The sequence below is a fragment of the Paenibacillus wenxiniae genome (assembly GCF_039822605.1).
Lineage (GTDB): Bacteria > Bacillota > Bacilli > Paenibacillales > Paenibacillaceae > Saccharibacillus > Saccharibacillus wenxiniae.
Genome location: NZ_JBCGUH010000011.1, coordinates 1 through 57,671 on the forward strand (window position 1 = coordinate 1; position 57,671 = coordinate 57,671).

The 57,671-nt window shown below is 46.0% G+C and carries 45 protein-coding genes, 4 tRNA genes, 1 CRISPR repeat array and 1 riboswitch (1 of these 51 running past the window's edge); of the genes, 41 read left to right on the forward strand and 8 right to left on the reverse strand.

Annotated features, from left to right (window positions below; genetic code table 11):
- The first annotated feature begins 127 nt into the window (after positions 1 to 127).
- The 23 genes from AAHF22_RS17585 to AAHF22_RS17695 all read left to right on the forward strand — a co-directional run bounded on the left by AAHF22_RS17585 (position 128) and on the right by AAHF22_RS17695 (position 22,907).
- Positions 128 to 202 (forward strand) — tRNA-Gly (locus AAHF22_RS17585).
- A 3-nt stretch (positions 203 to 205) separates the two neighbouring features.
- Positions 206 to 282 (forward strand) — tRNA-Arg (locus AAHF22_RS17590).
- A 23-nt stretch (positions 283 to 305) separates the two neighbouring features.
- Positions 306 to 385, forward strand: a tRNA-Leu gene (locus AAHF22_RS17595).
- A gap of 7 nt (positions 386 to 392) precedes the next feature.
- A tRNA-Pro gene (locus AAHF22_RS17600) sits at positions 393 to 466 on the forward strand.
- Positions 467 to 875: 409 nt separating this feature from the next.
- Complete coding sequence (locus tag AAHF22_RS17605) at positions 876 to 1,430, forward strand: DUF4303 domain-containing protein (protein ID WP_347326336.1); 555 nt, start codon at positions 876 to 878, stop codon at positions 1,428 to 1,430.
- Between the two features lie 402 nt (positions 1,431 to 1,832).
- Positions 1,833 to 2,120 (forward strand): hypothetical protein, encoded by a 288-nt coding sequence (locus AAHF22_RS17610; RefSeq protein ID WP_347326337.1) that lies wholly within the window; start codon positions 1,833 to 1,835, stop codon positions 2,118 to 2,120.
- An 897-nt stretch (positions 2,121 to 3,017) separates the two neighbouring features.
- Positions 3,018 to 3,521, forward strand: a complete 504-nt coding sequence (gene ruvC / locus AAHF22_RS17615; RefSeq protein WP_347326429.1) for a crossover junction endodeoxyribonuclease RuvC — start codon at positions 3,018 to 3,020, stop codon at positions 3,519 to 3,521.
- Entirely contained in the window at positions 3,518 to 4,138 is a 621-nt protein-coding gene (gene ruvA / locus AAHF22_RS17620; protein ID WP_347326338.1) for a Holliday junction branch migration protein RuvA, read from the forward strand. Before ruvC ends, ruvA begins: the two co-directional genes overlap by 4 nt.
- A gap of 226 nt (positions 4,139 to 4,364) precedes the next feature.
- Positions 4,365 to 5,381 carry a Holliday junction branch migration DNA helicase RuvB gene (gene ruvB, locus AAHF22_RS17625; RefSeq protein WP_347326339.1) on the forward strand — a complete coding sequence of 339 codons (1,017 nt, stop codon included), beginning with the start codon at positions 4,365 to 4,367 and terminating at the stop codon, positions 5,379 to 5,381.
- A 992-nt stretch (positions 5,382 to 6,373) separates the two neighbouring features.
- Positions 6,374 to 7,123, forward strand: coding sequence for a hypothetical protein (locus tag AAHF22_RS17630; RefSeq protein WP_347326340.1), 750 nt, complete (start codon positions 6,374 to 6,376; stop codon positions 7,121 to 7,123).
- Between the two features lie 254 nt (positions 7,124 to 7,377).
- On the forward strand, positions 7,378 to 9,447 hold the full coding sequence (locus AAHF22_RS17635) for a SpoIID/LytB domain-containing protein (RefSeq protein ID WP_347326341.1): 2,070 nt from the start codon (positions 7,378 to 7,380) through the stop codon (positions 9,445 to 9,447).
- Positions 9,448 to 9,453: 6 nt separating this feature from the next.
- Positions 9,454 to 10,482, forward strand: coding sequence for a tRNA preQ1(34) S-adenosylmethionine ribosyltransferase-isomerase QueA (gene queA / locus AAHF22_RS17640; RefSeq protein WP_347326342.1), 1,029 nt, complete (start codon positions 9,454 to 9,456; stop codon positions 10,480 to 10,482).
- Positions 10,483 to 10,723: 241 nt separating this feature from the next.
- Positions 10,724 to 11,863 carry a tRNA guanosine(34) transglycosylase Tgt gene (tgt, locus tag AAHF22_RS17645; protein ID WP_347326343.1) on the forward strand — a complete coding sequence of 380 codons (1,140 nt, stop codon included), beginning with the start codon at positions 10,724 to 10,726 and terminating at the stop codon, positions 11,861 to 11,863.
- Positions 11,864 to 11,956: 93 nt separating this feature from the next.
- Complete coding sequence (gene yajC, locus AAHF22_RS17650; RefSeq protein ID WP_347326344.1) at positions 11,957 to 12,274, forward strand: preprotein translocase subunit YajC; 318 nt, start codon at positions 11,957 to 11,959, stop codon at positions 12,272 to 12,274.
- Positions 12,275 to 12,491: 217 nt separating this feature from the next.
- Entirely contained in the window at positions 12,492 to 13,841 is a 1,350-nt protein-coding gene (locus AAHF22_RS17655; protein WP_347326345.1) for an ArsB/NhaD family transporter, read from the forward strand.
- A gap of 155 nt (positions 13,842 to 13,996) precedes the next feature.
- On the forward strand, positions 13,997 to 14,248 hold the full coding sequence (locus AAHF22_RS17660; protein WP_347326346.1) for a post-transcriptional regulator: 252 nt from the start codon (positions 13,997 to 13,999) through the stop codon (positions 14,246 to 14,248).
- A 237-nt stretch (positions 14,249 to 14,485) separates the two neighbouring features.
- Positions 14,486 to 15,973 (forward strand): protein translocase subunit SecD, encoded by a 1,488-nt coding sequence (gene secD, locus AAHF22_RS17665; protein ID WP_347326347.1) that lies wholly within the window; start codon positions 14,486 to 14,488, stop codon positions 15,971 to 15,973.
- Entirely contained in the window at positions 15,963 to 16,874 is a 912-nt protein-coding gene (gene secF, locus AAHF22_RS17670; RefSeq protein ID WP_347326348.1) for a protein translocase subunit SecF, read from the forward strand. The genes secD and secF overlap by 11 nt, the downstream gene beginning before the upstream one ends.
- A gap of 72 nt (positions 16,875 to 16,946) precedes the next feature.
- A complete protein-coding gene (locus AAHF22_RS17675) occupies positions 16,947 to 17,924 on the forward strand; it encodes a cation diffusion facilitator family transporter (RefSeq protein ID WP_347326349.1) in 978 nt (325 codons plus the stop codon).
- Positions 17,925 to 17,942: 18 nt separating this feature from the next.
- Positions 17,943 to 20,351, forward strand: coding sequence for a single-stranded-DNA-specific exonuclease RecJ (gene recJ / locus AAHF22_RS17680; protein WP_347326350.1), 2,409 nt, complete (start codon positions 17,943 to 17,945; stop codon positions 20,349 to 20,351).
- A gap of 26 nt (positions 20,352 to 20,377) precedes the next feature.
- Positions 20,378 to 20,896, forward strand: coding sequence for an adenine phosphoribosyltransferase (locus AAHF22_RS17685; protein ID WP_347326351.1), 519 nt, complete (start codon positions 20,378 to 20,380; stop codon positions 20,894 to 20,896).
- A gap of 308 nt (positions 20,897 to 21,204) precedes the next feature.
- Positions 21,205 to 21,699, forward strand: a complete 495-nt coding sequence (locus AAHF22_RS17690; protein WP_347326352.1) for a cation:proton antiporter regulatory subunit — start codon at positions 21,205 to 21,207, stop codon at positions 21,697 to 21,699.
- Positions 21,699 to 22,907, forward strand: coding sequence for a cation:proton antiporter (locus tag AAHF22_RS17695; RefSeq protein WP_347326353.1), 1,209 nt, complete (start codon positions 21,699 to 21,701; stop codon positions 22,905 to 22,907). Before AAHF22_RS17690 ends, AAHF22_RS17695 begins: the two co-directional genes overlap by 1 nt.
- 435 nt (positions 22,908 to 23,342) lie before the next feature.
- Here AAHF22_RS17695 and uraA read toward each other — a convergent pair whose 3' ends face one another.
- A complete protein-coding gene (gene uraA, locus AAHF22_RS17700) occupies positions 23,343 to 24,662 on the reverse strand; it encodes a uracil permease (RefSeq protein ID WP_347326354.1) in 1,320 nt (439 codons plus the stop codon).
- 356 nt (positions 24,663 to 25,018) lie between these two features.
- Between uraA and AAHF22_RS17705 the strand changes: the two genes are divergently transcribed.
- From AAHF22_RS17705 to AAHF22_RS17750, 10 genes are all read left to right on the forward strand, one after another.
- Positions 25,019 to 27,199: a RelA/SpoT family protein gene (locus AAHF22_RS17705; RefSeq protein ID WP_347326355.1), complete on the forward strand. Its 2,181-nt coding sequence runs from the start codon at positions 25,019 to 25,021 to the stop codon at positions 27,197 to 27,199.
- Positions 27,200 to 27,535: 336 nt separating this feature from the next.
- Positions 27,536 to 28,003 carry a D-aminoacyl-tRNA deacylase gene (gene dtd, locus AAHF22_RS17710; protein ID WP_347326356.1) on the forward strand — a complete coding sequence of 156 codons (468 nt, stop codon included), beginning with the start codon at positions 27,536 to 27,538 and terminating at the stop codon, positions 28,001 to 28,003.
- A gap of 145 nt (positions 28,004 to 28,148) precedes the next feature.
- Positions 28,149 to 28,726: a CRISPR direct-repeat array (repeat unit 32 nt; unit sequence GTCGCTCCCCGTGCGGGAGTGTGGATTGAAAT).
- A gap of 655 nt (positions 28,727 to 29,381) precedes the next feature.
- A complete protein-coding gene (locus AAHF22_RS17715) occupies positions 29,382 to 29,888 on the forward strand; it encodes a type 1 glutamine amidotransferase domain-containing protein (protein ID WP_347326357.1) in 507 nt (168 codons plus the stop codon).
- A 108-nt stretch (positions 29,889 to 29,996) separates the two neighbouring features.
- Positions 29,997 to 30,452, forward strand: a complete 456-nt coding sequence (locus AAHF22_RS17720; RefSeq protein ID WP_347326358.1) for a hypothetical protein — start codon at positions 29,997 to 29,999, stop codon at positions 30,450 to 30,452.
- Between the two features lie 1,667 nt (positions 30,453 to 32,119).
- Positions 32,120 to 33,364, forward strand: coding sequence for a histidine--tRNA ligase (gene hisS, locus AAHF22_RS17725; protein ID WP_347326359.1), 1,245 nt, complete (start codon positions 32,120 to 32,122; stop codon positions 33,362 to 33,364).
- Between the two features lie 42 nt (positions 33,365 to 33,406).
- On the forward strand, positions 33,407 to 35,188 hold the full coding sequence (gene aspS, locus AAHF22_RS17730) for an aspartate--tRNA ligase (protein WP_347326360.1): 1,782 nt from the start codon (positions 33,407 to 33,409) through the stop codon (positions 35,186 to 35,188).
- A gap of 440 nt (positions 35,189 to 35,628) precedes the next feature.
- Positions 35,629 to 36,384, forward strand: coding sequence for a tRNA threonylcarbamoyladenosine dehydratase (locus AAHF22_RS17735; protein WP_347326361.1), 756 nt, complete (start codon positions 35,629 to 35,631; stop codon positions 36,382 to 36,384).
- A 283-nt stretch (positions 36,385 to 36,667) separates the two neighbouring features.
- On the forward strand, positions 36,668 to 37,261 hold the full coding sequence (locus tag AAHF22_RS17740; protein ID WP_347326362.1) for a hypothetical protein: 594 nt from the start codon (positions 36,668 to 36,670) through the stop codon (positions 37,259 to 37,261).
- Between the two features lie 343 nt (positions 37,262 to 37,604).
- On the forward strand, positions 37,605 to 39,767 hold the full coding sequence (locus AAHF22_RS17745) for a HelD family protein (protein ID WP_347326363.1): 2,163 nt from the start codon (positions 37,605 to 37,607) through the stop codon (positions 39,765 to 39,767).
- Between the two features lie 520 nt (positions 39,768 to 40,287).
- Entirely contained in the window at positions 40,288 to 41,607 is a 1,320-nt protein-coding gene (locus tag AAHF22_RS17750) for a replication-associated recombination protein A (RefSeq protein ID WP_347326364.1), read from the forward strand.
- A 409-nt stretch (positions 41,608 to 42,016) separates the two neighbouring features.
- On the opposite strand, the gene AAHF22_RS17755 is transcribed toward AAHF22_RS17750, so the two are convergent.
- Together AAHF22_RS17755 and AAHF22_RS17760 are read right to left on the reverse strand one after the other, a co-directional pair.
- On the reverse strand, positions 42,017 to 42,928 hold the full coding sequence (locus tag AAHF22_RS17755) for a tetratricopeptide repeat protein (protein WP_347326365.1): 912 nt from the start codon (positions 42,926 to 42,928) through the stop codon (positions 42,017 to 42,019).
- 82 nt (positions 42,929 to 43,010) lie between these two features.
- Positions 43,011 to 43,958: an ATP-binding protein gene (locus AAHF22_RS17760; protein WP_347326366.1), complete on the reverse strand. Its 948-nt coding sequence runs from the start codon at positions 43,956 to 43,958 to the stop codon at positions 43,011 to 43,013.
- A 183-nt stretch (positions 43,959 to 44,141) separates the two neighbouring features.
- A riboswitch (Fluoride riboswitch) is annotated at positions 44,142 to 44,204 on the forward strand.
- A gap of 162 nt (positions 44,205 to 44,366) precedes the next feature.
- Between AAHF22_RS17760 and crcB (AAHF22_RS17765) the strand changes: the two genes are divergently transcribed.
- Both crcB (AAHF22_RS17765) and crcB (AAHF22_RS17770) read left to right on the forward strand, forming a co-directional pair.
- Positions 44,367 to 44,762, forward strand: coding sequence for a fluoride efflux transporter CrcB (crcB, locus tag AAHF22_RS17765; protein ID WP_347326367.1), 396 nt, complete (start codon positions 44,367 to 44,369; stop codon positions 44,760 to 44,762).
- Positions 44,752 to 45,126, forward strand: a complete 375-nt coding sequence (gene crcB / locus AAHF22_RS17770) for a fluoride efflux transporter CrcB (RefSeq protein ID WP_347326368.1) — start codon at positions 44,752 to 44,754, stop codon at positions 45,124 to 45,126. Before crcB (AAHF22_RS17765) ends, crcB (AAHF22_RS17770) begins: the two co-directional genes overlap by 11 nt.
- 298 nt (positions 45,127 to 45,424) lie before the next feature.
- Here the strand turns inward: crcB (AAHF22_RS17770) and AAHF22_RS17775 are convergent, their stop codons facing one another.
- On the reverse strand, positions 45,425 to 45,997 hold the full coding sequence (locus AAHF22_RS17775; protein WP_347326369.1) for a flavin reductase family protein: 573 nt from the start codon (positions 45,995 to 45,997) through the stop codon (positions 45,425 to 45,427).
- A gap of 309 nt (positions 45,998 to 46,306) precedes the next feature.
- Between AAHF22_RS17775 and AAHF22_RS17780 the strand changes: the two genes are divergently transcribed.
- Positions 46,307 to 46,669 (forward strand): winged helix-turn-helix transcriptional regulator, encoded by a 363-nt coding sequence (locus AAHF22_RS17780; RefSeq protein WP_347326370.1) that lies wholly within the window; start codon positions 46,307 to 46,309, stop codon positions 46,667 to 46,669.
- Positions 46,670 to 46,866: 197 nt separating this feature from the next.
- Here AAHF22_RS17780 and AAHF22_RS17785 read toward each other — a convergent pair whose 3' ends face one another.
- From AAHF22_RS17785 to mnmA, 4 genes are all read right to left on the reverse strand, one after another.
- On the reverse strand, positions 46,867 to 48,366 hold the full coding sequence (locus AAHF22_RS17785; RefSeq protein ID WP_347326371.1) for a glycoside hydrolase family 32 protein: 1,500 nt from the start codon (positions 48,364 to 48,366) through the stop codon (positions 46,867 to 46,869).
- 236 nt (positions 48,367 to 48,602) lie between these two features.
- Complete coding sequence (locus tag AAHF22_RS17790; protein ID WP_347326372.1) at positions 48,603 to 49,847, reverse strand: MFS transporter; 1,245 nt, start codon at positions 49,845 to 49,847, stop codon at positions 48,603 to 48,605.
- Positions 49,848 to 50,406: 559 nt separating this feature from the next.
- Entirely contained in the window at positions 50,407 to 51,390 is a 984-nt protein-coding gene (locus tag AAHF22_RS17795; protein ID WP_347326373.1) for a LacI family DNA-binding transcriptional regulator, read from the reverse strand.
- Between the two features lie 361 nt (positions 51,391 to 51,751).
- Positions 51,752 to 52,876: a tRNA 2-thiouridine(34) synthase MnmA gene (gene mnmA, locus AAHF22_RS17800; RefSeq protein ID WP_347326374.1), complete on the reverse strand. Its 1,125-nt coding sequence runs from the start codon at positions 52,874 to 52,876 to the stop codon at positions 51,752 to 51,754.
- A gap of 362 nt (positions 52,877 to 53,238) precedes the next feature.
- Here mnmA and cymR point away from each other — a divergent pair, with 362 nt between their 5' ends.
- The 5 genes from cymR to alaS all read left to right on the forward strand — a co-directional run.
- Positions 53,239 to 53,658: a cysteine metabolism transcriptional regulator CymR gene (gene cymR, locus AAHF22_RS17805; protein WP_347326375.1), complete on the forward strand. Its 420-nt coding sequence runs from the start codon at positions 53,239 to 53,241 to the stop codon at positions 53,656 to 53,658.
- Between the two features lie 458 nt (positions 53,659 to 54,116).
- Positions 54,117 to 55,262 (forward strand): cysteine desulfurase family protein, encoded by a 1,146-nt coding sequence (locus AAHF22_RS17810; protein ID WP_347326376.1) that lies wholly within the window; start codon positions 54,117 to 54,119, stop codon positions 55,260 to 55,262.
- A gap of 120 nt (positions 55,263 to 55,382) precedes the next feature.
- Positions 55,383 to 55,889: a PRC-barrel domain-containing protein gene (locus AAHF22_RS17815; protein ID WP_347326430.1), complete on the forward strand. Its 507-nt coding sequence runs from the start codon at positions 55,383 to 55,385 to the stop codon at positions 55,887 to 55,889.
- Between the two features lie 170 nt (positions 55,890 to 56,059).
- Entirely contained in the window at positions 56,060 to 56,263 is a 204-nt protein-coding gene (locus AAHF22_RS17820) for a YrzR-like zinc ribbon domain (protein ID WP_188776135.1), read from the forward strand.
- A gap of 979 nt (positions 56,264 to 57,242) precedes the next feature.
- On the forward strand, positions 57,243 to 57,671 hold the start of the coding sequence (gene alaS, locus AAHF22_RS17825; RefSeq protein WP_347326377.1) for an alanine--tRNA ligase. It continues 2,199 nt past the right edge of the window; 429 of the gene's 2,628 nt are visible here — the first part of the coding sequence; it begins with the start codon at positions 57,243 to 57,245; the stop codon falls past the right edge of the window.

Below are 57,671 nucleotides of genomic sequence, written 5' to 3' on the forward strand. Positions count from 1 at the left end.
CGTGGTGTAGGGGTTAACATGCCTGCCTGTCACGCAGGAGATCGCGGGTTCAAATCCCGTCGGTTCCGCCATTTATAACCAAGAACATAAGGTTATGAATAGCAGAAGTTAGTTTTACAAGCAGTATGCGGACGTGGCTCAGCGGTAGAGCATCGCCTTGCCAAGGCGAGGGTCGCGGGTTCGATTCCCGTCGTCCGCTCCATACGCGCCCTTAGCTCAGCTGGATAGAGCGTTTGACTACGAATCAAAAGGTCAGGAGTTCGAATCTCTTAGGGCGCGCCATTTATTTTAAGTTTTTCACACTTGCCGGTGTGGCGGAATTGGCAGACGCGCGCGACTCAAAATCGTGAGGGAAACCGTGGGGGTTCGAGTCCCTTCACCGGCACTTATATCGGGATGTAGCTCAGCTTGGTAGAGCACCTGGTTTGGGACCAGGGGGTCGCATGTTCAAATCGTGTCATCCCGATACACAAAAGTCATCATTCGTTAAGAATGATGACTTTTTATTTTGTATTTAAACGAATGTATAGGTTGTGAGTGTTACGAATTTATATGGTTGTCTGTTTTAGATCTAATTTATATTAAATGTAAGTACATATGTGCTTGGATGAATGCATCCTGGATTAGGTGGCTCATATCAAACCACCAATAGAAATACGTGTGATTCGAGTAGAAAGTAGTTTGTATAATTGAAAACATATCAAAGAAATCTCTAATGAGTTAGGTAGCTACAGTTACATGTATATTAAAGTCTAATGAGCTAGATAGCTACAATAATTAGCTACAATAACATTTATATTTAAAATCAATTATAATAACAATATAAGATACATCTTAATTTAAACTAAAATTTATACTTAGGAGACAGACAAGTAATGAATGATTTTTTCACAGCTTTTCAAAAAGAACTAACTCATGCCGTACATACAGACTTTACACAACTTGCGCAACAATTGAAGTCCGAAACGATCTATGCGATCGCACTGGTTACAGATAGTGATGCTGGAACAGTGTACATGGCAGTCAATACCGAAGAAGGTTTACAAAGAAAAATCGAACACGATAAAAATGAAGGCGATCCCGATACGGAAACGTACAGAGCGACGCTGCGCTGGGTTCCAGATGAATGGACGTACAGTGATGGTGATCTAAAACCTTCCCAATTGGCAAAAGTAAGTAGAATATTGATGGAACGAGAAGATTACAGCGAAGAGTCTCAGTCCGAATTTTATGAAGTAGCAACAGCAGCGTTACAACAGCTAGATCAAGAAGGATTGTTTATAGATCATGCTTTAAGAGATCAATTGACATTATTCCTGTCTGTAGTAGACGATGACCGAGTAGATGCGATCGAAAATTATTCAGCGAAGCTGTTGAATTCAGAAGCAGTATACGAGCAGTTTGCGAAGCGCTATGATGGAGTTTCATGAAGGGATACATGCTAGACAAAAGAACATAAGCACATATACTTGAAAATGATATTTTTTGAGTATAGTAGCGTTGGGTATAGTAGCGTATATTTTGTAAATAATGATTTGAAAAAGATTAAATAGATCCCTCATTCGAAGCCATGTTCAGCTCAGAATGAGGGACGTTTTTTAATAAACACAGTTAGGACATAACAGTTTTATAAATCGGGCAAGTCATTCATTAGATAGCTTACAGTTTCTGGTGAGTTCTACTCTACGCTGTCTACGAAAAGGGATAGAAGAGAATTTTCATAAATGTACATCGTCTCATAAATAGAATAATTTCAAAATATACAATTAAATATACATTTAGCTTTATGGAATAGAAGAAAATAAAGCTAAAACAAAGGGAGGAGAAACGTCATGGCTTTTTGTATTCAGTTTAGGTTGCTAAGCACAACAGGTACTCAAGCAATATATAACTACAGTGATTGTTCAGAAAATTTTGAGGGAATATTTGAACTTGATTTAGAAAAATTAATATCTGGTGAAATTTCTAGCGAAACGGATATAAAACAGGTAGTCAAAGTGATTAAATTATGCAAAAGCGATGGAAGCAGTCAACACATGGCGAATAGAGCTTTTAGCAAGATCTACAAACATTATAAAGAGACAGGAACATATTTAGCAGAAGGTGGATATTACGCATAAATTAATCAAAACAAAAGGTCCGAAGTCAATCTATTGGTGCAGCTACAAGCGATGAACTTCTTTCTTTACAATTCATATATACAACAGCATACTTATGATTTCGAAAAAATGATATCGAAGAAGCTAATCAGATATAAACACTCCATGTGAATGAATAGATCCGATCTGCGCGGTAATGCTAACAACTATATAAATCGGTGGGATCACCTTGTCATAGCTTTTTTAACAGTTAAAGCAGCAAGGAATCTCACTATATGAATATGCAGAATTACAGTAATTAGGCACTGAGGCAGATAACCCGGCATCATCAAAGGAATATGTATTTCTTTATAAATGAACTGTATTTGATACATAGCTAGTAGTCCTTTCTCTATCGATAATCGTGCTAGACATACTTGTTTATGATCATGATTAGTGTAGAGAAGATGAATCATATAGTTAGAAAGAATGAAATCATCCCATTTGCATGCTCATAGCCGTTTAACTCTGGTAATGATGAAAATAGAAGTAGTAAGCTTACGGATGATAAATGTGTTGCTCACGGTTATTGCTTCAATCACGTAGAGGAAGAGATACTACATCTGTATCCTGGGGTGTAGAAGTAGAGCTAGATCGCATATAGCACAATTAAAAAGTTGGACACATTAGAGATCTATAACGTTGGTGGAGCAGCAATATAGATTCAATTAGGATGAACAACAACTCGCTATGACCGCTATATTAATTTTCTGATATAATAAAAAAATGATACATATGTTCGCCTATTTCGCTTATGATAGAGAAGAAGCCTTTGTGCGGACATGTATGACGAATAAGTTGGAGTCATATGGTATCAAGTGAACGATATGATTCAGCAATGATATGGATTAGGGTACACGATATGAGGGAGCGATGGAGTTGCGGATTATGGGAATTGACCCCGGGATCGCGATTGTAGGTTTCGGATTTATTGATAAAAACGGGAGTAAGCTGACACCGGTACAGTATGGCTGTATTCAGACCGAAGCCCATACACCGGAGGAAGAGCGATTGATGCATGTATACGAAGGTATGGTGCAGTTGATCGAAAAGTATGAGCCGCAGATGGTTGCGTTTGAGAAGCTGTTCTTTAATCGAAATGTAACGACAGCGATGTCTGTAAGTCAGGCGCGTGGCGTTTCTATTTTGGCAGCGGCACAAAAGGGATTACCGATTGCAGAATATACACCGATGCAGGTTAAACAGGCTGTTGTTGGTTACGGTAAAGCAGAGAAAAAGCAAGTGCAAGAGATGGTGCGGATGTTTCTCAATTTGCAAAAAGTACCTAAGCCGGATGATGTAGCCGATGCCCTTGCTGTGGCCGTATGTCATGCGCACTCTTATGTACTCAATTCCAAGTTAAATGAGGTATTGAAAAAATGATCGATTTTTTGCGTGGGCCTGTAGTTCATCTGGAAAATGAATATGTCGTCATGGATGTGCATGGAGTAGGGTATCGTGTGTTTTGCCCGAATCCGTATGCGATTGCGAAGGCCGAAGGGGAAACGATGGTATATATTCATCATCATGTGCGTGAGGATGCGATTCAGTTGTTTGGCTTTCCGACTCGGGATGAGCAGAAGCTGTTTCGCAAGCTGATTGAGGTGTCAGGTATCGGTCCGCGGGTAGCGCTCGGTATTTTGAGCGGTGGAAGTCCAGAAGGTGTCATTACGGCGATCTATCAGGAAAATATTACGTTTTTGACGAAGCTGCCGGGGATCGGTAAAAAGACGGCGCAACGTATGATTTTGGATCTGAAGGATAAGCTGGACGGTATTGGTGATTCTATGATGGCAACTGGACTGTTTGCAGCTACAACAACAGCACCGGCGGCATCAGGTGGCGATGTATGGTCTGAGGTGCGTGAAGCGTTGAAGGCACTTGGCTATACAGACACAGAATTGGATCGGGTATGGCAGACGCTCAAGCATGAAGTATTTCCTGAAGATACGGTGGATGCTGTTATGAAACGGGCATTGAAGATGCTGTATACTGGTTAAGCAGAAGCAGAAGCAGAAGCAGAAGCAGAAGCAGAAGCAGAAGCAGAAGCAGAAGCATTGCGCTTGTCTGTTTGCAGATGGGGGGTAGTTCTGTTTATATGCATAATAAATTGCAACTGAATCTCCCACATTACAATGTAAATAGGGAACAAGCAGTAGAATGTGAGCATAATATGAAACGATACGAAACAAGCTTGCCGCAGGCAAGAAGAGGGGAGCGATTAAGATGACGGATGACCGCATTATATCGGCTAATTTGATGATGGAAGATCAAGCGGTGGAACTCAGTCTGCGTCCCCGTTACCTTGCGGAATATATCGGACAGAGTCGTGTAAAGGAAAATCTGAAAATCTATATCGAAGCTGCTAAAATGCGCGGCGAAGCGCTGGATCATGTCCTATTATATGGTCCACCTGGACTTGGTAAAACGACACTGGCAAACATTATCGCCAACGAACTTGGTGTAAATTTGCGGACGACATCTGGTCCAGCGATTGAGCGCCCGGGCGATCTGGCTGCATTGTTGACGAATTTGCAGGATGGAGATGTACTGTTTATCGATGAGATTCATCGTTTGAATCGTTCGGTCGAAGAAGTGCTGTATCCTGCCATGGAAGACTCAGCACTGGATATTATGATCGGCAAAGGGCCAAGTGCACGCTCGGTGCGTTTGGATTTGCCGCCATTTACATTGATCGGAGCGACGACTAGAGCAGGTTTGTTATCTGCGCCGCTGCGTGACCGTTTTGGCGTCGTGAGTCGCTTGGAATTTTATACGGTGGATGAGTTGACGTTTATCGTGAGTCGTGGTGCCGATATTCTTGGGATCGAAATTTTGGGCGATGCAGCAGAAGAGATTGCGCTACGTGGTCGAGGTACACCGCGGATTGCGAACCGTCTGCTCAAACGTGTCCGTGATTACGCACAGGTACGTGGCGATGGCATCATTACGCCGGAGATCGCGAAGGAATCGCTCAATATGCTACAGGTTGACCCCTGTGGTCTGGATCAAATTGACCATAAGATGCTGGAAGCGATGATTCATAGCTTCCGCGGCGGCCCGGTAGGTCTGGATACGATCGCAGCGACGATTGGTGAAGAAGGACAGACGATTGAGGATGTGTATGAGCCTTATTTGCTTCAACTGGGCTTTTTGCAACGTACCCCACGGGGGCGTGTGGTCACACCGAAGGCGTATAGTCATCTGGGCATTCCGATGCCGGAGGATTTGAAGGGTCGATAAGGTTATAACGCATAGGGGAGCTACAGATGCAGAAGAGTGCATCTGTAGCTTTTTTGTGTTTGCATGTTTGCAGCATGGGTAAGCATAGGTGCCTCGGCTAGTCGAATTTGGATGTGAGCAGGAATATATGCTGACGTGTAGTGGCTAGTAGTTTGATCCGATTACATATTAGTTGGAATGGTATGTTGATGGGCTATATTTCAAGGCTTAAAACAGTTGAAAAACTCAAATGAATCTAGTCTATTTACTGACAGCTATTGAAAGTTGGTGTGATGTTAGATTGTCGATCGGCATTGCTTCAAGAAAGCAGAAATGGCAAGCAAAAATGACGTGCAAAATAATCAACTATAAAGACAATTAAATGTATCAGTAAGTGATACAGACAGTATTTGCTACAACGAATTTTGTACGCAATATGGATTGTATGGTAATGATAAGGGCGTTTGATCCGCCCATTGTATAATTTGCAATGTACAGCTTATAAGTTGCTTATAAGTTGAATGAGTACGTTCAAATTAGCAAAGTAAATAGATTTGAGCCAAATGATTGCCGATATCGCGCATAGTCAGCCCATCCAAACAGATTATGGCCCAAGCGATGCATTGGAGCGATCGATTATGATATTCACAAGCAGTAATACGTGAGCATAAAGTAATACGTATAATAGGCAAGAGTTCACATTCTGCGTGTTATAGGTTTACTTTGTTAAATAGCTATGGAAAAATCCAATAAAATACAGTTGTTCTGAAAGTTATTCCGAAATGTCAGTAATGTATCAGTAATGTAGGTGTTGGATAGTAGGTCGATAAGGAAATAAGTCTGGAGCATTTTAAGTATATGTATAGACATGGCAATTATGCATGCATACATTTCAAGTGTATGTGTTCAAGTATACGTGTTGTATACATATAGCAGTGATTTCATTGGGATAAGTGAATGGCATAAGAGACGATACGTACATAGGATCGTTTAGCAAGAGGAGGGTAACGGCTATGAATAAGAAAGTGATCGTAACGGCTTTAGGGATGATCATTGTGACAGCAGCAGGAGTAGCTGTCGCACAGTATGGAGGAGCGCAGCCATCGAAAGAGCAGGTAGCAGCTAAGCAACAGGCAGTAGTCCAAACTACATTTGATCAGCTCCAATCTGCGGATGGTCAGCAAGGCTCTGCATCTGGAAGCTCTGCTGATTCGCCCAACAATGGGCTGCTTGTAACAGGGGATGACATCCGCATTTCAAAGCAGGAATTTGATTTTTATAAAGCAAATGTGGAGATGGTAACCAAGCTTAATCAGCTACAGCAAGGTGAACAAGTCGCTGGTAATATGGCAACCGATTCTTCTCAGTTGCTGAATCAACTGCTCAAGACAGAGCTAGCTGTGCAGTATGCGAAGAAAATCGGTATTACAGTTTCGGAACAGGAAATGACACAGATGGTCAATACAGAAAAGACGCGTTTATATGATGCTACACTGGCGAGTGAACATAATGACCAGCAGCTCATTCAGCAAATTATGGCGCACCGCATTCAATTAACCGGGCTTAGTGAACAGGAATTTTGGAAAAGTGAGCCGATCAAGCAGCAGTACGGCAAAACGATATACATGAGTAAATTGTATGATGAGCTGCTCAAAAAGGGTCAGATTGATGGGCCTGCTGCTTTTGATGCATTTCAAGATAAGCTTGTGCAGGAACAGCAAGGTCAATATACGATCCATACACAGCTTCTTAACAAAAGCTAAACAAAATAGAACAGTAAAGGCTATTCATGATGTCGTCTCGACGTAATGAATAGCCTTTTTGTCTTAAAATATAGAGTTAGCTACATCCGTATCGTCATCATCAGCAAAAATCCTAAAAAAGTGTTATATTTATATCACATATGTCTGGCAGAAATATCGTCAGCCATAAAGATGAAGTATAATGGAGATCAATATCGTGATGTCGTGGGCTTATTTTTGGATGTTCCATCTATCCTAAATTTTCTGAGGTGTGTATGCGTAAAACAAGTAGCTTTCTATTGGCAGTTGTGATGAGTTGTAGCTTCTTCGGTCATTCTTCGGTGTCTCATGCCAGTGAACCTTCGTTTGAAGAAGATGTGCGGGTTGGTCTATTTTTCAATGGCGGTAGTACATATACGTCAATTGTGCCTGTCGTCAATGTAAAATCGGCTGGTAGTTTGCAGGTGGGTATTACACAAGGGGGTACATTTAATTCATGGCAGGATATCGGGCAACAGGCGAGCTTTGGCATCGATGGGTACCGGGTGAAGGTACTGGAAACGCCTAGCTTTGATACGGTTGCGGCTGGAATTAAATTGCTGCAACCGACGAGCGACAAGCCGATCGTCTTTTCAACTTCTAAAGGCGGACAGACAGTGTATCAGCTATATACAGGTATGTATGCGTCCGAAGCGAATGCACAAACGGCAGCTACGCGTATTGCCTCCACTGCACGCTCCTTGTTAGGCGGACAAACGCCTACCGTGAAAGGCGGTATGCATCTGTCCGCAGGTAGCTTTGTCAGTTCTGCACAGGCGCAAGGCGTGCTCAATACGGCACAAGCGGCTGGTTTGGATGCTTATATGGTCATGACAGGCAGTGGCTCCTATGAAGTTTGGGTCGGGGAGGAAGCCAATGCTACGGCACTCGCAGCGGTAAAAGCAGCGGCAGCAGAAGCATTGCCGACAGCACCGTTAACGACGGTTAGCAGCTCAACACCGGCATTGATTATGCGGCAAAATGTAACGTCCAGTGTGACCAGTCCTTCGCCGGTTAACCATTATATATTGAGTGGCAGCAATGCGAAGCTCACTATAAAAGGAAGTGCTGCTGGTACGCAGGTGACGGAGCGTTCGGCACGCACGTATCGTGGTGATTTTGAGCTGAGTAACTATAACGGTCAGCTCGCATGGGTGAATGTGCTTCCGATGGAAGAGTATCTATATTCCGTAGTGGGCGGTGAAGTTTCAGCTTCCTGGCCTGCGGAGTCGCTCAAAGCACAAGCGGTTGCAGCGCGTAGCTATGCTCGTTTTCAAGAACAAGGCTCCAAGTTTAAAATTGCCGATGTAGTGGATACGACGCTCAGTCAAGCTTATAATGGTGTAGGTGCGGAAGATAAGCGGATCATTGCGGCGGTCGATGCGACAGCTGGTGAAGTCATTATGAAAAATGGTAAAGTGATCGAATCGATCTTCTCGGCTAACGCTGGAGGTGCCAGTGCGGATACGTCCGAAGTATGGAACAGCGGTGGTGGTGATGTGTTCGTGACTGTCGACTCTAAAGGTGACGAGGCTGCACAAGCTTCGCTTAAAAAGTGGTATCATGTATTGCTGGATAACGGCAACTCTGGTTATGTGCGCGAAGATAATGTGAAGCTAACCGGCGATAAAACGTCGGCTGGACTGGATAAAATGACCGTGACGACCAAAAATACGAATGTACGCAAGCTTCCCGTCGTACAAAACAGTGCGCAGTCGGTAGCACAGCTCAATCCGGGCGATGAAGCGGTCGTGCTGGAAGTGGTGCCGGAGTCGAACAGTTATCAATGGATTCGCGGACCGTTCAAATCGGCCGAGCTGCTTGCCACATTAAAAGGGAAAACAACGTCAACGTTGCCCTCAACGATCACATCGATTCAGGTCAGTCAGCGTGGCCCTTCCGGTCGTGTGACCGAAATCAAAATTAATGGTAGCGTCGTAAAGATGAAGTATCCAGATATGTTCCGTTCGGCATTGAACAGTTTGCCAAGCACGCTATTTGATGTGGTGAGCACGGACAAGTATACGGTCATTGGCTCCAGCAATGCACAGGATGAGTTGTCGGCTGGCGGTACCGTCATACTGGGCGCTTCTGGACAGGGAACAGGCAGTTCCAGCACTGTCATTATGAATGGTGAGGGTAATGCACGTGTCACCGAGCCAGGCGGCTTCCTGTTTACCGGTCGCGGCAACGGGCATGGACTCGGCATGTCGCAATGGGGCGCTAAAGGAATGGCCGATCAAGGCGCTGATTACAAAGAAATATTAGAACATTACTATCATGACGTTGATATTGTGAAGGGATAAATGAACATGAAAGTGGATTTGTATGATTTTGAATTACCGGAGCATCTGATTGCACAGGTGCCGCTTAAAGATCGAACAGCTTCTCGTTTACTGACATTGAACAAGCAAACAGGTGAAATTCGTCATCAGCATTTTGGTGATATTTTGAACTATTTTAATGAAGGTGACACGCTCATTTTGAACGATACCCGTGTCATTCCGGCGCGCCTATTTGGTACAAAAAAGGATACAGGTGCTAAAGCCGAAGTATTGCTGCTCACTCAGCTGGAAGGCGATCGCTGGGAAGCGCTCGTCAAACCGGGCAAAAAGATTAAAACCGGTGCGGTGATCCAGTTCGGTGATGAACTGGAAGCGGTCATTGAAGAAGAAGGCGATATGGGGATGCGTGTGCTTTCCTTCCGCTATGAAGGTATTTTTCAGGAGATTTTGGATCGTCTTGGTGAAATGCCGCTTCCTCCGTATATTAAGGAGACGCTGGATGATCGTGAGCGTTATCAGACGGTATATGCGAAGCATGAAGGTTCGGCGGCTGCGCCAACCGCAGGGCTTCATTTTACGACTGAACTGCTGGAAGCGATTCGTGCTAAAGGCGTATCGATCGGCTTTGTTACGCTGCATGTCGGTCTCGGTACATTCCGCCCGATGAGTGTGGACACGGTAGAAGATCATGTGATGCATGAGGAGTATTATTCTTTGCCGGTGGAGACAGCGGAACTGATCCATGCAACCAAAGCTCGCGGCGGACGTATCATTGCTGTCGGTACGACATCGGCGCGCACGCTGGAAACGGTAGCACGTGATTTTGGAGACAAGCCGCTTCAAGCGACAAGTGGCTGGACGCAAATTTTCATTTACCCAGGGCATACATTCGGTCTGGTCGATGCGATGATTACGAATTTCCATTTGCCTAAATCGACACTGGTCATGCTAGTCAGTGCGCTTGCTGGACGTGACCATATTATGGCGGCGTATGAAGAGGCGATTCGCGAGCAATACCGCTTCTTTAGCTTTGGCGATGCGATGTTCATTTATTGATATATTCATATAAACATATATTGTGCTAGGCAGGGTAGCTCCGGTATAATAAAATGTCGGTGCTGCCTTTTTTTTGGCTGTGATGCTAATGAAGGCAGTGGTGGAGGATTTACTATTCCAGCAGGATAAAAAAGATGTCTGTTCAAAACAGACAGGGTTGCCGATAGATGCTCAGCCAGGTGACAAGCGTCCAGCGAGGCGTGAACGAATATTTTAATGCAGAAAGAAGAGAATACATGTGATGTCTGGACCTATTCGATACGAACATATTAAAACGTGTAAGCAGTCCGGTGCGAGACTGGGCCGTGTGCATACACCGCATGGTGTGATTGAAACGCCTGCCTTTATGCCTGTCGGTACACAGGCAACGGTAAAAACGATGAGCCCTGAAGAGCTGAAAGAGATGGATGCGCATATTATTTTGAGCAATACGTATCATCTGTTCCTGCGTCCGGGTCATGATCTGATCAAAGAAGCCGGTGGATTGCACAAATTTATGAACTGGGACCGTCCCATTTTGACCGATAGCGGCGGATTTCAAGTCTTTAGCTTGAGTGAAATGCGTAAAATTACCGAGGAAGGCGTACATTTCCGCTCCCATTTGAATGGGGACAAGCTGTTCCTGTCGCCGGAAGTGGCGATGGAGATTCAAAATGCGCTCGGCTCGGATATTATGATGGCATTCGATGAGTGTCCACCGTATCCAGCGGAGTATGAATATGTGAAAAAATCGCTGGAGCGTACAACGCGCTGGGCAGAGCGTTGCCTGGAAAGTCATGCACGTTCGCATGATCAAGGTCTGTTTGCCATCGTACAGGGCGGTATGCATGAAGATCTGCGTAAACAGAGCGCACTTGATTTGACTTCGATGGATTTCCCGGGGTATGCTATTGGTGGACTGAGCGTTGGCGAACCTAAGCATTTGATGTATCAGGCATTGGAATATACGATTCCGTTTTTGCCAGGTAACAAGCCGCGTTATTTGATGGGTGTTGGTTCTCCGGATGCGTTGATTGAAGGCTCCATTCGCGGTGTAGATATGTTCGACTGCGTATTGCCAACACGTATCGCGCGTAACGGTACAACGATGACCAGTCAGGGGCGTGTCGTTGTGCGTAATGCACAATATGCACGTGATTTTAGTCCGCTTGATCCGAATTGTGATTGCTACACGTGTCGCAATTATTCTAAAGCGTATTTGCGTCACCTGATCAAAGCAGATGAGACATTTGGTCTGCGTCTGACTACGTATCACAACCTGCATTTCTTGCTGAATTTGATGCGCGGTGTGCGTCAGGCAATTATGGAAGATCGTTTGCTTGATTTCCGCGATGAATTTTTCACACAATATGGATTGCACGGTAATGACAAGGGCTTTTGATCCGCCCATTTCCATGAGCAACATCACCGATAGAAACACAACGGAGTCCGGGCGACCGGCTTCCGGTTTATATTTTAATAAGGGGGAAACACCATGTTTAATGTAGCGAGTGCCGCAGGCGGATCCAGCAGTATGCTGATGACGATCCTGCCATTTGTACTGATGTTTGTCGTATTTTATTTTCTGCTGATTCGCCCGCAACAAAAGAAACAAAAGCAACGTAACCAGATGCTCAACGCGCTGGGTAAAGGCGACAAGGTTGTAACCATCGGTGGTCTGCACGGTACAATCGTAGAAATGACAGATGATATCGTTGTTCTGCGTGTAAACGATGTAACAAAGCTGACTTTTGATCGTTCGGCAATTAGCCATGCGTCTGCAAAAGAAGCGGCTCCAGTAGCTAAAGCCTAATAGATAGCGACATGGGTCGGTAAGTAAAGTAAGCAATGCGTTGTGGCTTCGGTCATGATGGGTGAACGGACTGCGCTTTTGCGTAGTCCGTTTGCTTTTTAAGCGGGTGTGTATCGTGTACAATAGTGGCGCAGGCAGATAGCGTGTTACGGAGGCAAATTGATAGCGTGCACAGAAACAAAATGGAAGATGCAAGAAGTAAGGATAGGGGGAATGGATGCAAATGACAGTAGAAATGATGAGCTGGCAGCCTACGGTTGCGCTGATTATCTTTCTAGTTGCGTATGCGATCTGGATGACCGAGCAGTTGAATCGAGCGCTCGTTGCACTAATTGCAGCCGTACTTTTTCTGCTGCTCGGTATCGTGCAATGGAGCAGTGCATTTCAGCTTCATATCGACTGGAATACGCTCCTGTTATGGACCGGACTTATTGTGATGGCTGCGGTGCTTGGGCGCAGCGGCTGGATTCACCGTCTTGCTATCGTGTTGATTCGTTATAGCGGCAAACGACTGGCATTATTATATTTGTATATGATGCTGCTAGCGGGCATTGGCTCGGCATTGCTAGATGCCGTAACGATGATGCTCATACTGGTACCGATCATGTTGGCTATAGCGAAGACATTTCGTGTATCACCTACACCGTTTCTGATCGGTTCGGTGCTAGCTGCCAATATTGGAGGAACAGCTACTTTAATTGGTCAGCCTGCGAATATATGGATCGGTACAGCAAATCCGCAGCTTGATTTTGGAGCGTTTATAACAGCGTTAGGTCCGATTATGCTGTTGTTATTCATCATGAATATTGGACTGGTGTGGCTATTTTATTGTAAAACATTGCGTATACAGCCATCTGTACTACAGCCGGATAAATTACCGATCATGCAGACGGAGATGAACGATTCAGCATATTCTGTCGTAAGACGTGCGATCCTCCCGGTGCTTTACGTCATAGTCATTGTATTGCTAGTATTTGCTCCGCAGCTTGGATGGAAACCAGGCTGGATTGTAGGGAGTGGTGCAGTGTTATTACTGCTTGCAGGTCAATGGACAAGTGGTATTCGTCCTTTAGGTATACTGAAGCAACTGGAATGGGATACATTGTTATTTTTTGCCGGCTTGTTTATTTTGGCAGGGGGGCTGGCGCAAACCGGTTGGATGACAGCCGGGGCTACGTATTTGATCGAGCTAACCAATGGCAATATGCGCATGGTGGCGATGATTATGTTATGGGTGACTGGATTGCTGTCGCTGGCGATGGATCATATGCCGTGGATCGCTGCTGCCATTCCACTACTGCACGAAACAGGACAGCAGATGGAAGCAAGCTCACCGGGATTGCTTAATCCGTTATGGTGGGCGCTTGTACTTGGTGCAGGAATTGGAAGTAGTGGGACGTTGCTTGGCTCGGCAGCCGGGTTAATTGCCGCTTCGATGGCAGAGAGAGAAGGGCAGCGACTGCGTTATGTGGAGTTTTTGCGTATCGCTTTACCGCTTACCTTGTTATCGCTCCTGCTTGCTTCATTTTATCTGATTGCTGTGCTGATGCCTTCGGGAATAAGCTAATTCTACATTTTTATATGTAAAGTTTATGTAAAAAGCAGGAATTCAGGAAGACGAAGGCGAAATGTGTAAAGTGTATTATGTGCTGGGCAGATCATCTGGCGGCGGTCATGTGAACAAGGCAGGATATGAAGTTAAAGGGAAGGTAGCTGGTAGACATGGATGAACTGAGCAATGCGGAGCTGACCGAGCTGATCGAATCGCTATGCCAGAGCAAGATTGAAGAATTTAAAATGCTCGGTTATGAGCAAATTACTTCGGAAGAGCTATGGGATTGCCTGAACAGTAAATATGCGAAACAGGGAATGCCCAGATTGTATGCGCTGGTCAATGATATTTTATCGATGAAGCCGAACCAGTTGATGAACTACCTGACGATGTCCTCGTACAAAGAAGCAGATATACGGTAATTCTATTGCCGGGGGAACGAGATAAGGATACCGTTATACACATATCCATGTACAAAATGCCTGCAATGGTCACATTTTGTTCGCGAAACGATCGACATTCATTGGATCAATGAGGAGCTGGGGTCGGTGTTTTACTGGCATCAGCTTGTTTGTTTTGTCGACCACCGGTAAATTGACTGTCATTTGTCGCATCGCTATAATAGGAATATTGAGAATGAAAGGGGAACCACACACGGGATGAAAAGACTCATCAGCTTCGTAGTCGTAATACTCGTCGTGGCCGGTGTGATCGGCGCAACGACACCGTTATTTAAGGACATCCGTTTAGGTTTGGATCTTAAAGGCGGTTTTGAGATTTTGTATCAGGCTACGCCAACGACGCAGGGGGAAGCAGTCACCAGGGAATCCCTGATTCAGACTGCAAAAAGTTTGGAGCAACGTGCAAATGCACTGGGTACGAGTGAACCCGAAATCACTACAGAGGGAAGTGACCGGATTCGCCTTCGGATCGCTGGTGTAACGGATGAAGCTACCGTTCGTCAGACGATGAAGGAGCCGGCTGAGCTTACATTCCGCAGTATGTCGGGATGTCCAGTTGATTCTTCTGGAACCAACTCGAAGGACCAAACATCGTCCACAGAGAAAAGCACGGATAAAGGTGCTGCAAAAAGCACAACGACTAGCAAAGCTAGCGGAACGACCGAAACTAAATCGGGTTCTGACAGCAACCCCGTGTCTGCACAAACGGTAGGCTCTCCTGAAGGAGTAGAGGTAACACCGTCTACCGGTGAGGAATCCGTTCCTGCCGATACGAACGCCGCTGCTAATCAAGATCCACTTAAAGTGTATTGTAAAGTAGAAATGACAGGTAATGATTTTAAGGAAAATGGTGCTTCGGTTGTTTACAATCAGCTGAACCAGCCTGAAATTGTTATCAAAGTAAAAGATGCTCAAAAGTTTGCCGAGATTACGAAACGTCTGATCGGACAGCCACTCGCTATTTTCTTGAATGACGATCTGCTGTCTGCACCAACGGTTCGTGCACAATTAACAGACGGTACTGCAAGCATCTCCGGTAACTATACAGCACAAGAAGCACAACAACTGAAAGATCAGATCAACCTCGGCGCATTGCCGCTGAAACTGACCGAGATCTATTCGCAAAGTGTTGGAGCATCGCTTGGACAGCAATCGCTGCATGATACACTGCGTGCAGGTATTATCGCTTCCATCATCATTTTGTTGTTCATGGTATTCGTATATCGTGTACCCGGTTTGCTCTCTGCTTTTTGTATTATCGTATACATCTGGCTCACGCTGATGATCTTTATTGCAGGTGACTTTACATTGACATTGCCAGGTATTGCGGCCTTTATACTCGGGGTCGGGATGGCAGTCGATGCGAATATTATTACGTTTGAACGGATCAAAGATGAGATTCGTACCGGTAAAAGTATTCCGTCTGCATTCAAAGCAGGTAGCCGTAGCTCATTCGGTACCGTTATGGATGCCAACTTGACGACCATTATTGCCGCAGCAGTTATGTTCGGTCTGGGTACAGGTGCAGTGCGTGGTTTTGCGCTGGTACTGATTTTTAACATTCTGGTTAGTATCGCAAGTAACCTGTTCTTCTCCCGCTATCTGTTGTCCCTGCTGATCAAAGGGAAACTGATCGACAAACCGGAGTATTTCGGTGTAAAGGAGAGTGAACGCAGTGCGCTTTAATTGGAATTATGATTTCGTTAAATTAAGCAAATATTTTTACACATTCTCCATTGTGGTCACCATTGCCGGTATTATTTCACTCGCCGTATTCGGCTTGAACTACAGCGTTGATTTCCGTTCCGGTTCCAATGTAGATATTACGCTGACCAAACCGCTGACCGAGCAGCAGGTTAAACCTGTTATCGATAAGCTGGACTTTGGTGATGCGGCTGATATTAGTAACGGTAGTGCAGAACGGATGTCGATTCGTTTTGAAAATGTATTGACCGATACGCAGGAAAATCAACTGAAACAAACATTCACCAAAGAGCTGGATAGCGGCGCTTCATTTGAAGTGAATACGGTGGACCCAACGATTGCGAAAGAGCTGGAACGCAATGCGATCTACGCGGTTCTGCTAGCGAGTCTCGGGATTATCATTTACGTGACGATTCGCTTTGAATGGCGCTTTGCGGTCGCTTCGGTTGTCGCTTTGCTACATGATGCGTTTCTCGTCATCTCGATCTTCTCCATTTTCCGTTTGGAAGTGGATCTGACCTTTATTACCGCAGTATTGACCATTATCGGTTATTCCTTGAACGATACGATCGTTATCTTTGACCGTATTCGTGAAAATATGCGGTTTGCGAAACAGAAAAATCGTGGTGATGTGGCAACGATCGTGAACAAAAGTATTTCTCAAACGATGACCCGTTCCCTGAACACGGTACTGACTGTATTTATCGCGTGTCTGTTCCTGTTCATTCTGGGTAGTGAGTCGATCCGTATGTTCTCGCTGGCGATGATGATCGGTCTGGCATTCGGTGCGTACTCCTCGATCTTTATCGCGAGTCCACTCTGGCTCGTACTGAAAAACAAACAAAAGCCAAAAGCAAAAACACCGTCGAAGACGACGGCATGACCTTGCAAGCTTTCAACTGTGAAGCCGCGTCCTGTTATTGACGCGGCTTCCGTTTGTCTTAGGAGGAAATTAATGGATAATAAGCCGATCCGGCAACAGGAGCATGGATTATGGACATCGGTGCTGACAGGTTTCGTTTTGGCCATTGTAAAAGGCATCGCTGGTTATATGGCGATGAACAAAGCATTAATTGGCGATGCGCTCTATACCGCTTCAGCAGCAACGAGCACGCTGGCTGAACGGTTGCTACGCCGTAGCCGAAAATATGGTCGGCGCGTGTCTTCACCAGCAGAGCATCGTCCTACCGAAGGGATGGGTGCATCGTTTGCGCAAATGATCATTACCGTCTTTTTACTACTTGGCGGACTTGAAATTGCGATTGCTGCCGTACGCGATCTGATGGCACATGTTGAACCAGAGCCAAAGCCGTTTGCAATTGTGCTCGTCTTTTTGGCGATGGCTGTAAACGAAGCGGTATTTCGTTATCGCTATCGATATCGGTCCAAGCAGAGGAGCAACCAGCTAGAGGAAATGGTCGATACCCACCGTTATTCCTTATATTGCTCGATCATTGTACTGGCAGGTATGCTCGGTACGATTGCTGCGCTGGAGCTAAATGAAGATCGATTGTACTATGTGCAGCCTGTATCTGCACTCATTGTAGCGGTCATCCTGTGGCGGCAAGGATATCGACTAGCCAGACAGGCCATTTATGGGCGGCTTCTCCAAACGATGGAGCAGCAGGATGCGAGCGATTATATGGAAACCGTGCAGCGTGTCCGTGGTGTGATTGCGGTAGAACGACTACATGCGCAGGAACATGATCGCGGCGTGCATATTGAGCTAGTACTGGCAGTGAATCCGAATATTACGGTGCTGGCTGCGGCAGAGATTGGGGAGTATGCTCGTAATTTATTGCTGCACCGATTTGATCATGTGAGTCAGGTACAGGTACATACTGTCCCTTACACAGGCGGCTATCCGTACAAGTCCAATCATGATTGGGCTACTCAGTCGGATCGTTCGTCTGGCGATGGAATGCTTCACTGAAGGAGGAACTTAAGCACCATGATTCATTCACAATATCACTGGAATGTAAAACATCCTGATCCGACGGCTGCGCAGCAGCTTAGCCGTGAATTGGGAATCGCCCCGCTAACGGCAACGTTGCTAAGTGGACGTGGCTATACGACATCTGCGGAGGCAGAGATTTTTCTGGAAGGAAGCTCGGGAACGAGTCATGATCCTTTTTTGCTGGCAGGTATGGAGGAAGCGGTAGAGCGTATCCGTTTGGCACTGGAACGCAATGAGAAAATATGGGTATACGGCGATTACGATGCGGATGGTGTGTCCAGTACATCGCTGATGATCCAATTGATGCGAGTGCTGAAAGCGGATTTTGACATGTATATTCCGCATCGTGCGAAGGAAGGCTATGGTTTACACCATCATGCGCTCGATCTAGCGCATGAGCAAGGCGTGACGCTGATCATCACGGTCGATACAGGCATTAGCGCAGTCGAGCAGATTGCCTATGCACGTGAGCTTGGTATGGACGTCGTTGTGACGGATCATCATGAGCCGCCGGAGAAGTTGCCAGAGGCGGCTGCGCTTGTTAATCCGAAGCTACCGTATTGCTCGTACCCCTTTAAAGGACTGGCGGGCGTAGGCGTCGCGTATAAGCTAGCTCAGGCGCTACTGGGCGATGTGCCGGATGCCTGGCTTGAGATTGTAGCGATCGGTACCGTAGCCGATCTGATGCCACTGGAGGACGAGAACCGCCGTATGGTCAGTATCGGTGTGCAACAGATGAAGCAAAGTGCCTTCCCAGGTGTGCACGCGCTGCTGAATATCGCAGCGATTGATCCAGCACAGGTAAGCGCCACTCATATCGCTTTTGCGATGGCTCCACGTATTAATGCGAGTGGAAGAATGGAGCATGCCAAGCGTGCGGTCGAACTGTTAACGACAACTGATATGGGACTGGCGGATCGAATCGCCTTTGAGCTGGATCAGCTTAATAAGGAGCGTCAGGAGCTTGTCAACCGGATGGTGCAAGAAGCGGTTGCGATGCTGGAAGCCGAGCGTGATCAACATCCGCGCGGCGTACCGGACGTTATTGTCGTTGCAGGCGAAGGCTGGAATCCAGGCGTAGTCGGTATCGTTGCCTCCAAGCTGCTGGATCGTTATTATCGTCCTACAATCGTACTTGGCATCGACCCGGATACAGGAATGGGTAAAGGTTCTGCACGTTCGATTCCCGGCTACGATATTTATCGTGCATTACTGGATTGTGAGGATGTACTGGATCATTTTGGTGGCCATCCATCGGCAGCAGGGATGAGTTTGCATCGAGACCAGCTGGAGCTGTTCCGTCGCCGTTTGAATGAACGTGCAGCACAACTGTTAACCGAGGATGATCTGGTGCCACAAACCGAAGCGGATTGTGAATGTACGGTGGATCAGCTTACATTAGAAGCGGTAGAGGAGCTGGAACGTCTGGCGCCATTTGGAATGAACAATCCGCTACCTAAAATCGTCCTGCGTGGCGTCACCCTATCTGAAGCACGAGCAATCGGTAAAACTTCCGATCATTTGCGGCTCGTAGTAGAACAGGACGGCACCGTGATTGAAGGCGTTGCCTTTGGTAAAGGTGAACTCGCATCGCTGCTAAGTGCAGGTGATCGTGTGGACATACTGGCAGAGACGAGCATCAACGAATGGCGCGGCGTACGTAAGCCGCAGCTGATGGTACAGGATATTGCCGTACCAGGGCTGCAAGTATGGGATCGCCGTGGTGCAGATGATTGGACACGTGATCTGGTGACGATTCAGCAGAAGTGGTCACGCTATATGGCGACCGAAACAGGGCAATTTGGTGTACTGGGCGATGAAAAACGAATGGAAACTTTAAAAAGCCAATTGTCGGATGTATCCCTTTGGGGTTATGATAGACAAGTTGATATTGCGGCTTGCAATCATGTCTCCATACAGCATGGGGCAGAAGCCATACGCACATTATGTCTGTTATCATTGCCAGCACATATTGAACAATTGAACGTTATTTTTGCACGTTTTACCGCTGTGGAAAATATCGTTCTGCTGCATGATCGTCCAGACCGTCAAGATCGCCTGCACATTCCCGATCGGGAGCACTTCAAGCTGATCTACGGCTGGCTCGCCAAAAGCAGTGCTACGATTGCTGAAGAACAGAAGCTAATCCCGTATTTAAGTCAAAAAACATCCAGCTCGGTACGTATGGTGCAAATGATGCTGGACGTGTTTGAGGAGCTGGAGTTTATCATTCGCGAGGATGGACAGATTCGCATGAACACAGCGCCTGATAAACGTCCGCTCAGCAGCTCACAACTGTACCGGGAGCTTGGCGAACTGGCTGAAATGGAATATATGTTATGTGAAAGTGATCTGCCACAATTGACTTCATGGATGATTGCCCGTATGCAAGGCGTATCATAAACGCTAACTTTTAGGAGGAGATTTTTTTGGATTTTAAAGAGCATATTCGTGTGATACCGGATTTTCCGCAGGAAGGAATCAGCTTCAAAGATATTACGACCCTGCTGCAAAATGGCGAAGCATACAAGCAATCGATCGATGAGCTAAGAAAGCTGCTCAAAGATTTGAAAATTGACGTGATCGCTGGACCGGAAGCACGTGGCTTTGTTGTAGGCGCACCGCTTGCTTACGCACTGGGCGTAGGCTTTGTGCCGATCCGTAAAACAGGCAAGCTGCCATACAAAACGATTCAAGCTGAATACGCGCTTGAATATGGCAAAGACATTCTCGCGATGCACGTAGATGCTGTTCAACCGGGTCAAAATGTATTGATCGCTGATGATCTGCTCGCAACGGGCGGTACGATTGCAACTTGTGTAGACTTAATCCGTCAGGTGGGCGGTAATGTGGTCGGCGCAGCGTTTATGATCGAGCTTCAAGACCTGAACGGACGCGAAAAACTGCCGGATATCGAGGTATTCACACTTACCCAGTATCCTTTCTAATATTTACCATTATCACTTCTTTCTTTATTGGGATAAAGCAGTGCTTGTGCCATAAGCATCGGTAAGCTTATGAATGGTAATAACAGCCAAAAATGAAATATAAGCAAACCCGATTTTCATCGTTCGTCTAATGAAAATCGGGTTTTTTGGCGTTTTTTGAACAAAATTGACTTAAAATCAGCTTTTTGTTGAAACCTCACTCTGGGTAACACGTATACAGTAAAGAGGCATGCTGCTGCTGAGCGCATGGATGTTCAATATGGATATTCAATACGTATGCCAATTTTAGAGAAAAAGGAGGGGGAAGTATGGCGATCATTCGCGAGACGGACTTGCCCGGTATTGGAAGGAAATTTGTAGTGGAAACAGAAGAGAACGATCATGTAGCGATCATCGTGCATGAAGATGGAAAGCGTGAGTTGTATCATCAACCATCCGACAGCCCGGACGATCATGAACTCGTCATGTCGCTTCACGATCATGAAGCAAGGCAGCTTGCCAGCATTATCGGTGGAATGACCTACCAGCCAAGTGCACTGGAAAAAGCAGAATTGTCCATTTCCAAATTAACAATTGAGTGGCATAAGCTGAAGTCCACGATGGGCTGCATCGGTAAAACGATCGGCGAACTATCGATTCGTGAACAAACAGGCACCGTGATCATCGCTGGCATTAGCGCCAGGGAACAACGGATTATTCCCGGCCCAGATTATGTGCTGCAAGACGAAACGACACTCGTTATTGCCGGTGAGCGGAATGGAATTCAATTGCTCAAAGAGCTGCTCGAAAGGGGGAGCGGCTGATGGATTACATCGTATTTGAGATCGGTATAGCGGTATTGCTCGTTGCGCTGGCAGGTTTGCTGGCAACGAAGCTGCGCTTCTCGGTCGTTCCCTTTTATATTCTAGCAGGTATGGCGGTAGGGCCGCATGCTCCGGTATTCGGCATTGTCGATTTTCGATTTATTCAAAGCGCTGAGCTGATTGAGTTTATGGGTAAAATCGGGGTTATTTTCCTACTATTTTATCTCGGTTTGGAGTTCTCAGTTGGTCGATTAGTGAAGGCAGGGCGCTCAATTGCACTCGGTGGTACGATCTATATCGGGATTAACTTTACGCTTGGTCTGTTATATGGTTTGCTGACTGGTTTTGATTTGAAAGAAATTTTGGTGATTGCCGGGATTACGACGATTTCTTCCAGCGCCATTGTCGCCAAGGTGCTCGTTGATCTCAAACGTACAGCAAATCCCGAAACCGAGATGATTCTAGGTATTATTATGTTTGAGGATGTATTCCTCGCTGTGTACCTGTCCGTACTGTCTGGCTTGTTGCTCAGTGGTGCAACATCGGTTGGTGGTATTCTGTTATCGGCGGCGATTGCGCTTGGATACATGTTGCTCATTTTGATTGTGGGACGCAAAGCGGTACCGCTGCTCAATCGAGTACTCAATATTCAGTCGAATGAGCTGTTTATGTGTGTGATCTTTGCGGCGTTGTTCTTAATTGCCGGTTTCTCGGAGACGATTCACGTAGCGGAAGCGATTGGCGCTTTGCTCGTTGGTCTTGTGCTTGCGGAAACATCGCATATGCACCGGATCGAAAAGATTATTTTACCGTTCCGCGATTTCTTTGGCGCATTGTTCTTTTTCAGCTTCGGTCTGACGATTGATCCATTGTCGCTTGGTGGAAATGCAGTCTGGTTGGCGATTGGTGCGGTCATCGTAACGATGATTGGTAATTACACAGCAGGCATGCTGGCCGGGAAGACGGCGAATTTATCTCCACAGGCATCATCCAATGTCGGTTTGACGATTATGTCACGTGGTGAGTTTTCGATCATTGTCGCGAATCTCGGTGCAGCCGGTGCGTTGTCTGGCATTTTGCAGCCATTTGCCGCGATCTATGTATTGATTTTGGCGATACTGGGTCCACTACTGACGAAAGAATCCAAGCTAATCTATAAAGGCGTAGCCCGTGTATTCCGTGTAAATAAAACGGTGAAAAAGTCATAGTGTATGTCCCGCAGCTTGATGGTGCAGCACGATGGTAGTGTGATGATGATGTTGATCCATCGCTACATGAGATAGATAATAATAAAGACCGATCGATATAAACAGCAAATTATTTTCCTATAACACGTCTGGCCGACCTTGATATAGCGGTTCGGCGGCGCATCATGATTACGATACAGACATGCAAGATCGTATTATAAGAAAATGACTTGCTGAGGATGGTTGTTTCGACCGTAATATCCTGATAAGTAGATTGAATAAAAAAGAGCGCCGATCGTCGAAGCGATGACAGGCGCTCTTTTTGTGATGTGATTCGCTTGTAGGGGGCTAGCACGGTTGGAACAATCATCCCCAGATCGCATTCAATTACATGTATATGTTTGAATGTATATGATCCTATTCATAGTACGGAATTCAATTGAATTTTCGATACAATCAATCTGGAATTTTAGCCGGGGGTGCTTCATCGTTACGATCATTGGACAACCCTGTCACTTCTAGTATACGGAAGAACAGGCTCAGCAAAATGCCAACGATGGTTGCCAGTGCCATTCCTTTCAGTTGTACGGTACCGAATGTGACGGTCGCACCGCTCAGACCGGTAATGAGCACAACGGTAGTGAGCAGCATATTTTGCGCTTTAGAATAGTCTACTTTTTGCTCCACTAAAATACGTAGACCGGAGGCTGCAATGACACCGAATAATAGCAGTGACACGCCGCCCATAACCGGTGTTGGAATCGCTGATACCGCTCCGGTGAATGTACCGGAGAACGAGAGGACGATGGCGATTATTGCAGCGCCACCGATCACATAAACGGAATAAACACGTGTAAGCGCCATAACGCCGATATTTTCACCATACGTTGTATTCGGAGTCGAGCCTACAAAGCCGGATAAAATGGTAGATAAGCCGTTACCCATCAGTGAGCGATGCAGACCTGGGTCTTTGGATAAGTTTCTGCCTACGATATTACTCGTTACGAGCAGGTGACCGACATGCTCAACGATCACGACCAGTGCGACCGGAATAATCGTCAGAATGACCGACAGGTTAAATGAAGGTGTAGTCATATGAGGCAATTGCAGAAAGCTTGCGTTGGTGATGGGATCGGTGTTGGCAAGACCAAGCGGGAAAGCAAGTGCATAGCCGACCACAATACCGATCAGAATATGAATGATTTTCGGAAAGCCGCGGAAGGTGACGGCGCCAAGCAGTGTGACACCAAGCGTAATGAGCGATAGTGCGATGACTCGCCCATCCGGCGTCCAGGTTGCTGCATCCACACCAGAGGGAGCGATAAAGCCTGCCATTTGCGCGGCCACTGGAATTAACTCCAGTCCGATTAACGCGACAATGGCGCCCATCGCTGCGGGTGGAAATACAACATCAATCCAGCCCGTACCAGCATATTTTACAAGCAGGGCAACCAGTATAAAAATAACACCGGTGACGATAAAGGCACCCAGTGCGAGCGAATAGCCGCTATCCCCATAGCCATACTTCGTGAGTACGAGTGTAACCGGTGCGATAAAAGCGAAGCTGGAGCCGAGGTAAGCGGGAATTTTGCCCCGACAGATCCATATGTAGATTAATGTACCGATTCCGTTCATCAGCAAAATCATACCCGGGTCCACTTTGAACAAATTCGGCACAAGCACCGTACTGCCAAACATGGCGAATAGATGCTGTAGACTGAGCAGCAGTCCGGGACCAAGTGGCAGTCTTTCATTTACCTGAATTTCGCGTTGCAATGCATTCACTCCTTTATGATCTATGATTGTTGTCCGTCCACGGGAACACCCGCAAATTTACATCTTTACTAGAGTAATGACTTTACTAGCTTTTTTCAATATCGTTTTTCGCACGAATCATGTAAAATGGTGTCTTATCGTGTTTCAATAATCTTTACAAACCCTTCATGTATAACGGTTGACGCGGCTCTGTGCAAGAGGCATAATTAGAGGAAATCCCTTTTTGGTGCCTGTTGCTGCAAGAAGGTGGGTCAGGCTCCATGTTGAACTTATTTTCACGTTTTATGAAATGAAAAGTATATATTCACGGTTTGCAAACCGTTATTTATGAATAGAAAGGATACGACAACGATTCCATGGGCATAGAGCGATTACTTGAAAAGGCGTCCGCCTATATAAAACCAAAGGATCTCGAACGTATCCATGAGGCGTATGAATTTGCCGATCAGGCTCATCATGGCCAGGTGCGTAAGTCGGGAGAACCTTATATTTTGCATCCACTGGCAGTTGCAGATATCGTGGTGGGCATGGAGATGGACACCATCTCGATCATCGCTGCGCTGCTGCATGATGTTGTTGAAGACACAACCGTATCCCTTGACGAGATTCGAACCCGGTTTGGTGAAAGCTGTGCCATGCTGGTCGACGGATTGACCAAACTGGAACGAATTAAGTTCCGTTCCAAAGAAGAGCAGCAAAACGAAAACTATCGTAAAATGTTTATCGCGATGGCACAGGATATTCGCGTTATCGTCATTAAGCTAGCTGACCGTCTGCACAATATGCGTACATTGAAATATCAGTCCGAAGAAAGTCAGCGCCGGATCGCTTACGAAACGCTGGAAATCTTCTGTCCGGTTGCTCACCGTCTCGGTATTTCCGCGATCAAGTGGGAGATGGAAGATATTGCACTCCGTTACTTGAATCCGCAGCAATATTACCGGATTGCGAATTTGATGCACAAAAAGCGCGCAGAACGTGAACAGTATATCGACAATGTTATCGTGCGTATTCGTGAGAAATTGCAGGAAATGGGTATCGAAGCCGATCTGTCAGGTCGACCAAAGCATATTTATAGCGTCTACCAGAAGATGACGAACAAAAACAAACAATTTAACGAAATCTATGATCTGCTGGCGATCCGGATCATTGTGGACAATATTAAGGATTGTTATGCAACGCTCGGTATTATCCATACGCTGTGGAAGCCGATGCCAGGACGATTCAAAGATTATATTGCTATGCCTAAGCCCAATATGTATCAGTCGCTGCACACGACCGTTGTCGGTCCAAATGGCGAGCCGACCGAAGTACAGATTCGCACATGGGATATGCATCGTACCGCTGAGTTTGGTATCGCTGCTCACTGGGCGTACAAAGAAGGCGGCTCTACAAGTGGCAGTATGGAAAATAAAGTTCCGTTTTTCAAGGAAATTTTGGAGCTTCAACATGAAGCACAGGACGCTTCTGAATTTGTGGAATCGCTGAAAATGGACTTTTTCTCCGATCTTGTATTTGTGTTTACACCAAAAGGCGAAGTGATCGAATTGCCTAATGGCTCCGTGCCGCTCGATTTTGCGTATCGCATTCATACCGAGGTTGGTAACCGGACGATCGGGGCAAAGGTTAATGGGCGCATCGTACCGCTCGATCATCGTCTTAAAACAGGCGATATCGTTGAGATTCTCACATCCAAGCATTCGTATGGCCCAAGCCAGGACTGGCTAAAAATCGCACAATCGTCGCATGCGCGCAGTAAAATCAAACAGTGGTATAAAAAGGAAAAACGCGAAGAGAATGTGCAAAAGGGACGCGAAGCGCTGGAGCGTGAGATCAAGCGCTTGAACCTGGAGCCTTCCGCATGGCTTGGCGATGATAAACTGCTGGAAGTCGGTAAAAAGTTTGCCTTCCACGATGTGGAGGACATGCTAGCCGCGATCGGATTTGGCGGCATTACCGCCGCGCAAATCTGCACACGTCTGACTGAGAAACTGCGTCGTGAGCAGGAAGAATCGAATATGATCCAGCTGTCCAATCAGGTAAAAGAAGTAAAAACAGCTGCTCCTGAGCAAAAACGTCGTCCAACGCATGGCGTGAGTATCAAAGGGGTCGACAACTTGCTCGTGCGCTTTGCGCGCTGTTGTAATCCTGTACCTGGTGACGATATCGTAGGCTATGTTACACGCGGACGCGGTGTATCGATTCACCGTAGCGACTGTACCAATGTACCGAATGTCGATGATCCGAACGAATCGGCACGTATTATCGAAGTCGAGTGGGAAGAAGCAGTAGAAGCGAACTACAACGTCGATATCGAGATTACCGGTCACGATCGTCGTGGTTTGCTGAATGAAGTGCTGCAAACCGTCGCGGAGAGTAAAACAAACATCTCGGCTGTATCCGGGCGCTCTGATAAAAATAAAATGGCCATGATCCATATGACGATCATGATCCGCAATACCGATCATCTGCAATCGGTCGTGGATAAAATCAAACGCGTGCAGGATGTGTATACCGTACACCGGATTATGCAGTAAGCGCATCGAAAGCTGCGCCAGCCTGCTTGTCCGCTGGACAGAACGGCTCAATGAAGGAAGCCAATCTCGCTGTCAGCAGCGGTGATTGGCTTTTTTGGTATAGCATAAATCGACGAGTGAGATGACGAGTAAGATAAAGATCGGACAAGTTCATATTTTACATGTGATCGATGGAAAAACCGTGACTGCTTTGAATGTTGTAGATTCGAATATGTAAAATAGTCCATGAAAAAATGACTGTGACGATAACACATTATATGCTAATACAGTACATGCTGTCTCAAATTACTCAGATGTATATTTCTATCTATCTTCTTTGCGAAAGGAATCATTCCTATGAGAGTAGTTATCCAACGCTGCAAACAGGCAGCTGTCACCGTTAACGGTGAGACGGTAGGACAAATCGGCAAAGGTTTAATGGTACTGGTCGGCGTTACGCACGGCGATACGATCGAAGATGCCCAGTACCTTGCTGGTAAAGTCGCTGGTATTCGTATTTTCGAAGACGAAGCAGGCAAAATGAACCTCGGTATAAGCGACATCGGTGGCGAAGTTTTATCAGTGTCCCAGTTCACGTTGTATGGCGATACGCGCAAAGGTAAACGTCCGAGCTTTATCGAAGCCGCCCGTCCGGAGGAAGCGATTCCTGTCTATGAAGCGTTTAATCGGGCACTGGAACAACATGGCCTAACCGTAGCCACCGGCATTTTCGGTGCCGATATGGACGTGTCGCTTACGAACTGGGGACCGGTTACCCTGATCATCGACAGCCCTACCAAAAACGCGAACCCCAAGCTCACATAAAATCCCTGGGAGGTTCGCACCCCGTGCCCAGTAAGGGCTGCGGGGTTTTTTGTTGTTTTTTGACAGGGTTTGAAGTAGGCTAAAAGAGAGGTTCGCACTTTTAGCCGTTTTTTGCATTGATTTGTAAGGGCTGAGAGGGTGTACAGTCGCTCCCCGTGCGGGAGTGTGGATTGAAATTTCTGCCCGATGAACGGAAAGTGTTCGTCTACCCATAGGTCGCTCCCCGTGCGGGAGTGTGGATTGAAATAAGCTTGATCAGATTCGGTACACACGCCATAACCTGTCGCTCCCCGTGCGGGAGTGTGGATTGAAATTGCTGCTGGGTGTAACGGTTAAGTTTGCGCCGAAGTCGCTCCCCGTGCGGGAGTGTGGATTGAAATAATCACATCGGCATCATCAGCATTAGATATAGCCGAGTCGCTCCCCGTGCGGGAGTGTGGATTGAAATTTCTGCCGATCCGTATGACACGTTGCGTGTCTGTACGGGGTCGCTCCCCGTGCGGGAGTGTGGATTGAAATGACTGTCTGCTGTGTCTTACCGAATAGTGTGGACAACATGTCGCTCCCCGTGCGGGAGTGTGGATTGAAATGTGAAATGATGATTGAAGGAATTCAGCAAATCTCTGTCACTCCCCGTGCGGGAGTGTGGATTGAAATAGCTCATGGAGCAGCTCACCTACAAAACTTTTTAGTCACTCCCCGTGCGGGAGTGTGGATTGAAATCGGTTTGTGGAACGTTGGAAATAGGTTGTCATGCGTCACTCCCTGTGCAAGAGCCACATTCGAAATAAACATGCGCTTGATCTCACCTGTCTTACTGCAAACTGGCACTTTCTGCACAGGAATGCGGATTAAAAGCGAATCATCTCCATCACTAGAACGATGGAAAGGAAACAAGGGCAAAGAACGACTTTGAAGCGCGGGAAGCTACATTTTCAAGAACATTTGTAGATTCCTGCGCTCCACCTGAGTCCGTGCCCTTATTTTTGTTCGAAATGGAGTTACCACTGAACATCATCATGAATGCCTTAATCCGCACACCCCACATTAATACCATGTACACCTGATATAATTTCCACCCTAGTTCAACTCCGCTACTAGACCCTCCGCTCTATACGCTACATTCATCATCTCCACCACCCCCAGCAAGAAACTTACCTTTCACCCAAGCAACATGTTATATCCCCTCAACAACAGGGTAATAACATTAACGAAACCCAAGCCCATCTATCCGCTTGCACACGGCACTGTATCACCAACGTGTTTGAGCCGACTGCACCTTGTCTTTTCAACAACAGGAGCACGATCAATCACCGCTCTGTAAGCACCGGGTATTGGAATAGAGTACATTGGATCATCCAGGAGAGGAGATAACATCATGAGTAAAATAGCGTTTCTACTGGCAAATGAATTCGAGGATTCTGAAATGCAGGTACCTTACGACGAGCTGACAAAAGCGGGTCACGAGGCTGATATTATCGGACTGGAAAAAGGACAAAAAGTAACCGGTAAAAATGGCAAAGCTGAATATACAATCGAAAAAGCAATCACCGACGTACAAGCATCTGACTACGATGCGCTGGTGATCCCAGGCGGATCGTCTCCAGAAAATCTGCGTCTGAATCCGGATGTACTGAATTTTGTTACCGAAATCGATAACGCCAACAAAACGATTGGTGCCATCTGTCATGGTCCACAAATTTTGGCGAGTGCAGATCTGTTAAAAGGACGCACGATCACATCGTATCCACCGCTTAAAGTGGATATGATCAACGCAGGTGCTAATTTTAAAGATGGCGAAGCGATTGTTGATGGCAACTTGATCACATCGCGTATTCCAGATGATGAGCCAGCCTTTGTACGTGAATTGCTGAAAGTGCTATAAGTGTTGTAATTACTGTAAGGATGTAATCAATACGTTACTTGCTACAAAACCGACAGGCTGTAGAGAGGAGATCGCTACAGCCTGATCATTAGCGAGGAGGTCATGACGATGACACAACATATTCAGGCTTACTTTCGTACCGAGGATCAGGCAGAGAGCGCGCGTATTTCATTGGAAACATTGAACGTAAAAAACCTGGAGGTTGGACGCCTTGAAAGTCAGGTGAATCAAGGTGGACGTGTACTTGTACCCTTGCTGCCAGTCAACGCGGGTGGAGGAACAACGGGCGGTACAACAAGCGGAGTAGCCGGAGGTACAGGACCAGGCACAATTATCCCACCGACAGCGATTATCGACAATGACGGTAACCGTAACGAAGTGCGTGATAATGATTCCGACCGTGATGCTCGCGATGATCATGACGCATGGAGCGCCATGAACGCAACGAATAAAGACTATGACGATCTTAAATACGTGCTGTCCGTAACCGCAATGGAAGCAGACGTAGAGAGCGTCGTTCAAAAATTGCGTACAAACAATGCGTTTGTTGAGGTGCTTGAATAGAGTACCGTTTATATAAAAGTATATAAAAAGCCATACAGCAGTGTAAACGTTCTCAATCATTCCATTTAAGAACCAGCCCATTCTACATTCTAATCTTTCACCGAGTACATTAAATGGCAGTTATCGATTGCATATTACGTGGCTGTATGGTCTTGCGTGTATAAAGTAGCTCTTCCTCAATAAACATGTGGGGAAGAGCTATTTTTTTGCTTATAGAGCACCATTTGATACGGTGTCTACGCACGAACTGTTATTGTTGGGACAAAATTCACTCTGGTGAGCAATAAGGGGGTTCTACTCAAAATCATATAAAAAAAGGGCAATCCAACTCACAATTCTAATTTTCAAATCGCATAAGTTATACCTATTGTAACGAAACTGTAATATAGGAAACATCTTCCCTTAACAATGTGCATCTATAATGAACACATGACCCCCTTTTAACATACTTGTTGACCTGCAGCCCGTTGCTGCAGGTATTTTTTTGCGCTTAGAGCATTGACTTTAGCACAGCAGTTCATTACAATCGGTAAATATAACACGAAGCTGTCTCTAGCCTACCGAGTATAATCATCTATCTATACTGCATAATGGCTAGCATTGTCACCAAGCTATACGTTGTAGATGAGCGTACTGGAAAACCGTTTCAGCGAACGCCAGAGCATGAGCAACAGATTCGTATTAATCGTTAGCTGGAGCGTCATTTTCAAGCTGGATTGCATAAATTAAAGCAATCTTTCCGCAAAGTGGACCAAATCGTCATGAAACGAAATTCCTGGTGGAAAGTAGTGCTTGAACAATGAGAAGATGGTATACTATAATTTAGGCAAGTCCAGTGTGAGTGATTTCCTCACACGAGGTAAAATGAAAAAAGGATTTTTGCAAAGCAAAATATCCATACCTCTTCAGTGTGAGTGATTTCCTCACACGGGGTAAAATGAAAAAAGGATTTTTGCAAAGCAAAATATCCATACCTCTTCAGTGTGAGTGATTTCCTCACACGGGGTAAAATGAAAAAAGGATTTTTGCAAAGCAAAATATCCATACCTCTTCAGTGTGAGTGATTTCCTCACACGGGGTAAAATGAAAAAAGGATTTTTGCAAAGCAAAATATCCATATCACTTATCTATGAAACTGTATGAATGATTCCTAGACGGGAAAAGTAACACCGATAACGGACAGTTCCATTTTGGAAAAAGAGAGGAATTCCCCTGGGCTGCAAGGGTTCCCTGAACGACGGTGCGAAAAGACCTCCCCGAGAACATGATGTGAAAGATAGAAAAGTACGCATTCGTGTACATGGGCATAACCCTATCGCGAAATGGACAAGCTTATGCTTCGTTCCATGCTACTTTTGGAATCCAAGTAACCTCATGCGTAGTCAGCGGGCGTTAACCGCTTAATGAAGCGAATGTATCCGGATGGGTTGTATCCGGTAGCTTTGGCCGATTTTCTAGTGTGCATTTTTGCAACAATGAAATCGATGAACAAAGCATAGCCGTCCAAGCGGCAACATTCGAAATGTGGGTGGCACCACGGGTGAATGGTAAATCCAGTCCCTCGTCCCTGTTTGTATTAACGAACAGTGACGTGGGGCTTTTTGTGTTTTCTAATCCATATCGTTAACCGGTCACTGGTTTCCAGCTAAGAAGGAGGAGCAATAATTATGGCGTTTCAAAAACCAACAGGCACGCAGGATTTTCTGCCGGGTACTGTGGAGAAATGGCAATATGTCGAAGAAAAAGCAAGAGATTTGTGCAGACGTTTTAACTATCGGGAGATTCGTACACCGATGTTTGAGCAAACCGAGCTGTTCCAGCGCGGTGTCGGCGAAACGACGGATGTCGTACAGAAAGAAATGTACACATTCGAGGATAAAGGTCATCGCAGTATGACACTGCGTCCAGAAGGGACAGCAGGTGTCGTTCGCGCCTATGCAGAGAATAAGCTGTATGGTGAGCCGGATGTGAGCAAGCTGTATTATATGGGACCGATGTTCCGTTATGAGCGTCCACAGGCAGGGCGGTATCGTCAATTTCACCAGTTTGGTGTCGAGGCGTTTGGTTCGGTTGATCCAGCGATTGATGTGGAAGTGATAGCGCTTGGCTTGCAATTTTTCAAAGAGCTTGGACTGAAAGACGTGTCGGTTGAAATTAACTCGGTCGGTACATCGGAGACACGTGCAGCTTACAATGAAGCGTTGCTCGGCTTCCTGCGTCCGATGAAAGAGACGCTATGCAAAGACTGCCAGCATCGGATGGAACGCAACCCGATGCGTGTACTCGACTGCAAAGTCGATCAGGATAAATTTGTCGGTGCACCGTCCATTTTGGATAGTCTGGATGAAGAAAGTGCAGCGTACTTCCAGCAGGTGAAAGATCATCTGACCGCGATGGAGATTCCGTATCAGGTGAATGAGCGTCTTGTACGTGGTCTGGATTATTACACACATACCGCGTTTGAATACAAAGCGCAGGGTATCGGTGCGATCGATACGATCGGTGGCGGCGGACGTTACAACAAGCTCGTTGCTGAAGTGGGCGGACCGGATCAACCGGGCATCGGCTTTGGTATCGGGATGGAGCGCCTGCAACTTATTCTGGCAAGTCAGCAAGTGGAAGTGCCTGCGGTGAAACCACTTGACGTCTATCTGGTAGCGATTGGCGAAGCGGCTGAACAAGAGACCGTGAAACAACTGTTCAAGCTACGTACACTCGGTTTCTCTGCTGAGCGTGACTATCTTGGTCGCAAAATCAAAGCACAGATGAAGTCGGCTGACCGTTTCCAGGCGCGTTACACGGCGATTCTCGGAGACGATGAGCTATCACGTGGTGAAATTTCGCTAAAAGCGATGGCTACCGGTGAACAACAAAATGTAAAACTGGCTCAGCTTGCTGACCATTTAAAATAAATCGCAATCCCAATTCAGTATTGGATAAAAGGAGAGTATACCATGTTAAGGACTCATAACTGCGGACAATTGACCGCTGCCAGCATTGGCGAAACGGTAACATTGAACGGCTGGGTGCAAACTCGTCGTGACCTGGGAGGCGTACTGTTTATCGATCTGCGTGACCGTACAGGTATTGTACAGATCGTATTTAACCCGGCATTTTCCGGCGATGCATTGCAAATTGCCGATCGTGTACGTAGTGAATACGTACTGGCGGTTAAAGGTGAAGTTGTTCGTCGTGACGAAGAAACGATCAACGCCAACCTACCAACAGGCGATATCGAAGTGCGGATTACTGACATCGAAGTGATCAACGCTGCTAAAACCCCTCCATTCTTTATCGAAGATGGTGTTGAAGTGGACGAGTCGCTGCGTATGAAATACCGTTACCTCGATCTGCGTCGTCCAGAAATGCAAAAAACGTTAATGCTGCGTTCGAAAGCAACGAAGATTTTCCGTGATTTCCTGGACGATCACGGTTTTATCGACGTGGAAACACCGATTTTGACGAAAAGTACACCGGAAGGTGCGCGTGACTATCTCGTACCAAGCCGTGTGCATGAAGGCGAATTTTTCGCACTGCCACAATCGCCGCAAATTTACAAACAATTGCTCATGGTGAGTGGACTGGAGCGTTACTACCAGATCGCTCGTTGTTTCCGCGATGAAGATCTTCGTGCAGACCGTCAACCTGAGTTTACGCAGGTCGACATTGAGACTTCATTTATTGAGCGTGACGAGCTGCTCGGTATGATGGAGCAACTGATGGTGCGTCTGTTTAAAGAAACGATCAATGTGGATATCCCAACTCCATTCCAACGCATTACGCACGCTGAAGCGATGGACAAATACGGCTCAGATAAACCGGACCTGCGCTTTGGTCTGGAACTCGTTAACGTGAGCCATATCGTTGCAAACAGCGGTGCTAAAGTATTCGCATCCGTGATCGAAAACGGCGGTGAAGTGAAAGTGCTCAACGCTAAAGGTTGTGGCACATGGACACGTAAAGAGATCGATAGCCTGGAGCCCTATGCGAAGCGCTACGGTGCCAAAGGTCTGGCATGGATTCAAGTGAAAGAAGGCGAATTCCGCGGTCCAATCGTTAAGTTCCTCGGTGAGGAAGAAGTTCAGCAACTGCGTGAGACGACAGGTGCAGAAGAAGGCGACCTGTTGCTATTCTCGGCAGACAAAAAGCAAGTCGTTGCCGATGTACTTGGCGCACTGCGTCTAAAAATCGGTCGCGACCTCGGCCTGATCGACGATAGCGTATATAAATTTGCATGGGTGGTAGACTTCCCACTGCTCGGTTATGACGAGAACTCCAAACGTTATGTAGCAGAACACCATCCGTTCACACGTCCATACGAAGAAGATCTGGAACTGTTCGATACAGATCCTGGAAAAATCCGCGCGCAAGCTTACGATATCGTATTGAACGGTTATGAAGTGGGTGGCGGTTCCCAGCGTATTTACAAACGTGAACTGCAAGAGAAAATGTTCGAAATGCTCGGTTTCACACCCGAAGCAGCACGTGAGCAATTCGGCTTCTTGATGGATGCATTTGAATATGGTACGCCTCCACACGGCGGTATCGCGTTCGGTCTCGACCGTCTCGTTATGCTGCTGGCTGGTCGTACAAACCTGCGTGAAACGATCGCATTCCCGAAAACAGCGAATGCAACCGATCTGCTGATGGATGCTCCGGCTCCAGTCGAAGCGTCACAATTGGAAGATCTGCATATCCGTCTGGCACCGAAAAAACTCGTTGTCGACAAAAGCTAATCATCCAAACTGATGTATCTGCATGATGTATAAGCGTACTACCCATAACTGCTGCAATCGCTCATTGGACGATTGCAGCAGTTGTTTTGTGGGTATGTGGTATCATGGATCATTATGTATAGAGCTGATGCGAAGTCAGTGTAGAGCTAATATGTTGTAAAATAAACTGTGATGATATGGAAATAACCGCTATATGTAGCGGCGAGTAGAACATATCGCTTGTATAGGGAAACATTTAGGTTGCAGTGCAGGTAGTATCGTATGATAAGTATCTAACCTGTTTTGTATATTGCTCCAGTAGGCGCTTGTTTTTACATGGACGTAGTTAGACTTTATGTTCAACTGCAATGACTGTATCCATATGAAGATCACACAGACATCGACATGAAGCTATATACGCTACGCAACAATACACGTAAATGGAAAGGAGCTGAACTTGAATGCTGAATCAATTTTCCCGTACCGAGCTAGCGTTTGGTCCGGAAGGCATTGAAGTGATGAAAAATAGTACAGTTGCCGTGCTCGGTATTGGCGGTGTAGGTGGTATCGCCGTTGAAGCACTGGCGCGTACAGGTGTAGGTCGGATTATTTTGATCGACAAAGACGTCGTCGATATTACGAATATTAACCGTCAAATTCATGCGTTAACGACAACCGTCGGCCAGAAAAAAGCAGACCTGATGGTCGAGCGTGTGAAGCTGATCAACCCGGAATGCGAAGCGATTGCACTGAATATGTTTTATACCGAAGAGACGTATGAGGAATTGTTCAAATACGATCTTGATTATGTGGTCGATGCGTCGGATACAATCATTTACAAAATCCATCTGATCAAGCAGTGTCTGGAGCGCGGCATCCCGATCATTTCCAGTATGGGGGCCGCTAACAAAATGGACCCGACTCGCTTCCAGGTAGCGGATATCTCTAAAACGCATATGGACCCGATTGCGCGCGTCGTGCGCACCCGATTGCGTAAAGAAGGCATTCGCAAAGGCGTCAAAGTCGTATTTTCGACCGAGGAACCGATGAAGCCGCGTCAGGATGTGACGCAAAAGATCGTACCTGATAATGCGCCGGAAATCCGCAAAGCGAAGCAGCCACCGGCGAGTAATGCGTTTGTGCCACCAGTAGCGGGGTTGATTATGGTGAGTGTCGTTGTGCGGGAGTTGTTGGAGAAGAATGGGATTGAGGTTTAAGGTTTGATTTTATGATGCATCAAGCCAAGCGCTGATTGTTTTGCATAGCGCCTGTTGTATGAAAATACAGGTTGTGCGACATCCATAGGAGCTTGCGTATAAGTAGCTTGCATATAAGTCTGCGAATGCAGCTTCTGCAAACAGCTTTTGAGGTATCGACCAATTGCTCCAATTAGCATTGTACTGGATTAATCTTTTGAATAAGCTGGCTACATCTGTTATTGCGATGACGCGTCAACAATAGATGTAACCAGCTTTATGTTTAGAAAAGAGGAGGTAGAGCATGTTTAATATTCCAAGCTATCAACCGGTCTGGCATACGACGGTAGAAGAAATTCAACAGAATCAGACTTTAATGGAACGTCTACACGCTCTTAAACATCAGGTTATTCAGGATAGCATGATGATGTGGGATGTGCATTATGATGAGCATAATGCGGATGCGCCTTTTCTAGTGCAATTAGAACATGACCAATTAGAGATTTGCTGTTACAAACTGGATGATATGGCGATAAGTTTTAATGAGATCGATTGTAAGCAGGCTTTAGACGTATTAAATATAGAGGGATATGGAGTATTTACATACGAATGGAGAAGCTATTCCGCCTTTACAGAACATTTTAGAGGAGCGAGCATACTTTCATTAGCGATTGAAGAATACGGCTTCGAAACGGTAGTGATTGATAATAAGCAATTTCCAGAACAGAACGGTACAAAGCACTCAAGCTGGTTATTAAGTGGTCTATATATCACTACAAATCAGGGCGGCTTTTCGGTCTATAATGCGCTGGACGAAACAGGCATTATTTTTGGCGAACATCTGGAAGCTGAAATGCTGAAAATGGGCACACGGATCAAGCATACACAAATTTTTTGACGACATAGAGCAAAAAGTTTGATGAACATAACGCGCAACTATCGCCTTTTTACGCAACCAGCGATACATTTAACTGCAATAATCGCTATACCTCTCTCTAACAATTGCTACTAGCGCTCCCCTCCAAACTATGCTACACTAAACATCCTTTGTTCCGAAATGCATCAAATCGATGATGCGCACGGATACTTTTATGGCTCAAACTATAAACAAAGCGCAAACATATGAAAAGTACATTCAACACTCCATCGCCATGTCTGGTCTTGGAGCGGACTGGGTGTGCTTTTTACTCGTTATTTGCGGGACAGGGGACACATAATGATGTTCTTAGGAGGTAACTGAAATGGACAAAGATTTTCAAAGTGCCTATCAAGAAGAGCACAGCAAGCTGCTGCTCACGCTGGAAGAGGTAGATGCGCAGCTCAAGCGACTGACGGACATTTCGATCTATACCGGACATGACTTTACTGAGCAGGTGCTGGAAGCAGGGCGCGAACAACAGCGACAGACGCTAACGAAAAGCGCGAAAGAGCCATATTTTGGCCGACTCGACTTTGCGGAAGGCGAGCAGGGCGAACGGCGTCCGCTATATATCGGTAAAGTGGGTGTGGGTAAAAGTGAGATCGATGAAGAGCCGCTCGTCGTCGATTGGCGTGCGCCGGTGGCGAGCTTATTTTACTCGTTCACCGGTGGTGAAGAAATCGCTGAGTATGAAGCGCCGGAAGGGCTTGTACAGGGACTTGTGTTTCTTAAGCGGAACCTGGTGATCCGGCAGCGGATGCTGGAGCGGCTTGCCGATACGTATGATCGTGAAAGTAGTGAGCCTGTCGTCACCGATGAATTTCTCGTCTATCGACTGGGCGAAAATAAAGATAATAAACTGCGGGATATCGTATCCACCATTCAGGCAGAACAGGATCGCATTATCCGCGCAGCCAAAAATACGGCGCTGATCATTCAGGGCGTTGCCGGTAGTGGTAAAACGACGGTAGCGCTGCATCGCCTTGCCTTCCTATTGTATCAATATCAGGAGCAGGTATCGGCAGAGCGTATGATTATTTTTGCACCGAACCATATGTTTTTAGATTATATTTCCGAAGTGTTGCCAGAACTTGGTGTCGGCGATATTCAGCAAAGCACGTTTGCCGATTGGGCACAGCAGCTACTGGAAAGCGATCTTCGTCTCGTTCCTGCGGCAGAAACGTATGAGGAATGGTTTGAGACGAATCAGCGACCCCAAGTGAGCGATACTACGCCATCCCGGTACAAAGGCTCGCTGGCATTTATGGAGCTATTGCAGCAATATGTCGGTTTGCTGGAGCAGCATTCGGTGCCAGAGCAAGACTTCAGTCCGTGGGATGGCAAAGTGCTGACGAGAGAGCAGATTTTGGAATGGTACAATGTCGAGTATCGTCCGTATCCGCTTGCTCGGCGTAAAGAACGTGTGCTTGCCCGCTTGCATCGCTGGATCGAGATGGAGCTAAAGAACGCACCATCGGAAGCAATTCGTAAAGAACGCCGTAAAAAGGCAGCACAGCGTGAGAAATCATATGCGACCAAATGGCCGCGCTACGAACCGCTTGCTCTGTATAAACAATTGTTCAAAGTAGGTAAAAGCGCTGTTAATGCCGAGCAACTGGAAGCGATCTGGTCGCAATTGCCCACAGGCATGCTAAAATCCGTTTCGGCCGAGCTGAAAAAAGACCGTATTCGCGATGAAGACTTACCTGCACTTGTATACATCCATACCTTGTTGCATGAGATGGACAGCAAGCATCGATTTGACCATGTTGTCATTGATGAAGCGCAGGACTTTTCGCCATTTCATGTCGCTTTGCTGAATCAGTATGTGCGCGGTGGTTCGTTTACGATTTTGGGCGATCTGTCGCAGGGCATTCATGCGTATCGCGGTGTGCATGATTGGCAGGAGATGAGTAGCCTGTTTAACACACAGCAAACGGATTATTTTCCACTAACGCGAAGCTATCGTTCGACGATGGAAATTATTGAGTTTGCCAATATTATTTTAGAGCATGGTGTGCGTAATGGAATTACAGCGGTGCCGGTATTCCGTAGTGGTGATCCGGTGCGATTGTTACCGTATCCGAGCGAGCAACGAGTGGAAGCGATCATCGAGCGCTGGCAGGAACTGCAAGCGAAAGAGTTCCGTACAAGTGCGATTTTGACACGCACACTGCATGAAGCGCGAGCATTACACGAACAGCTAACCGCCGCTGGATTGGAATTGCATCTGATCGACGGTGGAAAAGCGACGTATCAGGGTGGACATTCCATTTTGCCAGTGTATTTATCGAAAGGGTTGGAGTTCGATGCGGTGCTGCTGACGGATGTGGATGCAGCGCATTATGCGGATGATCCGTGGGATGCACGGCTGCTATATGTTGGCTGCACACGGGCGCTGCATGAGCTATGGTTACTTTGTGGAGACATATTGCCGGATTATGTACGAGAGCCGAAGCCAGATATGGAGACGGCAGACGTGTAATCAACAACTGTATAAGATGGGAGTCAGCGAGGTTGTATTCTTATACAGCGTATGACGTATGATATATTTACAAAGCGTATAGCATGGCCTATTCACAAAAATATAGATTAGAGTGACGATGACAAGCTAACGAATACAGATACTGAATACAGACACAAATAGAAGAGAAACGTACAAGAAAAACATCATACGAAACCAAACGATAAGAGATTATAGCTAAAGAGTTCAGCTCGTATAGCAAAGTACAGGATTGACTCTATAGGCTCTCTATACAATTGGCTCGGCAAAGAAGCTTTTCTGCCTTATATACCTTGAACACCCCTATTGTCACTTACCTTTTTACAGAAAGGAGTGAACGATAGGGGCGAACAGGGTATAGCGGCAGAAGGCTTCTTTCTTTTTCAATCCAGACATACAGTGGTAAAATAGTGAAGGCAGATCGTGAAGGATGAACGATCATGTCAACCAGTTAATGAACTATACCGTGCAATAGCCGGATAGGATAAAAGGATGTGACTCCATGGATCTGTTCTCCTTTAACGAACAAAACCATACGGCTTCAGATGGCATGGGCGTGCTGGCGGATCGGATGCGTCCGCAGTCGCTGGATGAATATATTGGGCAGGAAGATATTGTAGGCCCGGGCAAACTGCTGCGCCGGGCGATTGAAGCGGATCAGGTGTCGTCGATCATTTTGTACGGGCCGCCCGGCTGTGGCAAAACGACGCTCGCTCATATTATTTCCCGTCATACGAAAGGTGAATTTGTACGTCTGAATGCGGTCGATGCGACGGTAAAAGATGTGCGTGAAGTTATTGAACGTGCCGGAACGAATAAGTCGTTATATGGTACGAAGACGATTTTGTTTTTGGATGAGGTGCATCGTTTTAATAGTTCCAGACAGGATGCATTGCTTCCCGCTGTGGAAAAGGGCACGATTATCTTTATCGGAGCGACGACGGAAAATCCATTTCATTATGTGAATGGCGCGTTGATGAGCCGATCTACATTATTTCAACTGCATGCGCTCGGTCGAGAGCATTCCTTAATTGCGATGCAGCGTGCGCTGGCAGATACAGAGCGTGGACTCGGTTTTATGCAGCTACAAGTCGATGCTGCTGCGCTGGAACATATCGCTTCGATGGCGAATGGAGATGTGCGGCGTGCGCTCAATGCGTTAGAGCTAGCCGCGCTCACTACGCCACCGCAGACGGACGGTACGATTCATGTGACACTTGAGGTGGCAGAGGAATCGATTCGGCGTCCGATTGTACGTGCAGATGAGTCGACTCAGTATGATGTGCTATCGGCTTTTCATAAAAGTATTCGCGGTTCCAGTGATGCGGCGTTGTTCTGGTTTCTATATGCGGTGGAAAAGCTCGGTATGGACCCGATGACATTTATTCGCCGGCTGATTGCCGCCAGTAGTGAAGATATCGGACTGGCGAATCCGCAGGCGATGGTGCAGGCACTTGGTGCACTGGATGCGTATCGTACAAATGGCTGGCCGGAAGCGAAGCTGAATATCGCACAGGCGATTTTGTTTGCGGTGGAAAGTCCAAAGTCGAATGCGGTGTATACAGCCATTTCACGCGCGATGTCGGCGATGGACGAAGTGAAGTCGGCTGAAGTACCCTTGCATTTGCGTGATACGCATTACAAAGGCTCTGCCCAGCTTGGCCATGAAGGCTACCAGTATCCGCACAATTTCCCGAATCATTATGTGGAACAGGAATATTTGCCGAAAAATTTATCCGGGCGTGTGTTTTACAAGGCGACCGAGCAGGGAAATGAGTCGAAGATTAAGCTGAATCAGGAGCGGCGGCGTGGGAAGAATTGAGGGTGTAGCGATTGCTATGATCCGTTGACATCAATGAACACATGTACTATCCAATGCCGTTAGCGTGATCGCAACAATATGTTCTGTGTCGATATACATGAACATATATACTATCCAATGAGTTGAAAACTAAGATCTATTAAGATGCTAAGAAACCAGGAAACCAAGAAACCAGGAAACCAAGAAACTAAGAGATGAAGAGCACTCGTATAGAAAAAGCTGATAATGTAAGTGAGTGCAGTAATCAAACGATACAGATCAGCGTAAGGAGATGTACTACGTATTGTTATACCCATATTCGTAACTAATCCATAGTTTATAGTCATACCCAAAAAGCCCGCTGATCTCGCACGGATGTTCATGCAAAATCAGCGGGCTTAATATGATAACGATAACTATCTATCCGCTACTAGGATTTCTTCCTCTTCTTCTTTTTACTTTTCGGAGCACGATGCCAACCATACACCTGCAAATGAACAAAAGTTTTACTAAGCAGATGGCTCACGATGTATAGCACGATCAGTATGATCAATAAAGGACGGAACAGCACCCATGAAGCCATCCAGATAAGTAACAGTTGCCAGCCTTTTAACTTGCGTAAAAATAAAGGCAGCGTAAAGATGCGATAAAACCAGTAGTTCTTTTGCATAGCCTCCAAATATTCAGTACGAATCTGTTCATTGTTTGGAGCTAGTCGAATCGCCTGTTCCATCATCTGCTTTGCCGTTTTGGCATCGCCACGTTGTTCTGCTGCCCAGCCTAAATACATAAACGTTTGCGGCTGTTCCACATCGTATTGCAGTGCTTCCAGTGCGACTTCTTGCGAAGCTTGCTTCTGATGTAAGTTCGCTAATACATAGCTATACAGTGCCAGATACAATCCGCTCTGTGGAAATATACGCAGCGCTTCTTTTACCTGCTCTGCGGCTTGCGGAAATTTGCCCTTCATATTGTACATATTACCCATCAAATAATACAGATGGGCACGATACGGATTAATACGCAATGCTTCTGCTACGGCTTGCTGCATCAGCTCCCAATTGCGCTGATCATAATAGACAAAAGCACGGATGACCCAGGCATCTTCATTGTCCGGTTCCATGCGTAAAGCTTGAGTCGTACTTTCCAGCGCTTTATCATATTCTTCCATATGCATGTAAATCGTAGATAGTGCATTATACGGCTCTGGCATTTCCGGCGCTTCACGTAACCATTCGCCAGCTTCACGTAGCGCCTCATCATAACGTTCCCATTCGATCAGACGATCGATCCGCTCCGATCGCAGGCTGGACAGATCAGGCTCGTTTGTATAATTACTCATAAGCGGCTCCCCTAATGGTAAAGTGGATGCCAAATCGTGCTCCGTGGTCTGACACTAGCGATTTGGCAGCATCAAGCATGAACTAGCGAATTTTATGCTTTTTAATATAATCGAGCACCGCTGTATATTCGCCGTTCGTATCGCTAAATGTAGCGTAGTTACGCGCTGTAGCGAACCATTCGGTCGTGGAAGGCTGACGTGTTTTGAGCGCACGGTTGAAATCGAGATCCGTCAATGGCTGAATTTCGCCTGTTTCCATTGCACGCTCCAGGGCAATTTCGATCGTATCGCGTACAAGCTGATCCAGATCAGCCCCGGAAAAGAGTGCCGTATTCGCAGCTAACTTTTTCAGATTAATCGAATCAGCCGGCTTATCCTGTAGTTTCAGATCAAGAATCGTGCTCCGTTCCGATTCTTCTGGAGGGGAGACGAATAGTAGATTGTTAAATCGTCCGGGTCGACGCAGCGCTGAATCCAAATACCACGGCGTATTGGTCGCGCCGATAATAAATACATTTTCATTAAAGCTTGCCAATCCGTCCAATTCCAGTAGCAACTGGTTCACCAGCATCCGATCATGATGCTGACGCATATTGTGGCGACTTCCACCGAGTGCATCCAGTTCATCGATAAACAGAATACATGGTGATTCTGCACGTGCTTTTTCAAATACATCATGCAAATTGTGCTCGCTACCGCCTACATACATCGACAGAATTGCCTGTAATTCCAGATGCAAAAAGCTAGCGTTAATTTCACCGGCTACCGCACGTGCGAGAAATGTTTTTCCACAGCCAGGTGGCCCGTATAGCAGAATGGAACCGCCTGCCTTTTTGCCATAAGCAGCAAATAGTTCCGGTTGCTTTAGAGGGAGGATAAAGTTCATGCGAATTTTCTTTTTGATCTCCTCCATACCGCCCACATCATCAAACGTAATAACAGGCTTTTCCAGCTCGATCAGATCATTGGAATCTTTATCAAATTGAATCACTTTGAGATTTTTGCGGCGTTGTTCGTGATCATCGCTCATTGTACACCACTCCATATGTAGATTTATGTTGCTAAGCGCGCTAATGTAGTAACATCATAACTCATACTACGCTAGGTTCACCACTATGGAATTCGGTTTTCTCATATCGAGACGAGCAGGATAGGAAGTAGCGCAGGGTGTATACATATTTACACATGGGGCGGAATACAGTATGATAAAACTAATTTAATCGGCGATGGAGTTCGCCATGAACCGCTGACCTCAGCTAATGACTCCTACCTGTACACATGGGTGATCCATGTTTTATTCAGGTAGGAGTTTTTTGTGCGCTGGAAGTGGAGAGGACAAAGCTGGATTAATGAACCCGACGGATCGGTATGTTTGAAGAAGAAAAGAACAAGAAAAAGAACCAGAGAATGAGCATAAAGATGAAAAGGAAGTGGAATCATGCTGTATGTACTTGTAGCGGTAGCCGGTGTTCTGGGCGCAATCTGTCGTTATCTGATCGGAGTGCTTATTCCTAGCCAGGGATTTCCAATCGCGACACTGCTAATCAATTTAACTGGCTGTTTTTTACTCGCCATCGTCATGCGTTATATCGCGCGTTTGCCCCATGTATCCTCAAATATGGTCACGGTTATGGGCACCGGCTTTGTCGGTTCGTACACGACCTTTTCCACATTCAGTCTGGAAAGTATCCAGTTGATCGAACGCCAGCTGTATATGACTGCATTGTTATATATCGGAGCCAGTCTGATCGGTGGTCTGCTGTTCACATGGCTTGGCTTTGTATGCAGCGAACGCCTGCTATCGCGAAAGGAGGCTAACGCCAATGCTCGTTAATATTGGATTTGTCGCACTGGGTGCAGTATTCGGCGTATTAGCCCGTTTTTTACTATCCCGCTGGATGAAAAAACGCTGGCCAATGGAATTTCCACTGGCGACGTTGCTCATCAATTGGAGCGGTTCATTTTTGCTTGGTGTGCTTGTCGGTTCAGGCGCAGGTAGCCACTGGCAGCTGTTGATCGGAACAGGTTTTATGGGCAGTTATACGACCTTTTCCACATTTAAACTGGAAAATATGGAGCTGCATTTGAAGCGAAAGTATAAGATGCTGATTGGCTATTTATGTCTTTCGTATGTCGTTGGGATGGCGCTTGCCGGTGTAGGGTTGTGGCTGGGGCATGGGATTGGCGTGGTACGTTGACACGCGCCAATTCCAGTTTGGATTTACTTTAGTGTATGAACAGATACAACTGAATTATATTTGAAATGCATTTCTGCTATACGACGTTAAACTTCGTATTGAAAGCGATCAGCGCATCAGTATATGTGAGCAAATCGATTTAAGCTATTCATTGAAAGTAAAGCTCCAAAGCTCTGAACCTGCTCACTCTCTTAACGTATGGAGCATCATGTACTCGAAGTCCAGTTCAATAATATAGTACGTTCCCAGTATGCTTCAGCTTGAATAAAAGGACGGTCATCTAATGGACAGATCATGCTTAATCTTTACCAGGTCCGTGATCAAATTTAGTCCCTTTTCCGATTGCATAAAATTGACCGCCAGCCACATAGTGTATAGTACGCAATTCATCAGGAGCATCATCAAATATCCAATGTCCATTGTTAAATACTCGATCATCACTCCAGGCCCCAACAATTTCACCCATAAAAAGATCATGGTTTTGTTCATTTTCAAAGTTTGGGATAACCTTGCATACTAGCCAGCCAGCGGAACCTTCAACGAGCGGTAAATCAAATTCTTCCTGATAAAATACGGGGATGTTATCAAGTTTATTGTTTATTTGTTTGGAACTGTGCTCACCAACATACAAGACCGTTTCCATCTGTTGAACAGTGGGGATATGCACGACATAATAACCACTCTTTTCAACAAGTTCGCGTGTGAACGCTTGTTTACCGATAAATGCCATCACTTTATTATTTCCGACCAGACCAACCCAGGCGGCTGCCATCACATTGGCGATCCCATCGTGTTTAGCAGAAATCATCGTTGTTGGACCTACTTGCAATAAACGGTATGCTTTTTTTAAATCAACAGGCTGAATTGCCATTACTCGTTCTCCCTCTCATTTTCATTGCTAGTTTATTTTGTACTGGGCATTTCATGGACAAACAAAATATTACCGATCGACAGTTAATATATTTTTCTTTCATTCCGAGCATGTCTCATTTTATTTCCAAAAGTGAACTAACTATTGCAGAATGAATCAAAAAATAACATCCCTGTTTGATTAGCATTCATCTGGCTTGTTTCATGTTTAAGATGCCTCTGCTCAGTTATAGTATGTAGTATAATAGAAGCACAAAAAAAGAATAGTATGCACTTTTTGGTGAGATACTATCAAAAAGGAGAGTATTGGATGTTCCAAAATGAGACAACCAGCGAAAATGAGATAAGAAATGGCAGAGAAAATAGTAATGAATCGTTTGTGTACACCTTATCGCTCATTAGCGGTAAATGGAAATTGCACATTTTATTTTTATTATTGAAGGAAGACATTATGCGTTATGGTGAGTTGAAAAGAGCACTTGAAGGCATTACTCACAAAATGCTTAGCAATCAATTAAAAGAGCTGGAAGCAGATTCGCTCATTATACGCCATGAATACTCGCAGGTACCGCCTAAAGTGGAGTACTATCTTTCCGAGCGTGGCAAGTCGCTTATCCCTGCTCTGCAAGTGCTTTGCAAATGGGGAGCAGATCATATAGATGACGAACTATAAGTCACAAGCCATTTATTTCAAATGCTAGCTATCGTATGGATGAAATGATCTCAATTGCGAAGTGGAAACAAATAAGATCGTATCCTGTCTCGCTTACATCGTAAAAAAGCCAGAAGCTCTTCTATGTCCACCAGTCTAAGCCTTGCTAAAAGGCATACCGGATCATAAAAGAGCTTTTGGCTTATGAACGTGAGCGATTACTTGGCAGTGTTGTCAGCATCAGCATGATGCCAGATATCGCGCAACGACCAGCATGTCCATTCCTGAACTAGCGCTTGCCCATCCGTTGCCACCAGTTCGATCCTGGCAGGACTTCCCTGTGGATAGATACGACTCGTCAACGTTGCCGCTCCATCATTAGCAAACACTTCAATCGAAGAACGATCGACGAAAATACGTAATGTAAGCAATGCTGCGCGTTGTAATGGCGCTGTTCGTATACCATCCTGCGGTTTGCCCGCTTGCGAAGCATCCAGAATCAGCTTCTCATTAGCGATATCGTACAGGATGACGGTTTGATCGTCCGTATCACTGTAGAGTGTCAGACCGACTGTTTCCGCATCACTGTTGTTCAGATCGAATACAGCACGGATTTCCAGCAATGATTCGTTCATCGTTACATGATAATGATCCTTTACAGTAAATGCTTCTCCCAGCGAAAATTGTTCCTGACGAAGCAGCTTCATTTCCTCAACTGGATTCATTAGCAGTCGTCCGCGATCATCGACATTCAGCACACGCGGCAATGTTAGTGCACCTGCCCAGCCGTGCGCTTTCGTCGGCATATCCGACTCCCACATATCCATCCAGCCGATCGCAATCCGTCGCCCTTGATCATCCAGCAACGTTTGGACCGCATAAAAATCATGCCCATGATCCAGTTCATGAAATTCACCATGCTGAAAATCATTCGTTGTATAGTCATAATCACCAATCAGATAACCCGTCTGGAACAGATTGAGATAGCGTTCAGCGGTGCGCTCAATGCCTTGAGGTGAGATCAGCAGCACATGCCGACCGTCCAGTTCGAAAAAGTCCGGGCATTCCCACATAAATCCGAGCGTACCGTCACTTTGAGCCACAATGCCATCATACGTCCACTGGCGCAAATCAGCAGAGTGATAGCGAATAACGCGGCCATGCCCATCCTTCGTCGCATTGCCAAGCACCATATACCAGGTGTCTTGATGTTTCCACACTTTAGGATCACGGAAATGATGAGCACTATCGGCTGGCGGCGCTGCGATGACCGGATTGGCTTCATATTTATGGAAATGAATACCGTCATGACTGAACGCGATATTTTGATTTTGGGTGAACAGATCTTTTTCACGATCTGTATAATGATGACCTGTATACACTAACGTCAACACGCCGCTATCGTCGACAGCACTACCGGAAAAGCAACCATCCCGGTCACATTCGTCACCCGGTGCAAGCGCGATTGGACAATGCTCCCAGTGAATCAAATCTTTACTTTTTACATGTCCCCAGTGCATTGGACCCCAATGCTCGTCGTAAGGATGATGCTGATAAAATACGTGATATTCCCCGTTAAACTGAATCATGCCATTCGGATCATTGATCCAGTTGGCAGGAGCGGCAATATGGTAACCAGGACGATACTGCGGGTTGATGTTCTCTCCAGCAAGCTGAAGTGCCTGAGCGGCATGTTGTATAGGATGTAAAGTAGACAAAGAATTTCCTCCTTCAAAATATGCAGTCTAATTTCATGACAGTGTAAACTCGCGTTAGGACGACCAGACGACCCTATGATAGGAATAGTCTCGTGCTAGGACGACCAAACGACCTCATCATAGGATAAACTCACGCTAGAATAGCTGGACGACCTGACAACCTTTTCGAATGAACTCAAACGAAGATCCTGAAATATTGATCATTGCGAGACTGCTCCATGATCCAAACTTTTCGTTTACGTTAATGGCTGTGTCGTTTCGAGTGGCTGATGAAGTTTGGATGCTTTTTGTTTGTCATTAAACAGGGTGAAAATAGAGATCACGGTAAACAGCAACACCAATGCACCCATGATCAAATACGTATGACGGAAGCCCATATCATCGTACAATGAGCCGGCAATCGGTGATAATACCGCTTGACCGACCTGGGAAGCAAATTGAAAGCCGACCAGATACAAAATCGACGATAGACGTGTATCAAAATGCGCCGCCAAATATTTGAAAATGGCAATGAGCATAATCGGCAATTCCAGCGCATGGATCAGTTTCACAGCAGAAATGCCAATCGGCTCAAATACAAGCCCGGAGCCGATAATACGCAGTGCCATTAATAGTCCAGCAAGAATAAGCGACTTTTTAGCCCCCAGCTTATTCACAATAAATGGAGCCATAAACATCATACCGGCTTCCAAAAACACCTGAAACGAGTTCAAATACCCGTATACCTGGTTGCCCAGCGCATGAGTTGGGAACAGCGATGAATAATAGATCGGGAATTGTTGATCATACACGCCGTATACACAGGCAACACCGACTACATACAGAATGAAATACCAGAACGGACGAAGAGTGAACAATGTGCCGATATCTTTTATTTTGACTGAAGCGGCTTTTTCCAGCTCATTTTCCGTCACTTGAATGCGGAGTGACAGGATGATACCGACAAGCACAACCGCAGAGAGCGATGAAATCCAGAAATTAATGTTTGGATTCAGGTTAAACAATTGTCCGGCAAAAAACGTAGCGGCTGCCCAGCCAAGCGAACCCCACATACGTGAACGTCCGTATTCAAATCCGTATTTGCGACTTACTTTTTCCACGTATGTTTCAATCGCTCCAACTCCAGCAAGAAAACCAACGCTCAAAAATAATCCGCCCACAATCGCGCCAAGCCATACATTCACTTGCAGCAATGGAGCATATACAAACACGAAGAATGGCCCTGTAAATACAAGCAATAAGCTAATAAACAACAAAATATTGCGCTTTAATCCAATTTTGTCGGAAATGTAACCATAGAGTGGTTGCGCACATAAAGCAAATATAGCGTTTACAGAAAAAATAAGCCCGGTTTGCGTACCCGTCAGCTTCATCTCCTGTCCAAGCCAGATCGAGAACAGTGAATAGCTGGAGGACCAACATACGAAAAAGAAGAAAAAGTAAAGGCTGAGCTTCCAGTACAAACTTTTGGATACGGACATATCATTCGCTCCCTCATTCATGTAAGTGCTTTCTTGGTCGAATTATATGTCAACCGGTTTCATATGTCAACCGCTTTCATATTGATGTCAGAAGGGAAGTGGATGGTGAAATCGCTGAAGATGGATTGCGAAATTATTATGTAAAAAGCCAAAATATGCGATTGTATCTGCGTAAAACGGTGAAATCTTTTAAGCTCATTCGTAACATTCACGGTGTTAATTTTAGGAGTATGAAAATGAATATTGCCATAAAAGCTCTGGTTGCCCGTACAATTGAACAGACAGCAGACAGCAGACAGCAGACAGCAGACAGCAGACCGTTCTTATAAACTGCGTTGTACGTCAAAAAACGCCTTCTATGATGAAGGCGTTCAGGTACAGGATTTAATTTGTATAATGAAATGTATTTATCGTTTTTAAGTTGTTTTTGATGGTTATCTATTGTGACAATCGTCAACCCAATGTCAGATCAACCGCCATACAGTTGTACCTGCAAGCCGTTAGACATACCGATCTACTTGTGGATGAGCATATCCTCTGACCGAGTCACTTCAGCAACTCAAGCCGTAGAACCATCATATACCTTTACCGGCAATATCGTCTGATAAGCGATTCCGTCAAATTCACCTTCAATTTCCCGCAGCAATACGTCAATCGCAGTACGTGCAATGTCTTCAATGGGCTGGCAGATCGTCGTCAACTGCGGCATGAGCGAAGAGACGATCGTCGTTCCGTCATATCCGATCACTTTCAGATCATCTGGAATAGACAGATGCCGAACCCCGGCCTCATAAATAACCGAAGCGGCAATCATATCATTACTCGCAAATACGCCATCAACCTGAGGATGTTCATCGAATGCGCGCCGGATAACCGACAGCTGATGATCACGATCTAAGGGCAGCTCCAGCTCATATGTATGATGGGGTAATCCGTATGTTTGCATCAGGTCTTCAAACGCTTTACGACGCAATTGTGCAGGGGTTTCCAATTCAGCAGGGCCGTTAAAATGCAAAATATGCTGACATCCACGATCGATCAAGCGCTGTGTGGCAAGTTTGCCACCTTCATAATTGTCCGAGCTGACAACAGGAATCGTACCGGACAGATAGCGGTCAATCGCTACGACCGCTAGATTGGCTCTTTTATAGTTGGAAATGCCGCGGTTATGTGTGCCTACAATAATGCCGTCCACCTGATTCCGAATGAGCATTTCAGCATATTGTTCTTCTTTGTCGATCTGATTGAGACTGTTGCATAACAGCACTTTAAGACCCTGTGCCGCACATAAATTTTCAATATGAAATGTCAGTTCCGCGAAAAAAGGATTCGCTGTCGTTGGCAAAATCAATCCGATCAGATGGGTACGTTTGCTAAACAATGAACGCGCCAGATCGTTCGGGAAATAATTCAATTCTTCCATCGCGTTCTGCACTTTCATCCGAGTAGCTTCACTAACATACCCTCGATTGTTCATCGTGCGGGATACCGTAGTTGGCGACACACCGGCGAGTCGGGCAACATCTTCGAGTTTGGCTTTCATGCGGCAGTCTCCTTTTTTTTCTCTCAGTATACCACTTGCCTATAGGCAACAAAAGGATTGTTGCATACAGGCGACAGGAGGGGAATCCAAGCAGCTACGATCTGTACAGCTCAATAGTTTGCATACAAGTTCTAGATTGATCAAAACGATAAGCGGTTTCTTTATAAAATAGATGACTAAAGTTCTGGTGAATTCAATCGGTGTACATATCAGCGCTCTGATCGCAGATTCCCGATCGGTTCATGGTGAGATGCACAATAACTAAAAAGCTAAAAAGCTAAAAGCTAAAAAGCCTACTTCCACGCTTGTCCATAGGACAGACTTGAAAGTAGGCTTTTTCATTTACTTTACATCGGCAAATTTACACAAGCGCCTCATAAGGCACTTTTTCAGCAACTTCAATCGTACCGCCACCTAGACAAACCTCGCCATCGTAAAAGACAACGGCTTGCCCTGGCGTAATCGCTTTTTGCTGTACATCGAACTGTACATGCACATGACCATCTTCCTGCCAGGTCAGTGTAACCCCTTGATCCGGTTGACGATAACGGAATTTAGCAGCACATTGCAGCGTTGTGCCCGGTGCCGGTGGACTACCATCGATCCAGTTTACACCAGATGCAATCAGTCCAGTGGAGTACATACTTGGATGAGCATCGCCCTGTACGACATACAAAATATTACGTTCCAGATCTTTATCTGCGACAAACCACGGTTGTCCGTTACCCGAACCGCCTATACCGAGACCTTGACGCTGTCCAAATGTGTAGTACATCAGTCCATCATGTTTGCCTTTCACTTCGCCAGTTGCAATATCAACCATATCGCCGGAGCGTGCTGGCAAGTAGTTGCTCAGGAATTCGCGGAAATTACGTTCCCCGATAAAGCACACGCCGGTACTATCCTTTTTCTTAGCTGTATACAAATTCGCTTCGGCAGCAATACGGCGAACTTCCGGCTTCGGCAGATGGCCGATCGGGAACATCGCACGGGAAAGCTGCTGTTGATTCAGCGCATTGAGGAAGTATGTTTGATCTTTATTGTTGTCAACGCCGCGCAGCAGCGTAAAGCGACCATCTTGCTCGATAACACGCGCATAGTGACCGGTAGCGACATAGTCTGCACCGAGATCAAGCGCTTTGTTGAGGAACTCACCGAATTTGATTTCACGGTTGCACATGACATCCGGGTTCGGCGTGCGGCCGCGTTTATATTCGTCGAGGAAATAGGCGAATACTTTATCGTAATATTCCTTCTCGAAATTGACCGTATAATAAGGAATGCCGATTTGTTCGCACACACGGCGGACATCTTCTGCATCGTCCTCAGCGGTACAGTTACCGAACTCGTCGGTGTCATCCCAGTTTTTCATAAAAATACCGATTACATCATAGCCTTGCTGTTTGAGCAGAAGTGCGGTGACCGAAGAATCCACGCCGCCGGACATACCGACTACGACACGGGTTTCGGAAATTTCTTTTGCCATTTGCATATCACATCCTCGTTTAATCATTATGGATATTTTGCTTCGCAAAAATCCTTTTTTCATTTCAACTCGTGTTAGAAGATCACTAACACTAAAATTGAACCGGATTGAAGTGCCGGCGGTGCATCGGTTGGCTGCCTTGCACCATAGATGATTATTATTTCCACATATACAGCAAATCCATTTCCCAAACCGTATTCGTTTATGTTACGATAGAATAGAAAAATGATCGGAATACACTGAATTGATGAAAATGCATAGCATATGTGCAACTGCTAATTATAACTGTGATAATGAAATAAAGCAACAGCAATAAGGCAACAATCGTTCATGATTTTGGTCAAATGAGACGAGGTGCGATAATGAAAATTTCAACTAAAGGACGTTACGGTCTGACGATTATGATGGAGCTGGCATCCCGCTTTGGAGAAGGTCCAACTTCGCTGAAAAGTATTGCCGAGAAAAATCAGCTATCCGAGCATTATTTGGAGCAATTGATCGCTCCACTGCGTAATGCAGGTCTGGTCAAAAGTATTCGTGGTGCGTATGGCGGATATATTTTGTCGCGTGATCCGGAAGGCATTACAGCAGGTGAGATCATCCGCGTGCTGGAAGGTCCGATTTCCGTTGTTGATTTTACCGATGAAGATGTCGCTGCGAAGCGTCACCTGTGGCTGCAAATTCGCGATGCGATTGCCAGCGTCATCGACTCGACAACGCTGAAAGATCTGATCAGCTATCAGGACGAAGGCGCGGAAGACAATTACATGTTCTATATCTAATTAGGATTGAAATGCTCTGCATCGTATAGATGTGGAATGAACATATGTATACGATTGTACAGGATGTGCATTTGGAAGCGGAGTCCCCGTAGTAGCGAGCATGCTCGCTATACATGAAGGTATCCCCTATTCCGAACCGTATGTAGCGGAAGGACCGTAGCTCAGGCGCGGAACCCTTCCGTTTTTTGTTGAATTTTGCGCTGTGAAATTACGCAAATGTAGCGCACAATGAAAAAATGTAGCGCAAAATGAAATAGGGAAATAAGCGATTGGCATAGAGCTTGGTATCCAACTACTACGATAGTACGTCGTCCTGTTCCATTGTTACCTTTTCGTAGCGAAGAGCGGCTACTATGCATATGAATTGGCGTAGCCCGCGATTAGTATAAATGTAATGATTTCCAGACGTTATAAACACAGAACGATCCTATATTTTAACGAAAGACAGGGTGAATGTAATGACTTCGATCTATCTTGACCATGCTGCCTCCACACCGGTGCATCCAGAGGTGGCGCAGGAAATGTTAAATGTAATGACCGGCACATATGGTAATGCATCCAGTGTGCATGGATATGGCCGCGCAGCAAAGCGCATCGTTAGTAGTGCACGCGATCTGATGGCGACGCGGCTCGGTTGTCATCCTAATGAACTTGTATTTACCGCAGGCGGTACAGAGAGCGATAATATGGCATTGTTTGGTGCAGCCGAAGCGATGAAGGAAAAAGGTCGTCATATCATCACATCCAGCATTGAGCATCATGCGGTACTGCACGCATGTGAAGCATTGGAGAAGCGTGGATATGAAGTGACCTATCTGCCTGTGGATACACAGGGACAGATACGGCTGGATGAGCTGCGGGCAGCGATTCGCCCGGATACGATTCTGATTAGCATTATGTTTGGCAATAACGAAGTCGGAACGCTACAGCCGATTCACGAGATCGGCGAACTGGCACGATCGCACGATGTTATTTTTCATACCGATGCGGTACAGGCGCTCGGTGGTGCGATGATCAACTGCCAGGAGCTGCCGGTCGATCTGATCAGCTTTTCGGCGCACAAGATTAACGGCCCGCAAGGAATCGGCGCTCTGTATGTACGTCAGGGCACACGTTTGGAGCCGCTGCTTTATGGCGGTTTGCAGGAGCGCAAGCGTCGTGCAGGTACGGAAAATCTGGCAGGTATCGCCGGCTTTGCTAAGGCCGTGCAGCTTGCTACAGACAAGCTGGAAGAGCGCATGGCAAGTGTGCATCAACTGCGTGCGGCATTCATTGAAGCGCTGACCGAGCAGGCAGGTAGTGATGTATTTGTGATCAATACACCGCTGGAACAATCACTGCCACATATTTTGAATATGAGTTTTCCGGGCATTACGAGCGAGACGATGTTAATGAATTTGGACATGCAGCAGATTGCCGCTGCCAGCGGATCGGCATGTACATCAGGTTCGCTGGAGCTATCTCATGTATTACAGGCGATGAATTTGCCGCAAAATGTACAACAATCCGCGATTCGTTTTAGCTTTGGACTGGGTAATACTACACAGGAAATGGAAGAAACCGCACAAAAAATTGCAACCATTTTAAAACGGCTGCGTAAATGATGGAAGGGCTCCCCTGTCAGGTGAATAAGGGAGGATAGATGTCGGCTAACGCCACCGGCCGGACGTAAGTGTTTAAAGCTTACTCCGTGCAAAATGTGCGCCCAGGAGGTCCTGCATATGTTGAAGATTCAAAGCATGATCGGACTTGCTGTGTTTGACGTAGAAGACGGCAAGCAGCTAGGCAAAATCCACGATTTTATCGTGCATGAAGACTGGTCCGTCTACGGCTTCGAGCTGGAAGGCAAAGGACTGTTTTCACTACAGGTTCGTACGGTGAAATGGGAAGACGTGGTCAGCTTTGGCAATGATGCCATTATGATTCGTAATCAACAGGCAGTGCGCCAGACGGCGGCTGACGATATCAAGCATACATTCCTTATCGGGAATCGCAAGCTCAAAGAGCTGCCGGTTCTCACCAGTGATGGAGCCATGCTCGGATATGTGTCCGATGTTTACTTTAATCCTGAACTGGGTAAAAGCATTACCGGGATCGAAATTAGCGACGGTTTTATTTCCGATCTGATTGGCGGAAGAAAATGGCTTCCGATCAGTGACCAGATCTCTTTTGGTGAAAGCGCCATTATGACGCCGGTAGCCAGCGATCAACGACTGGAAGAATGCCTGTAAACTGTAGCTAGCACAGCGGAGAGACCACTACAGATGAGTTTGAGCAACCTTGCTAATGGAGCAGACGGATGCAAAGCGATACATGTTGTAGATGGAGGAAGCGCCGGAAATGAGGTGCTGCGCCGTAAGGCTGGCTGCCCAAACTTGTAGACGGATAGGGTGAGTGCGGAATGAAATGTCCAAACTGTAGTTCCAAAGATATTGGGAAAATCGGCTCGCATCAATTTTATTGCTGGGGCTGTTTTATTGAACTAACCGTAAATAACGGTAAAATGTCAGTGTATCAGGTGGAAGAAGACGGTACACTTAGCTCGCTGGACGATCTGTTTGTTGAACATCCGGCAGTAGCTGCTCAGCTTCCTTTGTCTTCATAATCGACGACAAGCAATGGGAGTTTAATGAACGAACATCATCGGGGAATACGGCTGTACAATCATCGTCTTATACATACTACGATAACAGCGGGCTATCGACCCGGTTTACACCTTGACGGTTGATGCGCATGAATGATGCGTATCGACTGCTCCAGGTTTTTTTGCATTTATACTAGTGAAAGTACGGTTCTAATGTGTAGAGTATGGATGGATAGGATGGATGATGTGAGTAAGACAAGCAATTAAAAGGAATAGAACGATGTTACGGCTGGGAAAGTCGGCTTTGTTTGTAATCAAAGCGATTTTTCAACTTCATCTGAGCAGGTTTTCTTGTTCATTGCCCTGAATGGATGATCGTTTAGCAGATAGTGATGTGATCTAGTAGTGATGTATCTAGCCTTCTCATTAGCCTGCTACAGCACCGATCGCAAGCGCTTTTCATGCCTTGCTGTCTAGGGTGTCTGCGATTGACAGAGCCGGATACGCTGGATATACTGATATAGGTTGTTGAAAAATCGTGAACTTCCGCTGAAAGGCTAGCGATTCCGGCGGAAACAGGTATCCAGGCATACCTCTTTTTTACCGTCCACTGCCTAGTAAAAGACAGGAGATTCGCTTGTCTTGCCATATCCTTTGTGTGATATCTTTTGGTATCATCGTTAGGGCAGCTGGAAGCGGCATAACAGACGGCGACTGTACTCTGGAATAACAGATGATGGTGGTAGCGCCTGCTGTACACAGCACAGCCTTGGCATAACAAAAAAGGGTGCAGGGAGAAGCCGTTTCAGGAAATACAAGAATACCGTCCCTGATCTATCGACAGGGGCGTTTTTTTAGATTCCGGGCCTTACAGGGTTCCCGTACAAGGTGGCTGGCTCAGATGGGGATCGATCGTTTGATGCTGCTACGAGAATCTGTTTATACACCGAACACATGCGTTTGCATGGTCAAACGCTATACTTAAGGAGGCTCGCTATTTATGAAAGCAAGTGAAATTCGTTCCAAATGGCTCGCTTTTTTTGAGAGCAAAGGACATAAAGTAGAACCGAGTGCACCGCTTGTACCGATTAACGACCCATCTTTGCTGTGGATCAATGCAGGGATGGCACCGCTGAAAGCTTATTTTGACGGCCGTATTCAGCCGGATAACCCGCGTATTACGAACTCGCAAAAATGTATTCGGACGAATGATATCGAGAATGTCGGTAAAACACGTCGTCACCATACCTTTTTTGAAATGCTGGGCAACTTCTCGATCGGCGATTACTTCAAAGAAGAAGCGATCACATGGGCATGGGAATTTCTGACCGGCAAGGAATGGATCGGTTTTGATCCAGAACGTCTGTCTGTAACGGTATATCCTGAAGATGAGGAAGCGTTCAAACTGTGGAACGAGAAGATCGGTTTG

Coding starts and splice junctions, on each gene's coding strand:
- AAHF22_RS17745 (WP_347326363.1), top strand. CDS start 37,605: ATGGACAAAGATTTTCAAAGTGCCTATCAAGAAGAGCACAGCAAGCTG.
- AAHF22_RS17605 (WP_347326336.1), top strand. CDS start 876: ATGAATGATTTTTTCACAGCTTTTCAAAAAGAACTAACTCATGCCGTA.
- AAHF22_RS17635 (WP_347326341.1), top strand. CDS start 7,378: ATGCGTAAAACAAGTAGCTTTCTATTGGCAGTTGTGATGAGTTGTAGC.
- crcB (WP_347326368.1), top strand. CDS start 44,752: ATGCTCGTTAATATTGGATTTGTCGCACTGGGTGCAGTATTCGGCGTA.
- AAHF22_RS17715 (WP_347326357.1), top strand. CDS start 29,382: ATGAGTAAAATAGCGTTTCTACTGGCAAATGAATTCGAGGATTCTGAA.
- ruvB (WP_347326339.1), top strand. CDS start 4,365: ATGACGGATGACCGCATTATATCGGCTAATTTGATGATGGAAGATCAA.
- AAHF22_RS17735 (WP_347326361.1), top strand. CDS start 35,629: ATGCTGAATCAATTTTCCCGTACCGAGCTAGCGTTTGGTCCGGAAGGC.
- crcB (WP_347326367.1), top strand. CDS start 44,367: ATGCTGTATGTACTTGTAGCGGTAGCCGGTGTTCTGGGCGCAATCTGT.
- AAHF22_RS17675 (WP_347326349.1), top strand. CDS start 16,947: ATGGATAATAAGCCGATCCGGCAACAGGAGCATGGATTATGGACATCG.
- AAHF22_RS17705 (WP_347326355.1), top strand. CDS start 25,019: ATGGGCATAGAGCGATTACTTGAAAAGGCGTCCGCCTATATAAAACCA.
- tgt (WP_347326343.1), top strand. CDS start 10,724: ATGTCTGGACCTATTCGATACGAACATATTAAAACGTGTAAGCAGTCC.
- AAHF22_RS17755 (WP_347326365.1), bottom strand. CDS start 42,928: ATGAGTAATTATACAAACGAGCCTGATCTGTCCAGCCTGCGATCGGAG.
- dtd (WP_347326356.1), top strand. CDS start 27,536: ATGAGAGTAGTTATCCAACGCTGCAAACAGGCAGCTGTCACCGTTAAC.
- ruvA (WP_347326338.1), top strand. CDS start 3,518: ATGATCGATTTTTTGCGTGGGCCTGTAGTTCATCTGGAAAATGAATAT.
- aspS (WP_347326360.1), top strand. CDS start 33,407: ATGTTAAGGACTCATAACTGCGGACAATTGACCGCTGCCAGCATTGGC.
- AAHF22_RS17610 (WP_347326337.1), top strand. CDS start 1,833: ATGGCTTTTTGTATTCAGTTTAGGTTGCTAAGCACAACAGGTACTCAA.
- AAHF22_RS17790 (WP_347326372.1), bottom strand. CDS start 49,847: ATGTCCGTATCCAAAAGTTTGTACTGGAAGCTCAGCCTTTACTTTTTC.
- AAHF22_RS17780 (WP_347326370.1), top strand. CDS start 46,307: ATGTTCCAAAATGAGACAACCAGCGAAAATGAGATAAGAAATGGCAGA.
- secD (WP_347326347.1), top strand. CDS start 14,486: ATGAAAAGACTCATCAGCTTCGTAGTCGTAATACTCGTCGTGGCCGGT.
- hisS (WP_347326359.1), top strand. CDS start 32,120: ATGGCGTTTCAAAAACCAACAGGCACGCAGGATTTTCTGCCGGGTACT.
- AAHF22_RS17720 (WP_347326358.1), top strand. CDS start 29,997: ATGACACAACATATTCAGGCTTACTTTCGTACCGAGGATCAGGCAGAG.
- AAHF22_RS17750 (WP_347326364.1), top strand. CDS start 40,288: ATGGATCTGTTCTCCTTTAACGAACAAAACCATACGGCTTCAGATGGC.
- mnmA (WP_347326374.1), bottom strand. CDS start 52,876: ATGGCAAAAGAAATTTCCGAAACCCGTGTCGTAGTCGGTATGTCCGGC.
- AAHF22_RS17810 (WP_347326376.1), top strand. CDS start 54,117: ATGACTTCGATCTATCTTGACCATGCTGCCTCCACACCGGTGCATCCA.
- AAHF22_RS17660 (WP_347326346.1), top strand. CDS start 13,997: ATGGATGAACTGAGCAATGCGGAGCTGACCGAGCTGATCGAATCGCTA.
- AAHF22_RS17775 (WP_347326369.1), bottom strand. CDS start 45,997: ATGGCAATTCAGCCTGTTGATTTAAAAAAAGCATACCGTTTATTGCAA.
- yajC (WP_347326344.1), top strand. CDS start 11,957: ATGTTTAATGTAGCGAGTGCCGCAGGCGGATCCAGCAGTATGCTGATG.
- cymR (WP_347326375.1), top strand. CDS start 53,239: ATGAAAATTTCAACTAAAGGACGTTACGGTCTGACGATTATGATGGAG.
- AAHF22_RS17740 (WP_347326362.1), top strand. CDS start 36,668: ATGTTTAATATTCCAAGCTATCAACCGGTCTGGCATACGACGGTAGAA.
- queA (WP_347326342.1), top strand. CDS start 9,454: ATGAAAGTGGATTTGTATGATTTTGAATTACCGGAGCATCTGATTGCA.
- AAHF22_RS17655 (WP_347326345.1), top strand. CDS start 12,492: ATGCAAATGACAGTAGAAATGATGAGCTGGCAGCCTACGGTTGCGCTG.
- recJ (WP_347326350.1), top strand. CDS start 17,943: ATGATTCATTCACAATATCACTGGAATGTAAAACATCCTGATCCGACG.
- AAHF22_RS17690 (WP_347326352.1), top strand. CDS start 21,205: ATGGCGATCATTCGCGAGACGGACTTGCCCGGTATTGGAAGGAAATTT.
- AAHF22_RS17630 (WP_347326340.1), top strand. CDS start 6,374: ATGAATAAGAAAGTGATCGTAACGGCTTTAGGGATGATCATTGTGACA.
- AAHF22_RS17695 (WP_347326353.1), top strand. CDS start 21,699: ATGGATTACATCGTATTTGAGATCGGTATAGCGGTATTGCTCGTTGCG.
- AAHF22_RS17760 (WP_347326366.1), bottom strand. CDS start 43,958: ATGAGCGATGATCACGAACAACGCCGCAAAAATCTCAAAGTGATTCAA.
- AAHF22_RS17795 (WP_347326373.1), bottom strand. CDS start 51,390: ATGAAAGCCAAACTCGAAGATGTTGCCCGACTCGCCGGTGTGTCGCCA.
- AAHF22_RS17820 (WP_188776135.1), top strand. CDS start 56,060: ATGAAATGTCCAAACTGTAGTTCCAAAGATATTGGGAAAATCGGCTCG.